Origin of the sequence: Collinsella sp. CLA-ER-H10, from assembly GCF_040092475.1 — a bacterium.
Lineage (GTDB): Bacteria > Actinomycetota > Coriobacteriia > Coriobacteriales > Coriobacteriaceae > Collinsella.
On the sequence record NZ_JBBNLM010000016.1, the window covers coordinates 1 to 46,165 of the forward strand.

Annotated in this window: 36 protein-coding genes and 1 tRNA gene; 25 read left to right on the plus strand and 12 right to left on the minus strand. The window is 61.7% G+C overall.

The genetic code is table 11. From position 1 onward, the window contains the following. Positions 1–413 precede the first annotated feature (413 nt). The 5 genes from AAAX36_RS07285 to AAAX36_RS07305 all read left to right on the plus strand — a co-directional run bounded on the left by AAAX36_RS07285 (position 414) and on the right by AAAX36_RS07305 (position 3,907). The gene (locus AAAX36_RS07285) at positions 414–1,403 is read left to right on the plus strand and encodes a PTS sugar transporter subunit IIB (protein WP_349074889.1); all 990 of its coding nucleotides are present in this window, start codon (positions 414–416) and stop codon (positions 1,401–1,403) included. Positions 1,404–1,421: 18 nt separating this feature from the next. Continuing rightward, positions 1,422–2,240, plus strand: coding sequence for a PTS mannose/fructose/sorbose transporter subunit IIC (locus AAAX36_RS07290; RefSeq protein WP_195445880.1), 819 nt, complete (start codon positions 1,422–1,424; stop codon positions 2,238–2,240). Positions 2,241–2,256: 16 nt separating this feature from the next. Continuing rightward, positions 2,257–3,177, plus strand: coding sequence for a PTS system mannose/fructose/sorbose family transporter subunit IID (locus AAAX36_RS07295; protein WP_035136639.1), 921 nt, complete (start codon positions 2,257–2,259; stop codon positions 3,175–3,177). Positions 3,178–3,297: 120 nt separating this feature from the next. Continuing rightward, on the plus strand, positions 3,298–3,696 hold the full coding sequence (locus AAAX36_RS07300) for a DUF956 family protein (protein WP_238022763.1): 399 nt from the start codon (positions 3,298–3,300) through the stop codon (positions 3,694–3,696). Positions 3,697–3,831: 135 nt separating this feature from the next. Then, positions 3,832–3,907, plus strand: a tRNA-Arg gene (locus tag AAAX36_RS07305). 89 nt (positions 3,908–3,996) lie between these two features. Here the strand turns inward: AAAX36_RS07305 and AAAX36_RS07310 are convergent. The 3 genes from AAAX36_RS07310 to AAAX36_RS07320 all read right to left on the minus strand — a co-directional run bounded on the left by AAAX36_RS07310 (position 3,997) and on the right by AAAX36_RS07320 (position 5,542). After that, a complete protein-coding gene (locus AAAX36_RS07310) occupies positions 3,997–4,890 on the minus strand; it encodes an iron-containing alcohol dehydrogenase (RefSeq protein WP_306667647.1) in 894 nt (297 codons plus the stop codon). Next, a complete protein-coding gene (locus AAAX36_RS07315) occupies positions 4,785–5,045 on the minus strand; it encodes an iron-containing alcohol dehydrogenase (RefSeq protein WP_308196324.1) in 261 nt (86 codons plus the stop codon). Before AAAX36_RS07315 ends, AAAX36_RS07310 begins: the two co-directional genes overlap by 106 nt. 176 nt (positions 5,046–5,221) lie before the next feature. Continuing rightward, positions 5,222–5,542 carry a hypothetical protein gene (locus AAAX36_RS07320; protein WP_346963326.1) on the minus strand — a complete coding sequence of 107 codons (321 nt, stop codon included), beginning with the start codon at positions 5,540–5,542 and terminating at the stop codon, positions 5,222–5,224. A gap of 589 nt (positions 5,543–6,131) precedes the next feature. Between AAAX36_RS07320 and AAAX36_RS07325 the strand changes: the two genes are divergently transcribed. Genes AAAX36_RS07325 through AAAX36_RS07345 form a run of 5 tightly spaced genes read left to right on the plus strand, consistent with a single transcriptional unit; the run spans position 6,132 to position 10,166 of the window. Beyond that, positions 6,132–6,620, plus strand: coding sequence for a PTS sugar transporter subunit IIB (locus tag AAAX36_RS07325; protein ID WP_118080235.1), 489 nt, complete (start codon positions 6,132–6,134; stop codon positions 6,618–6,620). 15 nt (positions 6,621–6,635) lie between these two features. Next, on the plus strand, positions 6,636–7,409 hold the full coding sequence (locus tag AAAX36_RS07330) for a PTS sugar transporter subunit IIC (protein ID WP_118080237.1): 774 nt from the start codon (positions 6,636–6,638) through the stop codon (positions 7,407–7,409). After that, a complete protein-coding gene (locus AAAX36_RS07335; protein ID WP_118080239.1) occupies positions 7,402–8,262 on the plus strand; it encodes a PTS system mannose/fructose/sorbose family transporter subunit IID in 861 nt (286 codons plus the stop codon). Before AAAX36_RS07330 ends, AAAX36_RS07335 begins: the two co-directional genes overlap by 8 nt. Before the next feature lie 33 nt (positions 8,263–8,295). Next, a complete protein-coding gene (locus tag AAAX36_RS07340; RefSeq protein WP_118080241.1) occupies positions 8,296–8,700 on the plus strand; it encodes a PTS N-acetylglucosamine transporter subunit IIBC in 405 nt (134 codons plus the stop codon). A gap of 29 nt (positions 8,701–8,729) precedes the next feature. Beyond that, a complete protein-coding gene (locus AAAX36_RS07345) occupies positions 8,730–10,166 on the plus strand; it encodes a family 43 glycosylhydrolase (protein ID WP_118080243.1) in 1,437 nt (478 codons plus the stop codon). 146 nt (positions 10,167–10,312) lie between these two features. On the opposite strand, the gene AAAX36_RS07350 is transcribed toward AAAX36_RS07345, so the two are convergent. Beyond that, positions 10,313–10,600, minus strand: coding sequence for a hypothetical protein (locus AAAX36_RS07350; RefSeq protein WP_199574332.1), 288 nt, complete (start codon positions 10,598–10,600; stop codon positions 10,313–10,315). A 114-nt stretch (positions 10,601–10,714) separates the two neighbouring features. On the opposite strand from AAAX36_RS07350, the gene AAAX36_RS07355 reads away from it, so the two are divergent. The 7 genes from AAAX36_RS07355 (at position 10,715) to AAAX36_RS07385 (ending at position 20,606) form a co-directional block, all read left to right on the plus strand. Next, the gene (locus AAAX36_RS07355; RefSeq protein ID WP_195568643.1) at positions 10,715–13,468 is read left to right on the plus strand and encodes a PRD domain-containing protein; all 2,754 of its coding nucleotides are present in this window, start codon (positions 10,715–10,717) and stop codon (positions 13,466–13,468) included. Between the two features lie 254 nt (positions 13,469–13,722). Beyond that, positions 13,723–14,457, plus strand: a complete 735-nt coding sequence (locus tag AAAX36_RS07360) for a GntR family transcriptional regulator (RefSeq protein ID WP_118080248.1) — start codon at positions 13,723–13,725, stop codon at positions 14,455–14,457. A 197-nt stretch (positions 14,458–14,654) separates the two neighbouring features. After that, on the plus strand, positions 14,655–16,118 hold the full coding sequence (locus AAAX36_RS07365; protein ID WP_118080251.1) for a YfcC family protein: 1,464 nt from the start codon (positions 14,655–14,657) through the stop codon (positions 16,116–16,118). Between the two features lie 10 nt (positions 16,119–16,128). Further along, positions 16,129–17,691, plus strand: coding sequence for an amidohydrolase family protein (locus tag AAAX36_RS07370; protein ID WP_349074894.1), 1,563 nt, complete (start codon positions 16,129–16,131; stop codon positions 17,689–17,691). 17 nt (positions 17,692–17,708) lie between these two features. Continuing rightward, on the plus strand, positions 17,709–18,566 hold the full coding sequence (locus tag AAAX36_RS07375) for a sugar phosphate isomerase/epimerase family protein (protein ID WP_195233865.1): 858 nt from the start codon (positions 17,709–17,711) through the stop codon (positions 18,564–18,566). A 100-nt stretch (positions 18,567–18,666) separates the two neighbouring features. After that, the gene (locus AAAX36_RS07380) at positions 18,667–19,635 is read left to right on the plus strand and encodes an SIS domain-containing protein (protein WP_195233868.1); all 969 of its coding nucleotides are present in this window, start codon (positions 18,667–18,669) and stop codon (positions 19,633–19,635) included. 98 nt (positions 19,636–19,733) lie between these two features. Then, entirely contained in the window at positions 19,734–20,606 is an 873-nt protein-coding gene (locus AAAX36_RS07385) for a PfkB family carbohydrate kinase (protein ID WP_195233870.1), read from the plus strand. A gap of 493 nt (positions 20,607–21,099) precedes the next feature. On the opposite strand, the gene pknB is transcribed toward AAAX36_RS07385, so the two are convergent. The 7 genes from pknB to AAAX36_RS07420 form a co-directional block, all read right to left on the minus strand. Further along, positions 21,100–23,046 carry a Stk1 family PASTA domain-containing Ser/Thr kinase gene (gene pknB, locus AAAX36_RS07390; protein ID WP_195544670.1) on the minus strand — a complete coding sequence of 649 codons (1,947 nt, stop codon included), beginning with the start codon at positions 23,044–23,046 and terminating at the stop codon, positions 21,100–21,102. A 132-nt stretch (positions 23,047–23,178) separates the two neighbouring features. Next, a complete protein-coding gene (locus tag AAAX36_RS07395) occupies positions 23,179–26,049 on the minus strand; it encodes an FtsW/RodA/SpoVE family cell cycle protein (protein WP_349074897.1) in 2,871 nt (956 codons plus the stop codon). Positions 26,050–26,065: 16 nt separating this feature from the next. Then, positions 26,066–27,937: a Stp1/IreP family PP2C-type Ser/Thr phosphatase gene (locus AAAX36_RS07400; protein WP_349074898.1), complete on the minus strand. Its 1,872-nt coding sequence runs from the start codon at positions 27,935–27,937 to the stop codon at positions 26,066–26,068. Then, positions 27,934–28,350: an FHA domain-containing protein gene (locus tag AAAX36_RS07405; protein WP_006235180.1), complete on the minus strand. Its 417-nt coding sequence runs from the start codon at positions 28,348–28,350 to the stop codon at positions 27,934–27,936. Before AAAX36_RS07405 ends, AAAX36_RS07400 begins: the two co-directional genes overlap by 4 nt. A 6-nt stretch (positions 28,351–28,356) precedes the next feature. Next, a complete protein-coding gene (locus tag AAAX36_RS07410) occupies positions 28,357–29,370 on the minus strand; it encodes an FhaA domain-containing protein (RefSeq protein WP_349074900.1) in 1,014 nt (337 codons plus the stop codon). Then, complete coding sequence (locus AAAX36_RS07415) at positions 29,367–31,220, minus strand: serine/threonine-protein kinase (protein WP_349074901.1); 1,854 nt, start codon at positions 31,218–31,220, stop codon at positions 29,367–29,369. The genes AAAX36_RS07410 and AAAX36_RS07415 overlap by 4 nt, the downstream gene beginning before the upstream one ends. A 144-nt stretch (positions 31,221–31,364) precedes the next feature. Next, positions 31,365–32,072: a hypothetical protein gene (locus AAAX36_RS07420; protein WP_195233879.1), complete on the minus strand. Its 708-nt coding sequence runs from the start codon at positions 32,070–32,072 to the stop codon at positions 31,365–31,367. 115 nt (positions 32,073–32,187) lie between these two features. Between AAAX36_RS07420 and dnaX the strand changes: the two genes are divergently transcribed. Next, positions 32,188–34,665, plus strand: a complete 2,478-nt coding sequence (gene dnaX, locus AAAX36_RS07425) for a DNA polymerase III subunit gamma/tau (protein WP_349074903.1) — start codon at positions 32,188–32,190, stop codon at positions 34,663–34,665. A 21-nt stretch (positions 34,666–34,686) separates the two neighbouring features. On the opposite strand, the gene AAAX36_RS07430 is transcribed toward dnaX, so the two are convergent. Next, positions 34,687–35,160, minus strand: a complete 474-nt coding sequence (locus AAAX36_RS07430; protein WP_006235175.1) for a hypothetical protein — start codon at positions 35,158–35,160, stop codon at positions 34,687–34,689. A gap of 339 nt (positions 35,161–35,499) precedes the next feature. Here AAAX36_RS07430 and AAAX36_RS07435 point away from each other — a divergent pair, with 339 nt between their 5' ends. From AAAX36_RS07435 to arcC, 7 genes are all read left to right on the plus strand, one after another. Continuing rightward, positions 35,500–35,820, plus strand: coding sequence for a YbaB/EbfC family nucleoid-associated protein (locus tag AAAX36_RS07435; RefSeq protein WP_006235174.1), 321 nt, complete (start codon positions 35,500–35,502; stop codon positions 35,818–35,820). Between the two features lie 13 nt (positions 35,821–35,833). Next, entirely contained in the window at positions 35,834–36,430 is a 597-nt protein-coding gene (gene recR, locus AAAX36_RS07440; RefSeq protein ID WP_006235173.1) for a recombination mediator RecR, read from the plus strand. A 245-nt stretch (positions 36,431–36,675) separates the two neighbouring features. Next, positions 36,676–37,581, plus strand: a complete 906-nt coding sequence (locus tag AAAX36_RS07445) for a hypothetical protein (RefSeq protein ID WP_349074906.1) — start codon at positions 36,676–36,678, stop codon at positions 37,579–37,581. Then, positions 37,578–39,422: a hypothetical protein gene (locus tag AAAX36_RS07450; RefSeq protein WP_349074908.1), complete on the plus strand. Its 1,845-nt coding sequence runs from the start codon at positions 37,578–37,580 to the stop codon at positions 39,420–39,422. Before AAAX36_RS07445 ends, AAAX36_RS07450 begins: the two co-directional genes overlap by 4 nt. A 3-nt stretch (positions 39,423–39,425) precedes the next feature. Then, positions 39,426–40,364 (plus strand): FHA domain-containing protein, encoded by a 939-nt coding sequence (locus AAAX36_RS07455; RefSeq protein WP_349074909.1) that lies wholly within the window; start codon positions 39,426–39,428, stop codon positions 40,362–40,364. A 402-nt stretch (positions 40,365–40,766) separates the two neighbouring features. Continuing rightward, positions 40,767–44,306: a pyruvate:ferredoxin (flavodoxin) oxidoreductase gene (gene nifJ, locus AAAX36_RS07460; protein ID WP_349074911.1), complete on the plus strand. Its 3,540-nt coding sequence runs from the start codon at positions 40,767–40,769 to the stop codon at positions 44,304–44,306. 655 nt (positions 44,307–44,961) lie between these two features. Beyond that, positions 44,962–45,924, plus strand: a complete 963-nt coding sequence (arcC, locus tag AAAX36_RS07465; protein WP_055310076.1) for a carbamate kinase — start codon at positions 44,962–44,964, stop codon at positions 45,922–45,924. Positions 45,925–46,165: the final 241 nt, after the last annotated feature.

Consider the following 46,165-nt stretch of genomic DNA (forward strand, 5'->3'; position numbering starts at 1 on the left):
CTCCTAACGCCGGCGTGTTGGCACCACCAGCGTAGTGGCGGCGGGGAGGCACGGTGGCCATTATTCGGTGACCGGGATTGGTCAAAATAGTTTGACTATTAGCGGCTAAAATCGCCCGGCGCTAACAAAGCCATGTCTGTTTAAACAAAATAGTGACAGTACGAGCACATTCGCACTTGCTTAATATCGATATTAATGAACAGCTTGCTTGTATCTATAAAATACATAGCTTGATGAGCGACGCCTTGTCGTGTAATGAGTCAAAAAGCAGTAACGTAATCAACTTGTAACAAACCTAGACGTTTAAACAAATAATCCAACCTTTTGCGGATTTAGCTATAATCCCACAATCCAAACAGGTATACTCCTTTCATGTCGTGTAGGAAATACGTAGACAAAAAGGAGGTTATGTGATGGTAAGTATTGTTCTTGCTAGCCACGGGGACTTGGCAGCTGGAATCAAGCAGACGGGCTCGATGGTCTTTGGCGATCAGCCGTCTGTTGCCGTGGTCTCGCTCGAGCCGAGCATGGGCCCCGACGACTTCCGTGCCAAGGTCGAGGAAGCAGTCGCTTCCTTCGAGGACCAGGAGCAGGTGCTCTTCCTCGTTGATCTGTGGGGCGGCACGCCGTTCAACCAGATCAGCGGGCTCATCGAGGGCCACGATTCCTGGGCTATCGTCACCGGTGTCAACCTGCCTATGCTCATCGAGGCATATTCGCAGCGCTTTGACGCAAAGAACACTGCACATGCGATCGCAAAACATCTCGTGACTGAGGCTAAGGCTGGCGTGCGCGTCAAGCCCGAGTCTCTGGAGCCCGAGGAGAAGAAGCCGGCTACGGCCGCCGCTGCTCCTGCAGGCGCCATCCCTCCGGGAACGGTCATCGGCGACGGGCACATCAAGATCGCCCACGTCCGTATCGACACCCGTCTGCTGCATGGTCAGGTGGCCACCACGTGGACCAAGCAGATTAACCCCAACCGCATCATCGTGGTTTCCGACGGCGTTGCTCACGACGAGCTTCGCAAGACGATGATCGAGCAGGCTGCCCCTCCGGGAGTCCATGCCAACGTCGTGCCCATCAAGAAGATGGCCGAGGTCGTCAAGGACACGCGCTTTGGTGACACCAAGGCCATGTTGCTCTTCGAGAACCCGCAGGATCTGCTCAAGGCCATCGAGGCCGGCGTCGACATCAAGGAAGTCAACATCGGTTCCATGGCTCACTCCAAGGGCAAGGTCGTCGTCACCAACGCCGTCGCCATGGGCGATGACGACGTCAAGACTCTCGAGGCCCTCAAGGCTAAGGGCGTCAAGTTCGAGGTCCGCAAGGTTCCTTCGGATTCCTCCGAGGATCTCGACGCCATGTTGAAGAAAGCTAAGGCCGAACTGGCCGCTCAAGCATAGTAAAGGAGGGTCCGATACATGTCTGCAATCACTATTCTGCTTGTTGCGATTGTCGCGTTGCTTGCCGGTATGGAAGGCATTCTGGATGAGTTCCAGTTCCATCAGCCGCTCGTGGCATGCACGCTTATCGGTCTCGTAACCGGTCACCTTCAGGAGGGCATCCTCCTGGGCGGTTCGCTCCAGATGATGGCCCTTGGCTGGGCTAACGTTGGCGCCGCCGTCGCGCCTGACGCCGCTCTGGCCTCGGTCGCTTCTTCGATCATCATGGTGCTCGCCCTCAACGGCGGCGCCACTGATTCGGCCAAGGCCGTTACCGCGGCCATCGCCGTCGCCGTCCCGCTGTCGGTCGCTGGTCTGTTCCTGACCATGATCTGCCGTACCATTGCTACCGCTATCGCTCACGCCATGGACGGTTGCGCCGAGAAGGGCGACTTCTCCGGCATCGAGCGCTGGCAGTACGCTGCCATCCTCATGCAGGGCCTTCGTATCGCCATCCCGGCAGTACTTCTGTGCGTCATCCCGGCCGAGGCTGTTACCAACGCGCTTAACGCTATGCCCGACTGGCTGTCCGGCGGCATGGCCGTCGGCGGCGGCATGGTCGCTTCCGTCGGTTACGCCATGGTCATCAACATGATGGCCACCAAGGAGACCTGGCCGTTCTTTATCCTCGGCTTTGTCCTTGCTGCCATCCCTCAGCTCACGCTGATCGCCCTTGGCCTCATCGGCATCTCCCTTGCCCTCATCTACCTTGGCCTTAAGGATCTGGCCAAGCAGGGTGGCGGCATGGGCGGTGGCTCCGGCGACCCGCTCGGCGACATTCTGAACGATTACGAGTAGGAGGGGAGTGATACATATGGCAGAGAACAAGATTCAGCTCACCAAGGCTGACCGTAAGAAGGTTTGCTTCCGTCATCAGTTCCTTCAGGGCTCGTGGAACTACGAGCGTATGCAGAACGGCGGCTGGTGCTTCGCAATGATCCCTGCGATCAAGAAGCTCTACACCAGCAAGGATGACCAGATTGCCGCTCTTAAGCGCCACCTGGAGTTCTATAACACCCACCCCTATGTTTCCGCCCCCGTCATTGGCGTTACCCTCGCCCTCGAGGAGGAGCGCGCCAACGGTGCTCCGATCGATGACGTCGCCATCCAGGGCGTCAAGGTCGGTATGATGGGCCCGCTCGCCGGCGTCGGTGACCCCGTCTTCTGGTTCACCCTTCGCCCGATTCTGGGCGCTCTGGGCGCTTCCCTGGCCATGTCCGGCAGCATCGTCGGTCCGCTGCTGTTCTTCTTCGCGTGGAACATCATCCGTTACGCTTTCCTGTGGTACACACAGGAGTTTGGCTACAAGGTCGGCTCCTCTATCGCCAAGGACCTCTCCGGCGGTCTGATGGGCAAGGTCACCGAGGGCGCTTCCATCCTGGGTATGTTCATCATCGGCGCCCTGGTCGAGCGCTGGGTGTCCATTTCCTTCACCCCGATTGTCTCCACGGTCAAGCAGTCTGCTGGCGCCTTTATCGACTGGGCTAGCCTGCCCTCCGGTTCCGAGGGTATCAAGGAAGCGCTGACGATGTACAACTCCGTCGGTGCTACCGCCCTTGATCAGATGAAGGTCACCACGCTCCAGGGTAACCTCGATCAGCTCATCCCCGGCCTTGCCGCCGTGTGCCTGACCCTGCTGGTCTGCAAGCTCCTCAAGAAGAAGGTTAGCCCGATCGTCATCATCCTGGCTCTCTTCGCCGTCGGCATCATCGGTCGCTTCTGCGGCTTCATGTAAGCACGCTTCGGCTTAAGACCGAGAGTTGCTAGGTAAGGGCTTTTGAGCCATTGAAACGGACCGCACCCGGTGGGTACACTGGATGCGGTTCGATTGTTTTTATTGGAGGGCGAGGCGCGTATGGCGCAATCTCAGAACAGCACGGTCGATCTGGCAACGCCGGCAACCTGCCTGATGGGGCTTACCAGCCACGGTAACGTGATGGTGGGCAATAAGGCGTTCGAGTACTATAACGAGCGCAATCCCGAGGATTATATTCAAATCCCGTGGGACGAGGTCGACTATATTGCCGCCGAGGTTTTGCGCGGCACCAAGAAGATTACGCGTTTTGCCATCTTCACCAAGGACAACGGTCACTTTACGTTTTCGACGCGCGACGACAAAGAGACGCTTCGCGCGGTCCGCAAGTACGTCGACGAGGATAAGCTCGTGCGTTCGCCCGACTTTATCGATGTGACCGCCAAGGGCGCCAAGAGCATCCCCTCCGTCATCAAAAGCCTCTTCCACAAAGGCAACTAGCTCCTCATAAGTTGCAGTGAAATAGTTTCTAAATACGGCTTTAGATGCTTCAGACAGGAACTATTCCACCGCAACTTCGAAGTCTAGTCATGCGACGTATGGCGATGCAGTAAATCTGCTACACTAGTACAACATGCCTCCGTAGCTCAGGGGATAGAGCACCGCTCTCCTAAAGCGGGTGTCGACGGTTCGAATCCGCCCGGGGGCACCAGGGAATATGACGGCGTCGCGGGAGCGGCGCCGTTTCTGGTTTGCGGGGGCCGCCGTGCTGCTCGCCCGTGGGGGACTGGCATCTGTTTCCTAGAGTGCGCTGCGGTAAATCTTTCTCGCGTTGTCCAGCGTGAGCTTCCTGAAGCTGCCGAAGAGCTCTCCGCGGTTGATCTTGAGGCCCGGAATCATCTTTTCGATATCGTCCTCGGTGACTCCGAACTCCGATAGCGCGCGCGGCATTCCCAGCGAGACGAAGAAATCCTGCAGCTCGTCGATGGTCGCTTCGACCGCGTACTCGATTGCCTGCTCGGGGGTTACCTCCACATCGAGCTCGTCCGCGTCCGAATCGATGGGTTCGATGCCAAGGGCCTGGGCGCTGAACTCCAGGAAGCGCTCAGGGTGCTCTCGCCATACGTAGCGCATCCAGGCGGGGAAGATGACGGCGAGGCCGGCGCCGTGCGTGATCTTGGTGTCCAGTGCGGATAGCTCGTGCTCAAGGCCGCGGCAGGTCCAATCGCCGTCGCGCAGGGCGTTATGGGCGAGCGTACCCACCCACATGATCTCGGCGCGGGCGTCGTAGTCATCGGGGTTCTCCATCACCTTGGGCGCCGCCTCCCTCGCGGCGCGCACTAGCCCGCAGGCGATGTTGTCGGTTACGCCCACGGCGGGCTCGCCGGAGAAGAGTCGCTCCATGATATGGGCGATCATGTCGGTCACTCCCGCGGCGGTCTGGCAGGCGGGCAGGCTGAAGGTCAGCTCCGGGTCGAGGAAGGCGATGGCCGGGCGGTTGAGGTCCGTGTTAATGCTGCATTTGAGGTGCTCCTCGTCGTTGCTGATAACGCAGGAGTTAGAGGCCTCGGAACCGGATGCGGGGATGGTCACCACGCAGGCGACGTCGATGCGGTCGGCGGGAACGGCGCGCTTGCGGAAGAAGTCCCATACGTCGCCGTCGTATACCGCCCCAGTGCGATGGCCTTCGCGCAGTCCATGACGGAGCCGCCGCCCACGGGCAGGATGATGTCGGCGTCGTTTGCCCGTGCGAGCTCGACGCCTTCTCGTGCCAAGCCTATTTCGGGGTTTGGACGCACCCCTCCAAGCCCGATGTGCTCCACGCCCGCGGCATCGAGCGATGCCCTCACGCGGACGAGCGTTCCGCAGCGAACTGCGGAACCCCTGCCGTAGACAATGAGCGCTCAGCGGTAGCCGGAGGCGGACAGAGTCCCCCAACCTTGTCGGTCGCTTTTCGCCCAAAGACAAAGCGGGTGGGGGAGTAGAAGGAGAAATCGTTCATGGAGCTCCAATCTGGCGTTTCGCCCTACATGCGCGGAGGAGTTTTTCGGGCGCATCGCCTGCGTTCGCGTCGCAATCTCGGCGGCGCGGTGCGGTCCGTGGATTCCATCGTATCGCCCGCGGCACCCCTTACCGACGATTGAGGCGAGTCTGCATTTCGCGGCGCGACGTCCACCTGGCGGACGATATCCGTTCGCGACACGTGGCCGTCCCGGTCGCAATAGCGTATGCGCACCGGGTTGCCGAGATGGGCCTGCGACCCCTTCTCCTGATGCGAGCGCGCGAGACGGGCGAGCAGCGGCGCGAGCACCTGCTCGACCGTCTCCTCCCGATACCACGCCGCCACGGGCAACCCGTTCACGTCAAACCCGTACGTTCGCCATGCCATTCGCCTCGCCGCCTTCGCCGAACGAAACCGCGTATCCAGACCGCCGGTCCCCCACCCAGCACTTCGACGAGCCTTCGCGCTCACTTCTGCGGTCGGGATGCGCCCGCGAGGCGCTCGGCAGGCAGCGCCATTTCCGCTCGCTGTGTCGAGCGCGAGTGTCGAGAAGTCGCCATATGCCACTCAGATGTAGCATGGAGTGCCGAAGTGCACGCGCCCGTGACGAAACACTGGCGCCAACCCGTTCCGCGCACCACCCCGCCCGTAAGGTGTGTGGCGAAAGGAGGACCAGCCGCATGAACATCCCCGAGACACAGAGCCTACCTCGATCGCATTCCGCACGAGCTTCTCTGACATTTCCGCCCATTACCACGTGGAGGTCCCCGTCGCGGAGATCGCCTACGCATACGACTACATCAATTCCCGGCATGCCCCGCGCAGGCAGGCCACGCTGAACGACGGGTCCGCGGCCCGGCAGGACGAATGACGCGCTTCGGCACAGGCCATGCCGAAACGCGTCACGCAAGCAAAGGAAGGAAGCCAACATCACATGAGCATCATCGCAGCACGCATCGACAACCGCCTGCTACACGGCATAGTGGCAACCCAGTGGGTACCCGAGTTCCGTCCACAGCGTCTCATGGTCATCGATGACATCGTCGCCAACGACCCGACCAAGAAGGCCGCCATGCGGATGGCAAAGCCCTCGGGAGTCGCCCTCTCCATTATCAACAAGGAGACGGCTCTCACGAACTATCGGGCGGGCAAGTACGACGACCACACGGTCTTCATCGTGGCGCGAGACCCCCAGACCATCCTCGACGTCATACAGACGGGCCAGGTTGTTCCCACACTCGTGGTCGGAGGCACAGTCTTTCCCGAAGAGGGGTCAGACGCCGTCCAGGTGAGCAGTCGCGCCTACGTCACCAAAGACGAGCTGCCCGCATATCGAGCGATTGCTGGCACCGGCTGCGACATCACCGTTCGCTATGTGCCGGCCGACAAGCCCGTAGAGCTCTCCAGCATCATCACGCTTTAGCAAGGGAGTGAACTTATGACACCATCCATCATCCAGATAGCCGTCGTTACACTCATCGCCTTCATCTACGGAGCCGAGAAGAACGCGGGACAAATTCTCACGAACATGTCCGTCACGCCAGCATGGTTCGTCGGACTTGCGCTCGGCGACCCCGTAACCGGCCTCGCCGTCGGCGCCATCGTCCAACTCATGAGCCTGGGCGTGGCGGCCATGGGAGGAGCCTCCGTCCCCGACTATCCCACTGCCGCCATCATTGGCGCCGTCGTTGCCATCACCTCGGGTCAGGAGGCGAGCGTCGGCGTTGCCGCCGGAATCGCAGTCGGCATGCTCGGCCTTCAGCTCGACGTCATCGCCAAGACGGCAAACGGCTTCCTCGGGCGTACCTCGCAGCGCTTTGCCGAAGAGGGCAAGTACTCGCAGATGAAGAGCGTACTTTTCCTCGGTCCGGTCTTCTATGGCCTTACGGCGGCCATCCCCACGTTTGCCGTACTGCTCTTTGGCGCCGATGCCGTCAACGCTTTCCTCTCCGTCATGCCCTCCTGGTTCACGACCGGCCTCTCCATCGCCGCCGGTATCCTCCCCGTCGTCGGCCTTGCGATGCTTCTGTCCTTCATGCCAATGAAGAAATTCATCGCCTACGCCATCGTTGGCTTCGTTCTGGCCGCCTACCTGCAGATAAGCATTCTCCCCATTGCCCTGCTCGGTGCCGCCGCGGCCATCGAGTACTACAAGTCGCACAGCAATCCGTCCGTAAACGCCCTCGACGCTGGAGGTCTGGAAGATGAGTAACGAAGTTAACGCCACCAAGGCAAACGAAGCGCCAACCCGCCTGGCAGACGGAACGTACCAGCCAGTCCTCACCGTTTCCGATCTCGACCGTTGCGGCCGCCGCTGGATGCTCGGCGCGTCCATCTATAACTATGAGTCCCAGTGTGCCCCGGCGGTCATGTTCGCAACCGAACCCGCCCTGCGCAAGATCTATGCAGGAGACGAGGAGGGCTACCGCAGGTCACTTCTGAGCACCTATCGCTATTACAATGCGACTCCCCAGGTAAGCGGCCTGCTCCTCGGCGCCGGCCTAGCCTTGGAGGACAAGGGGCACAATGACGCCATCGACGCGGTCCAAGACCTTAAGATTGGCCTCATGGGCTCCCTCTCAGGAGTCGGCGATACGATCTTCGCCATCCTCATTCCCACCATCTTCGGCTCCATCGCCGCCTACATGGGACAGGCGGGAAACCCCGTCGGCGTGCTTCTCTGGCTCGCCGTCGCCATCGCCATCTTCGTATGGAAGCTCTTTGACTGGCGCATAGGCTATAAGTTCGGCGACAAGCTCTTCACGACCCTTGCCGAGAAGATGTCCGTTTTCACCGAGTCGACGTCGGCACTTGGCATGATGGTCGTCGGTGCGCTCATCCCCACCGTCATCAAGGTCTCGTGTGGTCTCACGTTCACCATGGGTGACGTCACGCTCGACGTCCAGACGGGCATCCTCGACCAAATCATGGTCGGCATGCTGCCCGTAATAGCCACAGCCATCGTCTACGCCCTCGTCAAGCGCAAGGTCAGCATCAACAAGATTGTCCTCGGCATCCTCATCATCTCGTGGGTGTGCGCGGCTTTCGGCATTCTTGCTGCCTAGCCTAGGGCTAGACCAACCCACAAAGGACGCATTATGAGGCACATCATCATTGCATCGCACTACGGCCTGGCAGCCGGACTCGGAGACACGCTCAAGGCCATCATAGGACCGGGGCACGACATCAGGGTTGTCTGCGCGTTTACAGACGAAACCCCGCTCGAGGAGAAGCTCGCCAGCGCATTCGAGGGCATCGCCGAAGATGACGAGACCCTCGTTCTCACCGACATCCTTCAGGGCAGCGTAAACCAGCTCGTAGCCTGCTCGGCTCCGCGAGGCGCGTTCATAGTGACCGGCGTAAACCTTCCCGTGGCCCTCGAGCTCTCGCTCCACGCCGGACAGCTTACTCCCGATGTGGTGAGGCATGTCGTCACCCAAGCCAAAGAGCAGCTCGTCTACCTCGGAGATCTTACTCCGGACGTTGACGAAGAAGACGAATAGGAAAGACGCGACAGTAAGGAGGACGAGACATGCGCAAAGTCCCGACCAATAACCAGCACCTGTTCTACCAACCGAAGGACGTGTGGGTGGGAGACGTCATGCCCTTCGGCAAGGACGGCACGTTCTATCTATACCACCAGCGTGACACGCGCGACCCCGCTCCGCTTGCCGAAGGACAGCCCTTTGGGTGGTCGCTCGCGACCACCCAGGACTTCGTGACGTACCAGGAACACGGAACGGCGATCCCCCACGGCGGAGAAGACGACCAAGACCAGTTCATCTACGCCGGAACCGTTTACGAGGCAAAAGGGGAGGTACGCGCTTTCTATACCGGGTTCAACCGCAACTACCTGCGAGAAGGCAAAACGTCCCAGGTGCTCATGCAGGCGAAGGCCTGCTCGGATGATTATGCGACGTGGAAAAAGACGGGCGTTGCAGTAGAGCTCACGCCTCAGCCAGGATACGATGGGCGCAACTGGCGCGACCCTTTCGTAATATGGGATGACGACCGGAAGGAATACCTCCTCGTACTGGGCACGCGTAAGGGAGACGACCCCTCCAAAACCCTCCAAACTGGCAGGCTCGTTCACTTTACGTCGAAGGACCTCGAGCACTGGCAGTTCAAGGGCGACTTCTGGGCCCCCGGCCTCTACACCATGTTCGAAATGCCAGACATTTTTAAAATTGGCGATTGGTGGTACCTGGTCTACTCTGAGTACAGCGACGAGAACAAGATCGTCTACCGCATGAGCCGCGATCTCTACGGTCCGTGGGAGAAGCCGAGAGATGACGCCTTCGACGGGAGGGCGTATTACGCCGGACGGACCGCCTTCGACGGATCGCGCAGGATTCTGTCCGGCTGGGTCCCCACGCGCGAGAACGACGATGACCGGGCCAACTGGCTTTGGGGTGGCTCGTTTATGCCCCATGAGGTGTACCAGCGCCCCAATGGCACCCTCGGCGTTCGCCCTCCCCAAAGCATAAAGGATGCGTTCGAGTGCCCTGATGCCGTCCCGGATATCGAGCTTCGCGGAGACCACGAACGAACGGAGTGCGTAATCACCGAAAACGCAGGCGAGATCTTCTGCTTCGAGGCAGACGTGACGTTCAGGGACGCTTGCGACTTCTCAATTCGAGCCTACAAGAATCTCGAGACCGACGAGTCGTACGAATACCGCTTCGACCTCGACGCGAATCGGCTCTCGTTCGACAAGAGCCCCTGTTACAAGTGGTTCCGCGTAATGGATAAGGGGCTTTGGAGGCCAGTCTGGCTCGAGTCCGGGCGTTCTTACCACCTGCAGCTCATCGTTGACGACAACATCCTCGTCCTCTACCTCGACGGTACCGCACTCACGACACGCGTCTGCGAGAAGTTCGGCCACTCGCTTGCTGTTACGGTAACGAATGGCGAACTCAAACTGTCCAACATAGCCTTGGCGAAGGGGCTGCGCGAACAGGAAAAGTAAGCCAGTGAACCTCGTCGCCACAGCGACTCCCCCAGCAAAACACGCGAACAACGGGTCCGGCCGCATTCCGGCGACCGGACTCGTCCTGTGCCCTGATGGCACATGGCCCCGGGCTGCCGACAGCGAGGCGGCCTTAGGGGCCTCGCCTACAGATTCCTGAGTGCGTCGACGAGGGAGACCTTGCCCGCGGTGACCTCGTCGGCCTGCTTGATGACCTTTGCGGGCACGACGGCCACCACAGCGCCGGCGGCAGAGTCGATTCGAGCGATGTGGTCAGAGACGGAGCGAACGGCGAGCCGCTTGCCGACAGGGAGGCAGTCAAAGGTGGCAAAGCGCACTCCTACGGTTGGGATACGCCCGTGAGGCGCTCGGCGGACAGCGCTGTTGCCGCTCGCTGTGTCGAGCGCAGGTGTCGAGAAGTCGCCATATGCCACTACAGATGTATCATGGAGTGCCGAAGTTCACGTGCCCGTGACAAAACGCGGGCGCCAACCCGTCCCGAGCACCACCCCGCCCGTAAGGTGTGGGACGAAAGGAGGACCAGCCGCATGAACATCCCCGAGACACAGAAAGACCTGCTTGCCTACCTCGATCGCATCACGCGCGAGCTTGGCAGCACGCGGGGCGGGCGCATCCAGAACCGTCTCGACCACTTCACCACGGCATCTATAACCGACTCGCTCGCCATCTCGCGCAGCCTGGCAAGTCAGTATCTCAACGAGCTCGTGCGCGCTGGCCTCGTGGTGAAAGCAGGGGCACGACCGGTGTGCTACTTCCACCGCCGCTCCCTCGAACGCTTCTTCCAGTCTCGCATTGAGCGTAGCACCTACCCTTCGGTCGAGCAGCTCTTCGCCACGCTCGGAAACGGCGAGCGACTCGACTTCGACCGCGCAATCGGTCACGAGCTGAGCCTTGCGCCCTGCATCAGCCAGCTCTGCGCCGCGCTCAAGTACCCGCCAGCTGGCCTGCCCATCCTGCTCTGTGGCGCCTCGGGAACCGGCAAGGGTCTACTCGCCGAACTTGCCCTCGAATACGGCAAGAACGTCGGCGTCCTGCAGCAGGAAGCCAAGCTTGTGAGCATCGACTGCTCGCATTACGCAGACGATGCCCGCGCGCTCACTCACGACCTGTGCGCAGATGGCGGGCCTGCAGATCGGGCGAGCGGCGGCATCGTTTATCTCAAGGACGTCGACGCCCTCTCACCCGCTGCCCAGGACGCGCTCTTGGAGTGGGCCTCCGCACAGGCGGGCGCCATTGTGCCAGCCCCTGCTGTGCGCCTTATCTTTGCCACCTCAAACGAGGCAGACAGTACCGAGTGCCGCAGCCTCACGCGTCGCATCCCCATGTCCGCCCAGGTGCCGTCTCTGCGCGAGCGCACCCAGGAGGAGCGTGAGGAACTGACTCTCCACTTCCTCAAGGAGGAGGGCCGACGCATAGGACGCGACATCCTCATAAGTCGCGGAGCCTTCCGAGCCCTCGCCGGCACCAACTTCGAGGAGAACGTACGCGGCCTGCGCGACTGCATCACCAACTGTTGCGCCGAGGCCTATCTAGACACGAAGGGTGACAGCCTGGAGATTCGCACCTACCAGCTTCCCTCCGCAATCCTTGCCGGCTCCGCACTCGAGCGCAGCGAGAACGACATGCAGCTCATCGACACCACCCGGAGCATCCAAAGCCAGGCGGACGACCGCGCACGGCATGTACTCGACGCCATGCTGGAGCCATACGAGAGCTATCGCGAAGGCACGCTTGATGGGGGCGCGTGCAGCGCTCAGCTGGTGGAGCGAGCCCGCGACCTCGAGGACTACCTGGCGTTCGGGCAAAACCCGGGCCGCTCGAAGTCCGACGCATACGAGCAGATCGCCGACAGCGTCGTCACTTCCGTGAACGAACTCTACTCGATCGATTTGTCCCGAAAGAGCTCGCATCTAATCGCCCAGGGCATCTGCCTCCAGCTGTGGCCGCCCGCAAGCCTCTCGCGTTGGAAGAGCTCCCATGCAAGCGAGCTTTCCGGCATGCGCGGCGTCGTGGCCCAGCGCAACCGCTTTGCCGTTACTGTCTGCGCCTGCATCGCTGATGAACTCAAGGCCACGCTCGGCATCGCACTCGACGATCTCACGTGTCTGCTCGTCCTTGCGCATGCGGCACTCGCACTCGACCCGTCTAAGCGTCGTCGGAGCGTCGGTATCGTCCTCAGTCATGGCTACTCGACCGCCACGAGCATCGCCGACGCCGCCAATCGGATTCTTGACACGAGGGTCTTCGAGGCCATCGACATGCCCTACGACCAGAAGGTTACGGACGTCGCTGTTCCTCTTCAGCAAATCATCGACCGCTTCTCCTACGCAGACGAGGTCGTCATCCTCGTGGACATGGGATCGCTCCAGGATATTTATAAGAGTCTGGAATCCACCTCCGGCATGACGCTCGGCATCATAAACAACGCCTCTACCGGCCTTGCGGTGGAGGTTGGCGCCGGACTTATCGCGGGTCGCTCCGTGCGAGAGGTTCTCGACGATGCTGCGGCAGCTTGCACCTGTAATTATCACATCGTGGCGCGCAACGCCCGACCGGACGCGATTGTCTTCTGCTCCGAAGGCGGACTTGACGCAGCTGCGCGGATCCGCGATCTCGTGGCGCAGAGCCTGCCTGGCGAGTCCCCCGCGCGGCTTGTCGCCGTTGACTGGCGGCAGCTCGCCAATAACGGATCTGAGGATGCCGCCTTCTCCCAGTACAACGTGCGCTCGGTCATCGGCACGGACAATCCGCACGCCGACGGAGTCCCGTTCATTTCGCTCGAGGAACTCATCGCCGGCGAAGGAACGGCCCAGATAGACCGCGCCTTCGCACGCTTGCTCGACGCTGACAGCTTGCGCACGTTCCACCAGAATCTCGTCAAGAACATGACCCTCAGGAACGTGGTCGAGTCCATCACAATCCTTAACCCCAACAAGCTCTTCGGCGAAATCGAGAGTGCCGCAGAGCGGCTCCAGCAGCTCACCGGAGACGTGATTGGCGCTCGTGTGAGCATGGGGCTCTACGTGCACCTGTGTTGTCTCGTGGAGCGCCTCGTGACCAGAAGCCCCATCGAGAACTACGCAGACGAGCAGCGCTTCGCCAATGAACACAACGATTTCGTCGAGGCATTCCGCACGAGCTTCTCTGACATTTCCGCCCATTACCACGTGGAGGTCCCCGTCACGGAGATCGCCTACGCATACGACTACATCAATTCCCGGCATGCCCCGCGCAGGCAGGCCACGCCGAACGATGGGCCCGCGGCTCAGCAGGACGAGTGACGCGCCTCGCAAGCAAAGGAAGGAAGCCAACATCACACGAGCATCATCGATCGCTGCGTGCAAGGCGGCGGGCCTCACCGTGTTCGCCAAGCGCGAGGAGCGTTTTGGTTTTTCGCAAGCAAATGCGGACGAAATCAGCGACCAGATTCCCGATACGCTCAAACATGCAGGGCCCCTATGTGTTTAACCTCATTTTTCCGTGTGCGGTAGAATGGAGTCGTTGAGATCGCGAACGCCTTAAAGGGAGAGTTTTTGTGGATGCGCATCTGGATGGGGGCTCTTCCGCCCCGCTGTATCAACAGGTGCTCGATTTGCTTAAGAGCGATATCGAACAGGGGACATATCCCGTTGACTCGCAGATTCCAACGGAACTTGAGCTTTCTAAGATGTACGGCGTGGGAAGGGTCACGGTTCGCCGCGCAATAGAGGAGCTTGTGGGCGAGGGGTATCTCACCAAGCGGCAGGGGCGTGGTACGTTTGTGACCGCGACAAAGATAATTCGCAAGGTGCATCAGAAGGACGATGTTCAGAGTTTTACCCAAGCATGCGCTGAAAACGGCATGAAGGCGGGCGCTCGCGTCGTTGCCCGCAAGACCGTTGCCGCCGATCGCGACCTCGCTTCTTTCTTTGGCTTGGATGAAGGCTCTGACCTCATCTTGGTCTCACGCGTGCGTACCGCAGACGGCGTGCCGGTCCTGTTCGAGAACAACTACTATCCTGTCGATGGATTCGAATTTCTCAAAGATATCGGTCTCTCCAATTGTTCGATATTCGAGGCTGTGGGGGAGCGTACGGGTAGGTATCCCTGCTCGTCCGATCCCTGCAGGCTGGAGATCGCCCGTGCGGGAATTGATGCCGCCCGCGAGCTCAAGGTCCCAGTAGGGGAGCCGCTGTTCTTCATGAACGCGGGCTTTCTCGATTCCAACGGAGAGCGCTTCTGCTATGGCAGACAGTACTACGTGGGTTCGCGCTACAGCTTCGATATCTAGCGGCTCTGTCTCACACAGCGCTGTTCTCGTATTGCCGCGGCAGGTCCGTTTAGTGCGTAAAAGTTACCACTTATAGAACAACCTAATATGTTTCTTGACCGACGCCTTCATGCAGGTTATACATAGAACAACCTAAGATGTTTGCCTATACGTGAAGGATTTTTGGCAAGCATCGTTGCTCTGGCAGGAGGTTAAGAATGCCGGATGCCAAACAGGAGAAGCCCAAGCGCAGATTCCATCTCCAGCTTCCCCATGTGTACACCATCGCGTTCATGCTGATCGTGTTCTTCGCGGTGCTCACATGGATCGTCCCATCGGGTCAGTTCGACCGCCAGACCATTCAGACGGCCGCGGGCGAGCGAGAAGTCGCCGTAGCCGGAACGTACCAAGAGGTCGACAAGGTCTACACCGATTCGGAGACGGGGGAGACCGTCGATCTGCGACAGGGCATCGATGCCGTCCTGCAGGCTCCCGCCAAGGGCATTCAGGCTGCGGCCGATGTCGTCGCGTTCGTCCTGCTGATCGGCGGATCGTTCGCCATCGTCACCAAGACCAACGCCCTAAACGCCGGCATGAGCCGCGTGATCAAGAAGCTGAAGAACAAGGACATCTTGATCATCCCCATCTCCATGATCCTGCTCTCGATCTGCGGCACCACGTTCGGCATGTCCGAGGAGGCGCTGCCGTTCTACGCGATCTTCATCCCCATCATGCTGAGCATCGGGTATGACTCCATGACCGCGTTCATCATCTGCTTCCTCGGCCCCAACCTTGGTTACTGCGCATCCACTATTGATCCTTTCAACGTGCTGATCGCCCAGGGCGTTATCGGCATCGAGGGAAATCCCCAGCTTTGGCTCCGCGCCATCCTGTGGGTCATCTTCACCGCCGCGGGCATTTTCTGGGCCATGCGCTACGCGCGCCGCGTCAAGCTCGATCCCAAGTCCTCCATCACCTATGAGGACGATAAGCAGAAGCGCATCGAGTTCTCTGTCACCGATGCCTCTATCGAAGAGGAGTTCACGCTTCGCCACAAGCTCGTCCTCATTGATTTCGCGGTCGGCATGGGCGTTATCGTGTGGGGCCTCGTTACCCAGGGCTGGTATATGGACGAGATCTCCATGGTGTTCCTGGCCATGGGCCTTCTTGCCGGCATACTCGGCGGCCTGGACGAGAAGACCATTGCGGAGGAGTTCGTCCGCGGAATCGCCGACTTCGCCTACGCAGCCTGCATCATCGGCATCGCCCGCGGCATCCTGGTCGTCGCAGAGGGCGGAATGATCATCGACTCTATTCTTAACTGGCTCGTCGGACTCCTTGCGGGCGCTCCGTCCTTCATCTATACCACCTTCATGTACATCGTCCTCGGCCTGCTTTCGCTGCTGGTTCCTTCCAGCTCCGGCCTCGCTGCACTCACCATGCCCGTCATGGGCCCGCTGACCGAGCTTATGGGCCTCAATCCCGGGGCTGCCGTCACCGCTCTGCAGTTCGCGAACCAGACCGTCAACACCATCAGCCCCGTTGCGGGCATGACCGTCGCGGGTCTTGCCGTGGCGAAGATCTCCTTCGGGCAATGGTGGAAGACCATCTGGAAGTTCTTTATCTTCATGGTTCTGTTCGGATTGGTCGCGACTGTGATCTCCGGCCTACTGCCGATGTAGGAGGTGCCCGGTGTTTGATCGTTCGCTAGTATTGCTGTCCCGCAGCATCTTTACCGGCCTTTCCGATGAACCGATCGACGGATATGTTTCGATTCGCGGTAATCGCATCGAATCCGTGGGCGCCTCTGATCGGGCTGCCGAATATACTGCGCATGCGGACGAGGTTCGCGACCTTGGCTCCAGAACCGTCATGGCAGGCCTTGTCGACGTGCACACGTTCTTTACCGGCTGGGTGCTCCGTCGCATCGGCGCCGATCTTATCGATGCGACCTCGGCAGATGATGTTTTCACCGCGATGTCGAATTGGAAGGAGGAGCGGCCCCAGGCCCCTATGGCGTTGGGCATGAACCTTCCGGAGACCCTTATGGGTGACGACTTGGTTGATATGTTGGACGAGAAGTTCTCATCCACGCCTGCCGTCGCCTTTACTGCCGGCGCGGAGACCTGCGTGCTCAACTCCGCCGCATCTGCGCGCTATGGTTTTACGCCCGAGGCTTGCTATGCCGAGATGATTTGGCACCTTATGCGCGATTATCTACCTCTTCAGGAAGTCCGCGATGCGTATGGCGACTACATGACCATGCTTAACTCCCGTGGCGTCACCGCCATCAAGGAGATGTGCTTTGACGATTATTACGGATTTGCGGACGAGATGTATCGCCGCGAGCAGGAAGGCGAACTTACGGTTAGGGTCGACATGATGAGCCAGCCCGTCGGGCATGGAGCCGACCTTGATTACGCCTGCTCGGCGCGCGACCGCTTCCAAGGAGACTTCGTCAGGTTCTCCGGCTTCAATCGCATGACCGATCGCGGCGTGTGGTGCGGCCTGGCCGAGATGATCGATCCCTACGAGGAGGGGGCCGATGCGGGTGCCGGCGGAAAGACCGTGGTCGAGGAGCCCGAATGGGACCTCATCTCTCGCGAGCTGTCCGAGATCGATGCCCAGGGATTCCGCTACTCCCTGCATTGCCAGGGGGATGGGGCCGTTCGCAAGACGATCGACCTGTATGAGCGGCTACCGCGTGATGAGTCGGGAAGGCTCGCTCGCAGGCATTCGATTACGGACCTTGAGAACTCCGATCCAGCTGACCTGGCGCGCATGGGCGCCATCGGCGGTATCTGCGAGGTCTATCCCCAGATCCTTACTCTTGATAAGCGCGAGGATTGCCTTTCGACCATGCGTCGCCAGATAGGAGAGAAGAGGCTCTCCCGCAGCTGGAACCGTCGCGCCATGGTGGATGGCGGATGTGTGCTGTGCTGCGGAACCGATCTTCCCCTCCTTATCCCGCATCTAGGAGATTCGACCTACAGCGCCTGCGGAGGGTACTTCGCCGACGGTTTGGACGTCAACCCGCAGAATACCGTTAGCGTTGCCGAGCTGCTGCGGGCATGGACTGCCGGGGGTTCCTACGATCTGGTTCGCGAGAACGATTTCGGCACCCTCGAGGCGGGCAAGCTCGCGGACATCTGCGTTTTGGACCGCGATATGTTTGCGGTGGACCCCAAAGATGCCAGAGACATCCAGGTCTCGCTCACGCTGAGCGATGGTCGGGTCGTGTACGAAGATTGCTAGGAGAGGAGATGCCCAGCATGGATTTAAACGCTTCCGCGCCCCGCCTGCGTCGCGAGCAGGTCGCCGGCATGAACATTCACTACATCATGTGGTCGCTCGATTATTTCCTTGATGTTCAGCAGCGCCTTGGCTTCAAAACCATCGAGCTTTGGGCGGCCGAGCCGCACGTGACGCTGGACCACACGGGGTATTTCGAGGCCGACAAGCTTCGCCGCAAGATCGAGTCCCGCGGACTCTCCGGGAGCTCCCTGTGCCCGGAGAACGTGGTGTATCCGTGGCAGTACGCTGCCAGAAAGCCCCTCCACGCGCAGCGGAGCCTCGCTTACTTCAAGCACGGCATCGAGCTCGCCGAGGTGCTCGGCGCCCCGTATATGTCCATCAACTCCGGTTGGGGCGATTGGGACGAGGACCGCGAGGAAGCTTGGAAGCGCTCTGCCGAGCACTTGGCGATTCTTGCGGACTATGCCGGCGAGCACGGCGTGACCCTCTGCATGGAGAGCCTGAGGCCGGAAGAGAGCAACTTGGTGGTTACACTCGCGGATGCCAGGCGCATGCTTGACCAAGTAGCCAACCCGCACCTTACTCCAATGGTGGACACTACTGCTATGGGAGTCGCCGGCGAGAGCCTTGAAGAGTGGTTTGCCGAGTTTGGCGATGGTGCCATAAGGAACATGCACTTCATTGATGGCGACCCATACGGCCATCTGGTTTGGGGCGATGGAAAGCACAGCATGGACGATTTCGTGCGTGTCCTCAACGCGCATGGGTTCGAGGGCTATCTTGGCCAGGAGATCACCGATGGAAGGTATTTCGATGATCCCGCAGCAGCGGACCGGCGCAACATGGACGCCTTCGAGAGGTATTTTGTCGACTAGCGCGTAGCTCCCATTCGCGTGGGGCAGTCAACACGCTTGACGAGAAGACTTGCAGTAAACGTTGGCGGATTCGTCCGCCGTATCGAAAGGAAGAATAACAATGAACGCACATGATCTCATCGCCGACGCAATCGCCGAAAAGGGCGGTTTCGATAGCGTCTTCTGGGTTGCCTGCGGCGGCTCCCTCATCGACCTGCTGCCCGCCCATGAGCTGCTTAAGCGCGAGGCGACTACGTTTGCCAGTGAGGCGTATACCGCCCGCGAGTTCGATATCATGCGTCCCAAGCGCCTGGGCGAAAAGTCCCTTGTTATCGCTTGCAGCCACTCCGGCAACACTCCCGAGGTAATCGATGCGTGCTCGATCGCCAAGGCGGCGGGCGCAACCGTTATCGCACAGACCGACAACGCCGGCTCCGGCATCGATAACGGTGAGTGGACGTGCTGGGTATATCCGTGGGGCGAGGGAGTTCCGCAGGCGGAGGTACCCGCCGGCATCTCTTTGGCTCTCGCTGCCGAGCTCTTGGATCAGCAGGAAGGTTATGCTGACCTTGCCGATATGTACGAAGGCATCGCCAAGATGGACCGGATCCTGCCTGCGGCTCGCGAGAAGGTCAACGCCGAACTTTGCGACCGTTTCGCTGCCCTGTGCCAGGACCACAAGTTCCTGTATATCTTGGGATCCGGTCCCGTGTTTAGCCAGACCTATGGCTTCGCTATCTGCTCGCTTATGGAGATGCAGTGGCAGAGCTGCGCCTATATCCACTCCGGCGAGTACTTCCACGGCCCCTTCGAGGTGACCGAGCCCGGAGTCTTCTACTTCCTGCAGATGTCTTCCAGTGAGTGCCGAGCCATGGATGAGCGCGCCCTCGCATTCCTCGAGACCCATACCGACACTCTTATGGTGCTCGACGCCATGGAGTACGGCATGGACCAAGTACCGGCAAGCGTTCGCGCGTTCCTTGATCCAATCCTGTTCTACGCGATGAACTGTGAGCTGCGCTCCGCTCGCGGCAAGGTGTTCGACCATCACCCGGACGTGCGTCGTTACATGGGCATCGAGAAGTACTAGCGATTTTAGAACGGGGCGCGAAGCGCGTTGAGACGTGCGAATCCTCGCGCCTCTTCTGCTCGCCGTAGCCACGGCGGTTTACCTGAATGGAGATAACCATGGCAGCCTATCCTATAAGCGTGCTCGGCTTTGGAGACAACGTTGTCGATAAGTACGAGCATATCAAGACTATGTATCCCGGCGGCAACGCAGTCAACTTCGCCGTCTTCGCCAAGAAGCTCGGTGTCGATCGCAGCGCCTACATGGGAATCTTCGGATCAGATGAGGAGGCCGAGCACGTTATAGCATCGCTTGAGGACGAGGGCGTCGAGCTTCTTCGCTGCCAGCAGGTCCTGGGCGTCAACGGCGCCGCTCGCGTGACCGTTGACAAGACCGGGGACCGTATCTTCCTGGGCTCCAATGAAGGCGGCATACGTGGCGACATGCGCTACGTGATAGACCGCTTCGCCGCCGAGTACGTCAGCGGCTTCGATTTGGTGCACAGCGGCAACTACTGCTTCACCGAGCGCGAGCTCCCCAAGATCAAGGCTGCCGGTGTGCCTATCAGCTTCGACTTCTCCGATGACTCCACCGACGAGTACTTCGAGCAGATTGCGCCATTTGTGACGTACGCCTTTATGTCCATGGGCGACGCTTCCCTGGAGGATATCAAGGCGAAGCTCGAGTGGGTGAAGGCCCTTGGCCCTCAAATCGTATGCGCGTCGCGCGGGAGCAAGGGTTCCGTCGCCTATGACGGCGAAAACTTCTACGAGCAGGGCATCAAGCCCGTGGCGCCCGAGGAGCTCAAAGACGCTATGGCGGCCGGCGATTCACTGCTGACGGCGTTTTTGGTCACCTATCTTTCCAAGAAGAAGGCCGGCGAGTGCGGCGAGGCCGCAATTCGCGAGAGCTTGGACTTCGCTGCCGGTTTTGCGGCGCAGACCTGCAAGATCGAGGGCAGTTGGGGCCACCCGCTGGTCTACGAGAACTAGTTTTTTGTCGTGGCGGGGTGTCTTGGGGCGCCCCGCATTGCGTTGGGAGTCAAGATGTCCGTTCGTGCCTGCGCGGCAGGATTTTGCTGTGCCGATGTCTACCAGAATCTGGATCCCCTGGGTTGCATCCAAGGGGGCCTCTCAGGAGCGCTTCGAGGGGTGCTTCTTGAGTATATGAAGGCAAAAGGGATATGCAATCTTCATATACGGCCTTCTTTTAGAGGGCGTTGTCCTTACTCTTTCATCTCCTTGCTTCTGGACATTTTGTCTATAGGCAAGAGTCCATGGTCGAGACCATGGTGAAGTTCTGCGGCTAGTAATTACTGCATCACATATCTGTTGTTACCTGAGAGGCTCGCTTTTGCGGGCCTCTTTGCGTTGCTATGGAGCCCTGGCCTGTCGATAAATAACGCGCCCGCTTGCTGGGGAGCAAGCGGGCGCCGTTGAGCGAATATGTTTGCGGCCATAGCCGCTGCAGGTGATGGGTTGTCGACTAGTTAGTCGTCGTGTCGGAATCGTCACCCGAGGCAGAGCCAGAAAGCGAAACCGTCAGCGTGATCGTGCTGTCGGTGGACTGCTTGCCGGTGGGGGAGACGCCCGTAACGGTGGCGTTTTCGTTGCCGCTCACGGGGTTGCCGTTCTGATCGCAGAATGCGATGTTGTAGAAACCGGCGTTGTTGAGCGCGGTGACGGCGGCGGAGATGCTCTTGCCGTACAGGTTACCCGGGACGCTGGCCTTGCCGGACTTCTTGGCGATGACGACGGTGATCGTGGCACCGGGCTTCTGCTTGCCGCTAGGGTTCCAGCTAATTACGGTGCCCTCGGTAACCGAGTCGTTTTCCTGGTAGCTCACGTCGACGCCAAAGCCAGCCATGTCGAGAGCGTTGCGTGCCTGGGCCTCGGTCATGTCGGTCAGATCGGGGACGGAGGTGGTGTCAGGACCGCTGGAGACCTTATACGAGATGGTCGTGCCCTTCTCGACTTCCTTGCCGGCATCAGTGCCCTGCTCAAAGACCTGGCCTTCGTCGGCCTCGTTGGCCTCCTCGGTTGCGTTGCCCTTCAGGCCCACGCTTGCCAGCGCGGCCTCGGCCTGGTCCTTGGTTAGGCCGACGAGCTGCGGAACCTCAACTTTCTCGGAGGGCTTGGGGCCCTTGGAGATCACCAGGTTCACCTTGGAGCCCTTGGGCTTCTTAGTGTTGCCGTTGGGGGTCTGCTCGGCAACCTTGCCCTCGTCGACATCGTCGTTATAGCTCTGGTCGACAGTTCCGACCTCAAGGCCGGCCTCCTTGATCAGCTCGATAGCGGTCTGCTGGTCCTTGTTAAGCACATCGGGCACCGTAACCTGCTCGCCCCCAAAGAGCCCGGTGGCGAAGGCCACCACAACGCCAACCACGGCGATTGCGGCGACTACGGCGGCGATAATCTTGTTCTTGTTGGACTTGGGCTGATCGACCTCGTAGGAACCGGTGGAACCCGAGACGGCGCTGCGGGGGTTGGTCTGTCCGCTTACGCCCGATACGGGGCGAACCATAGCGCGCGTGGAGTCAGACAGCTCACGGGTCTTGGTAGCGCCCAGGTCGCCCGCGGCGCCAATGATGCGCGTGGGCTCGGAGACGTTGACGGCGCGGCCGGACAGGTAGTTGTTGAGCACCTGGCGCAGCTCGTCTGCCGTCTGGAAGCGGTTCGCCGGGTCCTTTTCCATGCACTTGAGGATGATGCGCTCCAGATCGGCATCGACGCCGGAGTTGACTTGGCTCGGCGGAACCGGCAGTTCGTTTACCTGCTTGAGCGCAACTGAGATGGCGTCGTCGCCGTCAAAGGGGACGCGACCGGTGGCGCACTCGTACATGACGACACCCAGCGAGTAGATATCCGAAGTGGGACCGAGGTCCTGGCCGCGCGTTTGCTCGGGGCTTACGTAGTGGGCGGTGCCCAGTACATTGTTGTCCTGCGTGAGGTGGCTGTTCTTTGCGCGCGCGATGCCAAAGTCCATGACCTTGATGTTGCCGTCGGGCAGCACCATGATGTTTTGCGGCTTAATGTCGCGGTGGATGATCTCGTGCTTGTGGGCGACCGAAAGCGCGGAGCTGATCTGCGAGCCGATCTGCGCGACCTTCTTTGGATCGAGGGCGCCGTGGCTCTTGATGCCGCTCTTAAGGTCGGTACCGCGCAGGTACTCCATGACGATGTAGTAGGTATCGCCATCCTTGCCCCAGTCGTAGACGCCCACGATATAGGGGGAGGACAGGCCGGCAGCTGCCTGGGCCTCCTGCTTAAAGCGGGCGGCGAAGGTGGCATCGCCGGCATACTGCGGCAGCATGATCTTGACGGCAACCGTGCGGTCGAGGACCTGATCCTGTGCACGGAAGACGGTCGCCATACCGCCCGTTCCCACCTTATCCTTGAGGAGGTATCTTCCCCCGAGGACCCTCTGTTCCATTCCTGCTCCTAACATAACTATTCGCTCAACGATGTGTGTAGTACCAAATGTGTGGCCGCTGGGGCCGTGTGGAGCGTTGCCGCTAGCTCATCGGCCGCGGCGCGCCATAAGTATCCGCTTTGATCATGGGCATCACGCTCCCTGTGCGGCGAGCGCCGCGGTCAGGACGATGCCGGCAATCTTGGCCGCCTCGACGTCGTGTTTGTCGTAATCCTCCAAGGCCACCGAGATGGCAACCGTGGGTGAATCGTAAGGTGCAAAGCCAACAAACATAGAGTTGACGTTGGTGCCGCCGGTCTCGGCCGAACCGGTCTTGCCGGCAACCTTGACGCCCGGAATCTGGGCATCGGTGCCGGTACCGGACTGGACGACGGCGAGCATGGCCTGCTTAACCTGGTCGGCCGTGGCAGAGCTGACAGCCTGGCCCAGCGAGCGGGACTGCGTGGTCTTAACCACGGTTCCGTCCGGGGCGAGTATCTGGGACACAAAGAACGGATCCATGACTACGCCGCTGTTGGCGATAGCCGCAGCAATCACGCAATTCTGCATAACGGTGGTCTGCGGGCCAGGCGTGTGGTCCATGCCGACGGGCTGGCCGGCGCCTGCCCAAGCGGTCTCCCACTCGGTCATAAGCGACGGGTCGGCCATGATGGAAGCCGCGGTGGTCAGATCCTGACCGAGCTTTTGACCGTAGCCAAAGGCATTGGCAAACTGGACGAGCGAGCTGGCACCGACCTCGTTGGCCACCTGGCCAAAGACGACGTTGGACGACACGGCGAAGGCCTGCTGCAGGCTGATGGTGCCGTAGCTCTCGTTGGCAGAGTTGGTGACCGGCGCGTTGCCGATGTCCATGGAGCCGGGCGCCTGGTACGTGCTGGTAAGGCTGGCGGTGCCGGTTTCGAGCGCCGCGGAGAGTGTGACGACCTTAAAGGTCGAGCCCGGGGTGTAAAGCGCGTCCATGGCACGGTCGTACATGGAGCCGTCCTCGCCGCCGCCCGACTGGAGCAACGCGTCGATGTTGGTGTTGTCGTAGGTGGGCGAGCTCGCGCACGCAAGGACCGCACCGGTGCGCGGATCCATGACCACCACAGCGCCCTTAAAGCCCTTGAGCGCCTGCTCGGCAGCCGTCTGGATGCGCGAGTCGATGGTGAGCTTGGCGGTATTGCCCGGCTGGGTCTGCCCCGCGAGCGACGCGATGGCGTTGTTCCAGCTGGAGTAATCCTTGGACCCGGTGAGCGTATCGTTCATGACGCTCTCGATGCCGGCAGTGCCGTATTGCTGGCTCACGTAGCCCACCACGTGCGCGGCCATGTTGCCGTTGGGATAGGAGCGGGCGTAGGTGCCGTCCTCCTGTTGCAGCGACTCGGCTAGTGTCACGCCGTCGGACGTGATGATGGAGCCACGCTGGATGTACTTGGAGCGTGCGATGGTGTGGTTGTTGGTCGGCATGTCCTGATAGTCCTTCGCCTTGATGACCTGGACATAGGTGAGGTTGCCGATAAGGATGGCGAACAGCGCCGTGAAGGCAAGCACGGCACGAGTCAGACGGTTGGCAAGTGCCACGCGGCCGAGCACGCCGGACTCAGGCGTGTCGAGCAGGCGACGACGCATGCGAGAACCCGCGGAGTGGTTGCCGTGGCTGTAGGAAGATGCGTTGGCAAAACGCGTACCGGTCGGGGCGGCAGCGGATGCGACCTGGTCATCGGTGATGGCGGCCATGGTGCCGGTGCCGGTGAGCTCGGCTTCGCGTCCGGTTGCCTCGTCGCCGGCGCGCAGCAGCAGCGCGACGATGATAAAGCTCGCCAGCAGCGAGGAGCCACCCTGGCTCATAAAGGGCAGGGTGACGCCGGTCAGCGGGATCAGGCGGGTTACGCCGCCAACGATTAAGAATGCCTGGAAGCTGATGGCCGCCGTAAGGCCGGTCGCGCTAAAGGCGGCAAGGTCGGACTTGGCGCGGGCGGCCGTGGTGAGGCCACGCACGGCAAAAAGCATAAACAGGATGAGCACGGCGCCGCCGCCCAAAAGGCCCATTTCCTCGCCGATGGCCGAGAAGATAAAGTCGGACTCGACGACGGGGATGTTGTTTGCCATGCCGTTGCCAATGCCGACGCCAACCAGGCCGCCGTCGGCGAGCGAGAAGAGCGACTGGACAATCTGGTAGCCCTGGCCCTGGGCGTCCTTAAACGGATCGACCCAGACCTGAAAGCGCACCTGCACGTGAGACAGGAACTTGTAGGCGCCCACGGCTCCAACGGCCAGCAGCGCAAGGCCGATGATGACGTACGAAAAGCGTCCCGTGGCAACATAGAGCATCAGCAAAAAGATGGTGTAGAACAGGACGGCCGAGCCCAGGTCGCGTTCGAAGACGACGATGAGCAGGCACACGCCCCACACGGCAAACAGCGGCAGCAGCAGGCGGAGGCGCGGAATCTTGAGGCCCAGGATCTTGCGGTTGGAGATGGAGAGCAGCTCACGGTTCTCGGCCAGATAGCCTGCCAGGAACAGGACGATGAAGACCTTGGCGAACTCGCCGGGCTGGATGGTGAAGCCCGCGATGCGAATCCACAGCTTGGAGCCCGAGATCGTGGTGCCGAAAAAGATCGGCAGCATCAGCAGGATGATGCCGATAATGCCAAAGGTGTACTTGTAGCGCATGACCACGTCGAGGTTCTTGACCAGTGCGAGCGTTCCCACCATGAGCGCCACCGAGACAAACAAGATGATGAGCTGCGAGATGGCGAGGTCGGGGGCCAGGCGCGTCACGAATGTGATGCCGATGCCCGAGAGCACAAAGACGATGGGCAGGATGGCGGGGTCGGCGCCGGGCGCCAGGATGCGCACGGCGATATGCGCCGCGGCGAAGGCGGCGAACAGGCCGATCGGCACGGCGAGCGTCTCAAAGGAAATCGTGGCACCCGCGGTGAGCACGTACATCGCATAGAGCAGGATGACGGGGAACGCCGAGGCGATGAGCAAGAGCAGTTCGGTGTTGCGGCGACTCATAAGCGGCACTCCCTTTCTAATTTTTATCAGAGGCTTCGGCCTCGGCTGACTGTTCGGCGGTTTTCTCGGAATCTGACTCGGAGGTGGATTCCTGATCGGTGTTGTTGCGAATCGTTTGCGCGTCAATCACCTGACGGGTCTGCTCCTCGTCAATCTGATGGCGGTACTTGGAAATGGTGTCCTGCGCATCGTCGACACTCGTTTGCGGAATGCCTGCCTTCAGGCGGTTTTGCGTGTCTTCGGGCAGGTCGGACAGCTTGATGCTGGTTTCGCTCTCGAGCCAGTGGAGCTCGACCCCGAGCGTCTTGCCGGGCAGGCCGCGCCAGACGGCGACATTGCCGTGGTAGGTTCCCAAGTAATAGGAGCCGGTGACGCCCGTGTATGCCCAGATGCCTGCTACCAGCACAAAGACAAGGGCCAAGACGGTGGCGATGGTGACATTTCGGCGTCGGACGCGTTTTGCCTCGCGCATGACGCCGTCGTCGACCAGGTCGACGACCACCACGGTCACATTGTCGTGGCCGCCGGCGGCGAGCGCCGCGTCCACCAAGTTGTCGACACAGATCTGTGCGCTCGAGGACTGCGTAGCAATGTTCTCGATATCGCTATCGGGAATCATGCTCGAAAGACCGTCGGAGCACAGAATCAGGCGGTCGCCTTCCTCGATGTGCAGGGTAAAGTGGTCGGCATACATGGCGGGATCCGAGCCCAGCGCGCGGGTGATGACCGAGCGGTTGGGGTGGACGCGGGCCTCGTCGGCCGTAATCTCGCCGGCATCCACGAGCTCCTCCACGTAGGAGTGGTCGCGGGTCACGCGGATGAGCGTACCCTCGTGGAGCAGGTAGGCGCGCGAGTCGCCCACGTGGGCGATGGCGAGCGTGTCGTTTTCGATGTAGGCGCAGGTGGCCGTGCATCCCATGCCGGGTTTGCCCAGGCCGTTGAGGGCGGCCTCGATCACGGCGGCGTTGGCGGCCTCGACGGCTGCGGCCAGGCGCGCGGCGTCGGCGGACTGCGGCGCCGTCTTGGCGATGGTCTCGACGGCGATGGAGGATGCCACCTCGCCGGCGGCGTGTCCTCCCATGCCGTCGCAAACGCAAAAGAGCGGCGACTGCACCAGGTAGGAATCTTCGTTGTGCGGGCGCACGCAGCCGACGTCAGAGCGGGCACCCCACATGAGCTGCGTGGTAGTGCCGGCGTCGTAGGTCGAGTCGGTCTCGATGCGCTCGCCGGCCAGCGGCTCAAAGCTCATGGTCGAGCCGGGGTCTTTGAGTTTCGCCTCTACGGCGGCGACGTCAATCTCGGCGGTGTCGTCGGGGGAGACGGTGTCGGCGGGGGAGACGGTGCCGTTGGCATCGAGCGGCTCGGTGTTGGGCTCCTCGATAGGCTTATCGAGGGTCGGGATGGTCGAGCCGGGGTCACTGGGGACCTTGGCGGTTTCCTGCGGTTCCACGACGACGGGTTCCGGTGTCGCGAAGTGCGACGGCGTCGACTCGGGCTTCGGTGCGGGCGCGGCTGTCACCTCGGGCGATGGCGCGACGGGAAAGGCCGGCGCGACGGGCTCGGGCGCGGCGAACACCGCTTCGCTTTCGTTGATAGCCTCGGCGACGGGCTCGGCAAAATGAGCCGGCGCGGGTGTCGCCTCCGGTGCCGCGGGCTGCTCGGCAGCATGCGCGCCGATAGGGGCGTCGAGTTGCTCGGCGTCCCTATCGGCGTCCCCGTTATCGACAGGCGCCGAATAATCTTGAGTTACATGCGAAAGAGGCAGGGAGAACACCGTATCCTCGGGCTCCACGGACGCGGGGCGCGCCGGGGCGGCATGAGCCGGCGCGGCCGCGGGGGCGGCCGGCGTCTCGGGTATGGTTGCGGGCTTATTCTCCTCGTCGATCATCGACGGTTCACCTTCATGACCACGTCGCCAATTTGGACTTCGTCGCCCTCGCGCAGCGTCGCGGGTTCTACGAGCTGGCGACCGTTGACGAGCGTGCCGTTAAGCGAGTTGAGGTCTTCGATAATGAGTGCCGGGCCCTGCAGCGAAAAGCGCGCATGCGAGGCCGAGACAAACGGTTCGTTGATGCAGATGTCCGAAGACGGCGAACGGCCGACAATGACGGGGCCGAGCATGTCCACGTGGATGCCGCGGATGCCGCGTGGGCCCTTGTCCACATCGATCGTCCAGATAGCGGAGTCGCGACGCTGGCCGCGCACGAGCCCCACGCCGGTCTTCATGACGGCGAATAGGAAGATATAGAGCAGGGCGACCAGGACGATGCGGCCTGCAAAAAGGACGATATCGATGTTCATAAGCGACTATCCCCTAAATTCAAAAGTGCTCAGGCCAAACGTCAACAGGTCGCCGTTGCGCAGCGGGCAGCGCGTGATGCGGCGGTTGTTGACGAGCGTGCCGTTGGTGGAGTTGAGGTCTTCGATTGACCAGTCCGTGCCGGTGAAGGTGAGCTGGGCGTGGCGGCGCGAGACGTTGGGGTCGCGCAGGGCGATGTCCGAAACCGAGCGCTCGCGACCGATGGTCACCTGCGCGGAGGTAATGCTGTGGCTCTCACCGCTTACAACGTCGACGAGCTGAGCGAGCGGACGCTGCGGGGCGCGGGGGTTTGCCATATTGGCGGCAATGCCGGCTGCGGCACCAAGGCCCACGGCGGCACCGGTCGCGGCGGCTCCGCCCATGCCGGCGAGCGCATCACGCGAGACGGTCTGCGGCACGGGAATGGGTGCGGCGGCGGGATCGGGGACGTTGGGCGCAAAGGGGTCGGCCACGGCGAGCGGGTCGGGAGCGGCGGCGCGAGGCGTCGGCTGTTGCTGGGGCATGGCGGCGGGGCGCTGCTGCTGCGGGGCAGCAAACTGCTGCTGGCCGGCGCGCGGGGCGCTGGCGGCACGGCTTGCCGCGGAGTTGTTCTGGCCCAGGCCGTTCTGATAGGCGCGCTCTTCTTCGTACAGGCGGCCGAGCGTGGGGGCATCGACGTTCTCGGCAAAGACCGAGAACTTGCCGGCGCGCAGCTGCGGATCGATCATAAAGCGCACGAGGGGCTCGCCGACAAAGACATAGCGGCGCTTTTCGGCCTGCGCCTTCACAAACTCGCGGACCTCGCGCGAAAGCTCGGGGTAGAACGGGGCGAGCATGGGATCGTCGTCGGCGGCGATCAGGATGGTATAGAGTGCCGGCGCCGTGTTGACGCCGTTGATCACCAGAGTCTGATCCTCCATGTCGCGAGCGGCCTGCTTGGCAAGCTTCTTAAAGGAGAACGGGGCACGGGTGGCACCGAAGATGCCGGCCACGTGGTCCTCGAAGATGTTCAGGAAGTTCACGAAAGATCACTCTCCGTATAAGTTCTTTGGTATCCGAGCAAATATAGGCATATCCCAACGATTATAGAGGATAGGGTTCCCGCAACCGCCGCCTTGGCGACGACCGCGGCTGCAAGGCTGGCAATTTCCATATGGTGTGCAAGACAGGACGCCGCTGCGCAGCCGATGCCGGTGACAGCGATGGCGGCGATTGCGGCAAGGTTTGAGCCCTGATCGGCACGCTTGGCATGCGCATTGAGCAGCGCAGATGACGCCGCGGCAGTTGCCGCTACCAGCACAAAGGCAGCCCAAAGGAGCGGGTCTCCCAGCGCTGCGGCAACGTTACCGAGCCCCAGCACGCCTCCGGCTGAAAGCGCGACCGTGGCCAGACGGGCAAAAAGCGCGCCCATGCCCGTTGCCGCGGCGGCGCTTGCCGGGCCGAGCCAAAATGACGCGACGCCGGCGGCGACCCCAGCTGCCAGGAAGGTATTGCCGGTCAGACAGCCAAGCGCGAGTGCACAGGTGAGCGTGGCGCTCGCGGCAGTCTCGGTGCGACCCCAGGCGATCCACCAACCGGACATGGCGGCGGCAAAGATCACCGCGACGGGCAGCATCGACAGGATGCCCTGTGCCTGCATGGTGGCGTTGGCCATGAGCACCAAAAAGCCCACAGCCGAGATGGCCGAGCCAATCTGGGGGGCCAGGCCAGCCGCCGCTCCGATCGCGATGGCCGCAATGACCAGGCCGGGAAGCGCCGCGACCCCGGCCGTTTGCATCAGCAAAAAGCTAAAGGTGCCGCACGTTAGCGCCGAGATAGTGCGCATGGTGTAGTCGCGCGCATGGCTCCAGCGCGTGCCCGCCCAGCCAAGTGCGGGGTCGACCTCGATGGCGTCGTCCTCGTAGTGCGACGGCTCGATATCGTCGAGCTCCTGCTCGTCATCCGAAAGTTCGCCAACCATTTGCTCTAGGCTGCGACGGCCCTCGCGCACGCTGCCCAGACCGGCAAGGAGCTGGTCGCAAAATGCCTCGATGCTGCTGGGGCGGTCCTGCGGCATGGGGGAGAGCGCGCTCATGAGCGCGGCCTCGGCTCCCGGGGGAAAGTGTGGTATCAGCTCGCTGGGATAGGTGGCGCCGCCGATGATGCGGTCGAGCGAGTCGGCGGGCGTGGCCGCCATAAAGGGGGCGCTGCCGCACAGGCCCTCATAGATTACACAGGCGAGGGCAAAGACATCGGCGCGCTCATCGACCGTGCCGGTCTCGATATCGAGCTGCTCGGGCGGCATGTAGCCGATGGTGCCGCCGCGCGAGCCGCCAAAGCCACCGGCGGACGACAGTCGCGCCATGCCAAAGTCGGTGAGCTTTACATTGCCCGAGTGGTCGATGAGCACGTTGGCGGGCTTAATATCCAGGTGGAGCACGCCGTTGCTATGGGCGAAGGTGAGCGCCTGGCCCAGCGCGTCGGCAATTGCCGCGGCCTCGTCAAAGGTGAGCGAATGGCCGTCCACGCGATGCAAAAAGTCGGCGAGCGACATGCCGTCGACATATTCCATGACGAGGTAGGCATAGGCGGTATCGTGCGTAAAGTCGATAACCTGCACGATATTGGGATGTTGAAGCATGGCAGCGGTGTGTGCCTCGCGCAGGACATCCATGATGTCGCTGGCGGGCATGCCGGCACCGCCTGTGAGGGGAATGCGCTTAATGGCGACGCGACGGCGCAGGTGCGTGTCGCGGCAAATCTCGATGGAGCCAAAACCGCCGGTCGCGAGCGTCTCGAGCGGCTGGAACCGCTTGAGCAGCTCGCGAGAGCTGGTGCCCTCCAAGGGAACGTCCGGCGAGAACCGGGCGGTATGTTGCGAGAAAAGCGGCATGGCCAACCCTCGTGCGTTTAAAGTTCGTTTGCGAGCGGCGGGCGCGGGGCCGAGCCGTTCGCGGTGGCATAGATGCTGCTAGTGTAGCACGCTCGGGTGCATGGGGAGGATAGCGGGATGCGAGGCTGCCTGTCTGGCTTGGCCTTAGCGCTTCTTCTTGTTCTTCTTCTGCTTGCGCTTGGTCTCCTGGGGCTTGTCGCCCTGCTTGGCCTCGGCGGCGGCCTTCTCGGCCTTCATTTTCTTCTTCTTGGTCTCGATGCGGAGTTTTTTGTTGATGCGCGCCTTAAGGAAGGGACCGAACTGCTCGGCATCGCCGCGGACAAAGGTGTCCTTAGGGATCGTCACGCCCTGGTCGGCGAACATGGCCACAAAGATGCGCTCGCCGTCGAGCACGTGGTCGAGCTTTTCAAACGGGAAGAACTGTGACTTGCCGCTCTTGCCCCAAACCATCAGGCCGTCCTCGTTGGCGGCGACGCGGCGATAGCGGCCACCCATGGACTCGTCGGCCTCAACGGCGTCGATAAAGTCGCGGGCGAGGGTGTGGTGCAGGTTTTTGCTCCACCAGGCCAAAAAGGCGCCGAACACGATCAGGACGACGCCAAACTTGATCCAGTTGCCGCCGGCCACCAGCATGCCGATGCCGATGAGCGCGGCAATTGCCGCGGCGACATACAGCGAGCCGCGACGCCTGGGCGAGGCGACCAGGCGGGCGAAGTCGGTGACCAGGTCGTTTTCGTACTGGTACTCGTTGAGGTACAGGATGCCGTCGTCGGCTGCGGCCTGCTCCTCGAGCGCGACCTCGACCTGGTCGGCTGCTTCGGAGGGGACGAGGTTGCTCTCTGCGTCTGCCATGCTCTTTGGACTCCTATCGCGGCGGGCTCGCCGTACGGGTATTATGGAATGCAGTATGCCGTGCGACCGCATGGCCGCCGCGGCAACAAGACTCAGTATACCCGGGGGAGCACCCATGGAATCGTTGTACCGAAAGTATCGCCCGCTCACCTTCGACTCCGTGGTGGGCCAGCAGCATATCGTCTCGACGCTCGAGCACGCCATCACCGAGGGGCGCCTGTCCCACGCGTACCTATTCTGCGGACCGCGCGGCACGGGCAAGACCACCATGGCGCGCATTCTGGCCAAGGCGCTGCTGTGCCGCAATGCCGAGGCGGCGCGCGCCGAGGGTGCAAGCGGCTGCATGCCCGACGGTACTTGCGAGGAGTGCGAGCTCATCGCCGAGGGCAACCACCCGGATGTCTACGAGCTCGATGCCGCAAGCCGTACCGGCGTGGACAACGTGCGCGAGGAGATCATCAACTCCGTCAACTTTGCCCCGGTGCGCGGCAAGTACAAGATTTATATCATCGACGAGGTCCACATGCTCACGACGGCGGCGTTCAACGCGCTGCTCAAGACGCTTGAGGAGCCGCCGGCACACGTGATCTTTGTGCTGTGCACCACCGACCCGCAAAAGATTCTGGAGACCATTCTCTCACGCTGCCAGCGCTTCGATTTCCACCGCATCGGCAACGAGGATATCGAGCATCGCCTGTCTTACGTGTGCGAGCAGGAGGGCTTCGATTACGACGACGAGGCACTCGCCATTGTGGCGCGCCATGCCAAGGGCGGTATGCGCGACGCGTTGTCCACGCTGGAGCAGCTGAGCGTCTTTGGCAACGGTTCTGTGCATGCGGACGACGCCCGCTCGCTTTTGGGCGAGGTTTCGGACCAGATTCTGGGCGAGTTTTCCCGCGCCATTGCCGATCGCGATGTTGCCGAGCTCTATGGACTGATCCGTGCGCAGGTCGAGGAGGGCAATGACCTGCTGGAGCTGACGCGCGACCTGGTGGCGCATGTGCGCGACGTGTACGTTGCCTGCGTTGCCGGTGCCCGTGCCGAGCTGTTTGAGGGCGGCTCCGAGCAGGCCGAGGCGCTTGCTGCCGAGGCCGCTGCCTTTGGCGAGCATCCTGCCGACCGCCTGGCCCGCGTGCTGACGGTGCTCGACGATGCCGCACTGGAGATGAGGGGCGCGAGCGACGTGCGCCTGGTGCTCGAGATTGCCTGCACGCGTCTGGCGCGTCCCGAGGCCGATTTAACGATTGAGGCATTGGCCGAGCGCGTGGCACGCCTGGAGGCCATGATTGCCAACGGCGCCGTGCCGGCGAGCGTGGCTGCTGCTCAGGCCGCCGCGCCTGCAGCATCCGTACCCGCTGCTGCCCAACAGCCGACGCTCATTTCGGGCGCTCGTGCTGCCGCTCCGGCGGCATCCGCTGCCCCCGCTGCTACGTCCGCGCGCCAGGGCGGTATGCCTTGGGACCGCGGCGCTGCTGTTCCGGCTGCCCAGCCTGCGACCAAGTCCGCGGCTCCTGCGCCGGCGCCCAGACCTGTAACGCCTGCACCTCAGCCCGTTGCGGCTCCGGCTTCCGCGCCTGCTGCATCGACCGTGTCGGTGTCCAAGCCCAACAACGCCGCCCAGGTTGCCGCCGCCGGTGCTGCCGAGACCCCCGCGGTTGAGGACGCCGGCGAGCTCCAGCGCAAATGGGCCGAGGTCGTCGAGCGCGTCAAGGCTCGTCAGGCCTCCTACGCAGGGCTTTTGCTCAACGCCCGCGCCACGGCCGACGACGGCTCCAAGCTCACGGTCTCGTTCCCCGCGGGTTCGACTTTTGCCATCAAGATGCTCGGTCGCGCCGATACGCAGTCGGTGGTCCTGCCGACGGTCTGCGCGGTCTTCGGTCGTCGTACCGTCGACTATGTCCTGGATGGGGGTGGCACGCCGGCTCCTCAACATGAGGAGCATTCTCCATCTGCACGGGCTGCGGTATCTGCGGACCCGCAACCCGTGTCCTCGGTGCCCCCTGCATCCTCGAGCGCCAGCGCGACGCAGCCAAAAGCGGCGCCGGTAGCGGCACCGACCCCGTCGGCGCCTGAACCCGCTGCGCCCAAACCGGCTGCTCCGATCCCCGCGCCCAAGTCCGCTGCCGCGCCTGCGCCCAAGTCATCCGACCTGGCCAAGGCCCCTTGGCTGCGCTCCGACAACCCTGCCGGTGCTCCTGCCACGGGCAAGCTCCCGACCGAGCCCGCGCCCCGAGCGCCCGAGCGCGCGTCCGTCCCCATGGCTCAGCCGCCTGCGCAGGCTGCGCCATGGGAATCCGAGCAGGTGCCCTACGACGATGCTATGGTCGGTGGTTTTGCTGCCGATGCCGGCGGGGACGATCTGCCCCCGTTCGACGTGCCGGGTGCGGCGTCCGCGACCAAGGACGCTGCTGTGGCACCCGCAGCCTCTGCAAACGACGACGTCCCCGCCGCTCCCTGGGAATCCAATCCCGGTGCTGGCAGCCCCTTCGGCCATCAGGGCGCAGCCCCGAGCATCCCGCAGACCGAGGACGAGGCCAAGGCCCTCATCCGCAGCGTCTTTGGCCAGGCCACCATCTTCAAGCCGGTGGAGTAGCTGCGCAGGCGGGTATACTGCTCAAGAAGAGGACCCCTTGTCCGGGCGCATCTGTATTTCGGACATGTGTAGTGTGGTGCCGCGTATGTCGCATTTGAGCAGACAGGTGCGTGACGGTCGGCCTAGGATGCTGAGGTCGATACGATACGTCGCATGGCTGTCCGTGTACTCGACTTGCTCGGCGTTAATGGTTGCTCCGATTGCCAAATAAACGCCTAGCTCGGCATCGACAATCTTGAAGTCCTTTATCTTGACCTTGAACTCTTGATAGAGGGACGGGCTGTTGTAGTAGACGGTTCGGGTTCCGTCGGTGCACTCATCGGTCGTCTCCCATTTGACGACGGGCTGGTCCGAGCTGGCTATCAGCAGTTCTGCTCCAAAAGCTATGGCATGGGTGATGACAACCAGCAATGCCCAGCCGACAAAGAGATAGAGAACCACATATGCAACGGGGTGTTTTGAGCGGATGTTTTGGAGCGCGTTGGGGGCATTCATGGGGCACCTCCAAATTACTATCTATGGCAATCAAATTATACCCTGCCGCCATGTGCGCCGCCTCGAGCAGCGGTTCGGCATTTAGCTATTTAGTGGCGCACATGAAATGCCGGATTCGGCTCTACTAGATTGAGTGTGCGATATTATGCAACCTTGCATAATTCGACCTTGCATAATCTTTGAGTGCGGTTTGTATTGGAGGACATGTATATCGACTGAGGTAACACGTCCGCCCCGCTCTCTCGCCGCGCGCCGTGGTACGATTTTTGAGTTTGAAAGTCCCGCCGTGCTCCGGCTGCCCTTGCAGCTCGGCGTGCGGCCGCACGTAAAGGAGCCATCATGGCCGGTATGAACATGCAGCAGATGATGAAGCAGGCTCGCAAGATGCAGGAGCAGCTTGCCGCCGCGCAGGAGAACCTCAAGTCCCAGACCGTCGACGCCTCTGCCGGCGGCGGCATGGTCAAGGTGACCGTTAACGGCGAGATGGAGCTCGTCAACCTCACCATCGATCCCGATGCGCTCGATCCCGAGGACGTCGATATGCTGCAGGATATGATCATGGCTGCCGTCAACGAGGCCGTCCGCGGCGTCAACGAGCTCGCCAACAAGCAGATGGGCGCCATCACCGGCGGCCTCAACATCCCGGGCATGCCGTTCTAAGACACGCATATATATGAGTGCCAACCACAGTCTGCAAAAACTGCTCGATGAGCTGGGCCGTCTGCCGGGCATTGGTCCCAAGTCGGCCCAGCGCATCGCCTATTACCTGTTGGAGGCCGACGCCGAGGAGGCGCGCCGCCTGGCCGAGGCCATCCTGGAGGTCAAGCAGGAGGTCCACTTTTGCAGCCGCTGCTTTAACTACGCCACGGCCGACGAGTGCTCCATCTGCCAGGACCCGATGCGCGATACCACTCGCATTTGCGTGGTGGGCGAGCCGCGCGATGTCCAGGCGATCGAGCGCACGGGCAGCTACCACGGCCTCTACCACGTATTGGGCGGCGTGATCAGTCCCATGGACAAGATTGGCCCCGAGCAGCTGCACATTCGAGAGCTGCTGGCACGCTTGGGCCACGAGGACATCCACGAGGTCATCATCGCCACCAACCCCAATATTGAGGGCGAGACCACGGCGAGCTATCTGGCCCGTACCATCAAGCCGTTGGGCGTCGAGGTGTCGCGTCTGGCAAGCGGCCTTCCCGTGGGCGGCGACTTGGAGTATGCCGACGAGCTTACGCTTGGCCGCGCCATCGAGGCCCGCCGCGCGATTTAGGTGGCGAGCCTGCTCCTGCCGTATGTTTTCCTCGCGACGCACGGGGTAGTCATAATTTCCCCGTGCGACTGTGAGTTTGTTGTGCAACAAAGATGCTTCGTATCCGCTTATCGCATGGATGCTTCCGCTCGCATCCTTAATTTGTCCATTCGTTGCGCAACCTTTTTGGTTCGCTGATACACTCAAATATGGATTCGAATGAATGCGCCGCTCCCGAGCGGCGTGTTTTTGTTGGAGGAGAACGCATGCGGCCCGGTGGCACTCAGACAAAGCGCGGCGCCGCGGTGCGCATACGACGCCGACTGGGCTTGGCGCCGCGGGCGTACGCACTGCTATCGTGCTCGCTGGTGCTGGTCATAGCTGGCGTTTCTGCCTATGGCATGACCGTGCCGTCCATGATGCAGGCGCATGCCGCACGCGAACCGCGCGTGGGGCATGAGGTCAAAAGCGATCTGGGCACCACGACTGGATATGCTTGGGCAAGTGTGGTCGGGCATATTGTGTTTGGCACCGACGATGCGGACGGCGCCGAGGCCCCGGACAACGAAGTCACGCTTGCCAATGGCAAAACCATCGTGCTCACCAACACCAAGATCATCGATCGATTGTCCAACAATAGCGTGGCGGCAACGGTGAATAAGGTCGAGCAGCAAAAGGAGCAGGACGCCCAGCAGTCCGGAAAGCCCGGTAGCTCGGATACTTCTGGCTCCGGCTCGGATTCATCGAGTTCGGGCGGCGGCTCTGGGTCGGGTTCCTCTACCGGAGGGCCTGGAAACGGCGGCTCGACGGGCGGCAACACTGACAACGATGCAAACTCCGGCGGCCTTTCCGCTGCTGAGGAAGAGAGCATTCACAGTTGGCTTGTGACCAAGTACAACATGCTCGACGGCTATGTTTCTCGTGCCAATGACGTGGTCTCGACCTATAACTCTACGGGAGATCCCAGGCCGTGCGACAGCCTGGTCGGGGAGATGTTTGTCATTCGAGCCGAGTTCGGTCGTCAGACATTCTCGCCCCGGTCAAGGTGGTATCAGCAGTATGCCAATCTGTGGGGCTGTTGCACCAACCTATGTCAATGGGTCGGCCATTACGGCGATGATGACGTCGCGCTCGGTAACTTCAACAATAACGTGGCGGCGCTTGCCCTATGATGACCGATCTTGCATCCACCACACCACAATCGCTCGGTCGCGATCCCATGGTCGGCCTGCGCCTGGCGCGTGTCGACGGGTTTGAGCCGGCCATTGCGCTCGGTCAGGACGAACTGCCTGCCTATCTGCGTCGTTTTACGATACTGTTTGCCGACGATGCCACCATGCGCCGTGGCGGTATCGGCCGCGTGACGCGTGCTGTCAACGCCCAAGGCGAGGACGTAGCACTCAAACAGCTCATCTTGCCGACGCGCGATGAGTTTGACGACGATGCCGCCCATGAGTCGCTGGTCGCCAAGTTCAAAGCGGCATTTCGCGAGGAATATGAATGCCATCGCGCCCTTTCGGGCCTTAAGGGCTTTCCCCGCCTCTATGGCTGGGGCGAGGTTGACGGTGTGCCTGCAATTGTCATGGAATGGGTCGAGGGCGAGACGCTCGCCCGCTTGCGCTCGCGACTCGCCGTGGACGATGCCGGACGCCTATCGCCGCTTGTGGCGGCGCGCTTGGGGCGCGACCTGTTCGACCTGCTCTGCCGCATGAGCCTGGTGGGGGAGGGCTTTGTCCATCGCGATATCTCGCCCGCTAATATTATGGTGCGTACGGCGCGTTTACCGCTTGACCGGCAGCTTGCCGAGGGCACCTTTGACCTGTGCCTGATCGACTTTGGCTCGTCGCTGGCGCTCGAGCCTGCGTCGGCCGTGGCCGGTACCGGCGGCAAGGCATCCTTTACCGAGCGCTATGCCACGCTGCGTCGCGCGACGGTGGCCTACGCTCCGCCCGAGATGCTCACCGACGATATTCCCGACCTGCGCGCTTTGCGTATGTCGCCGGCGATCGACGTCTATGCCGCGGCAAGCACGGTTTACGAGCTCATTGCCGGCGTCGCGCCATACGAAGCCGCGCCGAGCACTTCGGGCACCTCGGGTTCGCGCAAAAAGACGCGCGACATCGCGAGCCCCTACCGTCTCAAGATGGACACGCGGCCCGGCTATCCCATTGGTGCCCATGCGCCCGGTTGTGATTTGACTCAGCTGCTTCGTCGTGAGCCCGATGTGGCGCTCGCCGCGGCCGAGCAGGCCCAGCAGCTAGGGCTTGAGCCGGATTCCGAAGAGCTACGCGATGCGCTGGCGTTTGTCGATGCCCAGCTGTTCGACGTGGTGATGGCCTGTCTGTCCAGCCATCAAAAAGATCGTCCCGAGCCGGCGGCGGTCGAGGCGGCGCTCTCGGCGTTTTGTGACCACTATGCGCAAAATGTCGGTCGTTCGCTCCGCGGCGAGCCGCTCACGCCGTGCCCCATGGATGCGTCCGGCCGCGCGGTTCGTCGCACGGCGATGATCGGTGCGGCGGTCGTTTGCAGCGTGGTTTGGGCTGTGGTCGTGGTTTCGGCCGCGCTGCTGGCGTCGGGCGCCCGCGTGACGGCGACTTTGGGGTCGCTCGTGTGGTCTGGGTCGCTACCGGGTATTATTGCCGCACTGGCGTTGGCACTGCCAGGCATAGCCGGCGTTGTCACGGGGGCATTTGCGCGCAATCGGCGCTCGGGGTTCCTGCAGGGTGTGCTTGCGCTTTCTGCCTGCGAGGTTCCGGTGTTGGTTGTGGCTGCATGTAGCGTATTTTCCCAACGCGCCGTGATGGGCGGCCTTGTTGCCGCTCTGGTTGCAACCTATACGCTTACGTGGTTTTTGCTTGCGATGGGCTTTGCCTTTGAACTTCCCGTTTCGGCACCGCGACGCACAAAAGCCCAGATGGCGACTCCGCTTGCCGGTGGAGCCGCAGCTGCCCGTACTTTTGGCGGACCTGTCGAAGTATCGTCCGATTCTATTTCTACGACCAAGGAGGCCTAGGTCATGGCATCTCAAGTTGAGCTCACCCCATGCGGGGCCATGTTTGACATCTTTAAGCGCACGGCGCATCTGAGCCATATCGAGCTGTGCGGCTTGGTGCTTTCGTCCCGTCCGCTCGCCGACGGCCGCAGCCCGCAGAGCCGAGCCGCCGATCGCTCTTGGGTTTCCCGCTTTATCGTTCGCGCGCCGGTCGGCACGCTTCAGCAGCGCTACTTTGCCGAATACGGTACCTCGGCTGCGCGTATTATGTCGCAACTGGCCCTGCGCCAGCGCAATCCCATGGACTCCACGGCTGTGATCAATATGGTGTGCGGTCCTGCAGGTGAACCGATGGTACGCGCGCTCGAAGAGTGCCACCAGGACACGAATCTCTATCGCAACGCGCTCGATCGCCTGTCCCAGGCGGCGGAACTCATGCCCGCCGAGCGCGCCGAGGCCGTGCTGGTGCTGTTTGTCGCCGTCGGTTGTTCGGCGGATGTGCGGTCCTCGGTGAACTATGCCATCGACTACGCGCACGCGACCTGTGGCGGAGGCACATCCACGCCTCGTTCGCTTGGCATGTCGATGACCGCGGGCGAACGCGAACCCGCCCCGGCACACCCCTTGGGCTTGCTGCGCATACAAAACAGTTTTGTCGTGAGCGCCCCGCGCTGGATTCAGCCGAGTGAGCAGGGTGTTGAGATTGGCGCGCTGGCCACTGGTGAGGGCGATATTACCGACGTCGGCGACGATGTCTCGGCCCGCCATGCCCATATCTGGTGCGATGCTCAAAATATCTGGCACGTCGAGGACTTGTCGTCCACCAACGGAACCGTGGTGGTAAACGGGGCCACGCGCGTCTGCATTCAGGTCGAGCCCGGTCGTTCCGCCCAACTTAATCCCGGCGACGAGCTCAAACTCGGCGAATCCACTACCTACGCCATCCTCTTCGGTGCCCTCTAGCCAGTCCCGCCAAATGGTCCCTCCGTCCCCAAGGGATCATTTTGCTCCCGGCAGTCACCCGAGGTAAACCTTTACCGCCCGCCTATATTTGCCGAAATTACACTTGACGGCGGGGTACAATAAACCCGCATGCGGATTTCCGTTGCGGGCGCTTCCCATCGCCGGGGCGTGCCCGGGAGCATCCGGCATGCGGCCTTTGCGGCGCTCGGTCATGTGCAAGACGGGCGGTCGGGTCTGTGGGGCGCATCAGTTGCCCCTCGCCTCGGCATGTCTTCTCTCCACGCCACGTACCTGCTGCTGAGCCTGCCTGCCAGATGATTGGAAGCAACAGCGTAAATCCCATCACTCCAATATCCCGGCAATCGCCGGGGCCTGTATACCTATATGAGAGGAGAGGGGTATATGGCGCGTAAGTTTAAGTCTATGGACGGCAACGAGGCAGCCGCATATGTTTCGTATGCGTACACCGAGGTAGCGGGAATCTATCCCATTACGCCGTCCAGCCCGATGGCCGACCATGTTGACCAGTGGGCGGCCCAGGGTCGCAAGAACATCTTCGGCACCCCGGTCAAGGTCGTCGAGATGGAGTCCGAGGCAGGTGCGGCCGGTACCGTTCACGGTTCGCTGGGCGCCGGTGCTCTGACCACCACCTACACGGCTTCTCAGGGTCTGCTCCTGATGATCCCGAACATGTACAAGATCGCGGGCGAGCAGCTCCCGGGCGTCTTCCACGTCTCCGCGCGTTGTGTCGCTTCCCACGCCCTGAACATTTTTGGCGATCACTCCGACGTCATGGCCTGTCGTCAGACCGGCTTCGCCATGCTCGCCGAGGGCAACGTCCAGGAGGTCATGGACCTCTCGCCGGTGGCTCACCTCGCCGCCATCGAGGGAAAGACCCCGTTCCTTAACTTCTTCGACGGCTTCCGCACCAGCCACGAGATCCAGAAGGTCGCCATGTGGGACTACAAGGATCTGGCCGAGATGTGCGACATGGACGCCGTCCAGGCTTTCCGCGACCACGCGCTCAACCCTGAGCACCCGCGCACCCGCGGTAGCCACGAGAACGGCGATATCTTCTTCCAGAACCGTGAGGCCTGCAACAAGGTCTACGACGAGCTTCCCGCCGTCGTCGAGGGCTACATGAAGAAGATCAACGAGAAGCTCGGCACCGATTACGGCCTGTTCAACTACTACGGCGCTCCCGATGCCGATCGCGTCGTCGTGTGCATGGGCTCCTTCTGCGACGTGCTCGAGGAAGTCATCGACTACCTCAACGCTCACGGCGAGAAGGTCGGCCTGGTCAAGGTTCGTCTGTTCCGTCCGTTCTCCATCAAGCACTTCGTCGACGTTCTCCCCGAGACCGTCCAGAAGATCGCCGTCATGGACCGTACCAAGGAGCCGGGTTCCATCGGCGAGCCGCTCTACCAGGACGTCGTCTCCGCTCTCTACGAGGCCGGCAAGACGGGCATCAAGGTCGTCGGCGGCCGTTATGGCCTGGGCAGCAAGGACACGCCTCCCGCGTCCGCGTTCGCTGTCTTCGAGGAGCTCAAGAAGGACGAGCCCAAGCGCGAGTTCACCATCGGCATTGTCGATGACGTGACCAACCTGAGCCTGCCCGAGGCCGAGGATGCGCCCAACACCGCAGCCCCCGGCACCATCGAGTGCAAGTTCTGGGGTCTGGGTGGCGACGGTACCGTCGGCGCCAACAAGAACTCGATCAAGATCATCGGCGACCACACCGACAAGTACGTCCAGGCCTACTTCCAGTACGACTCCAAGAAGACCGGCGGCGTCACCGTCTCGCACCTGCGCTTTGGTGATTCCCCGATTCGCTCGCCGTACTACGTGACCAAGGCCGACTTTGTCGCCTGCCATAACCCCAGCTACATCGTTAAGGGCTTCAAGATGGTCCGCGACGTCAAGCCGGGCGGCACCTTCCTGGTCAACTGCCAGTGGAGCGACGAGGAGTTCGCCGAGCACATGCCCGCCGTGGCCAAGCGCTACATCGCGAACAACAACGTCAACGTTTACCTGATTGACGCTATCGACCTGGCCGCCAAGGTCGGCATGGGCAAGCGCACCAACACGGTACTCCAGTCCGCCTTCTTCGCGCTGGCCAAGGTCCTGCCCGCCGAGGACGCCCTGCAGTACATGAAGGACGCGGCTACCAAGTCCTACATGAAGAAGGGCCAGGCCATCGTCGACGCCAACCACAAGGCCATCGATGCCGGCGCTACCGCTTTCCGTAAGTTCGAGGTTCCGGCCGACTGGGCTACCGCCGAGGATGCCGCTCCCGTCGAGCTCTCCGAGGAGACCAAGTCCGCTATCGCCCAGCAGGTCAAGAACCTGCTCGAGCCCATCGATCGCATGGACGGCGACAGCCTGCCTGTTTCCGCCTTCGTCGATTGCGCCGACGGCCAGTTTGAGCTGGGCGCCTCCGCATACGAGAAGCGCGGCGTCGCCGTGGTCGTTCCCCACTGGGATGAGACCAAGTGCATCCAGTGCAATCAGTGCGCCTACGTGTGCCCGCATGCCACCATCCGTCCGTTCGCGATGACCGAGGACGAGGCTGCCGCCGCGCCCGAGGCTACCCGCACGCTCGACGCCATGGGCCCCAAGGCCAAGGGCATGAAGTTCACCATGGCCGTGTCCCCGCTCGACTGCATGGGTTGCACCAACTGCGTCAAGGTTTGCCCCAAGGGCGCCCTCGAGATGGTTCCCACCGAGCAGGAGATGGACCAGCAGCCCGTTTGGGACTACATGGTCGAGAACGTCTCCGAGAAGAAGGAGCTCATCGCGGCCAACGTCAAGGGTAGCCAGTTTAAGCAGCCCTACCTGGAGTTCTCGGGTTCCTGCGCCGGCTGCGCCGAGACCGCCTATGCACGTCTGGTGACCCAGGTCGCTGGCGACCGCATGTTCATTTCCAACGCCACCGGCTGCTCCTCCATTTGGGGCAACCCCGCTGCCACCGCTCCTTACTGCAAGGACAAGGACGGTCACGGCCCGGCGTGGAACAACTCCCTGTTCGAGGACAATGCCGAGCACGGTCTGGGCATGGCCGTTGGCTATGAGGCCGTTCAGCACAAGCTGATCGCCGCTACCCAGGACATCATCGCTGCTGATGGTCCGTCCGATGAGCTCAAGGCCGCCGGCCAGGCTTGGATTGACTCCGTCAACGACGCCGAGGCCTCCAAGACCGCTGCCGCTGCTTACGTTGCCGAGCTCGAGAAGTGCGGCTGCGACGCTTCCAAGGCGATCCTCGCCGACAAGGCTTACCTCACCAAGAAGTCCTTCTGGATCTTTGGCGGCGACGGCTGGGCCTACGACATCGGCTTCGGCGGCCTGGACCACGTCCTGGCTTCCGGCCACAACGTCAACGTCTTCGTCTTCGACACCGAGGTCTACTCCAACACCGGCGGTCAGGCCTCCAAGGCCTCGAACCTGGGCCAGGTCGCTCAGTTCGCCGCTGCCGGTAAGGTGACCAAGAAGAAGTCCCTGGCCGAGATCGCCATGAGCTACGGCTACGTCTACGTGGCGCAGGTCGCCATGGGCGCCAACCCGGCTCAGACCCTCAAGGCCATTCACGAGGCCGAGGCCTACGACGGCCCGTCTCTCATCATCGGCTACAGCCCCTGCGAGATGCACTCCATCAAGAAGGGTGGCATGCAGAACTGCCAGGCCGAGATGAAGAAGGCTGTCGAGTGCGGTTACTGGAACCTCTTCCGCTTCAACCCCGAGGCTGCTGCCGGCAAGAAGTTCTCGCTCGATTCCAAGGAGCCCGCGGGCGGTTATCAGGAGTTCCTGATGAACGAGGCCCGTTACGCTTCGCTGACGCGTTCCTTCCCCGAGCGCGCCGAGGAGCTCTTCAAGGAGAATGAGCAGGCCGCCATGGACCGCTATCAGCACCTGCTGAAGCTCAAGACGGTGTACAACGAGGCCTAGGTCTCCCACCGCAGGATCTGAGGGCTAACCTTCGCGGACGTCCTCGGACATGAAAGAACCCCCGCTGCGCACTACGTGCGGCGGGGGTTCTTTCGTCCTGCGGAGTGCCCGCGAAGGTTAGCCCTCAGATCCTGCTACGACTACGTCCTCGGATTGTGTGGGCGGATGAAGGACGTAGTTGGCCGGGTATTCCGTTCCCTTCGCTGTTTCGCGGCTTTGCCGCGAAACCTCGCGCCACTTTGGGACGCGGGGGAGGACAGGGTTGCTGCCGTCTTTTCGGAGCCCTTCTTTATTCCTTTTGCTGGATGAAAAGCCCCTTGTTTTTGCAGGGGTGCATACTCGACTTATAAGTGCATAGAATCTCGTATAGTGCGAGTAAGATATTGCGCTGCCTGTTTTGTGTTTAGCAAAGATATAGTTTGCATAATCTGGTCTAATCCCTGCTCTATTAAAATAAAGTTGCACGTAAATGGCGTAGATATGCTTGAGCTGGGGTTCTGTACGCTGAGCGGATAAAAACGACCGTTCACCGTTCCGCTATTTTCAAAATGAATAAAATGAGCGATAAAGAGAATATAAACCTTAATAAACTCGCGTATCGCACGGACGCGGGTTATTAATGGGTTGTAGGACTTTTACAGAAAGGATTCCAGCAATGTCTAAGCCTCTTGGCAAGCCCGATCGTATTGTCGTCGCCCTTGGCGGCAACGCCCTCGGCAACAACCCCGTCGAGCAGATCGAGGCCGTGAGCAACACCGCCCACGCTCTCCTCGGTCTCATCGAGCAGGGCAATGAGATCATCATCACCCACGGCAACGGCCCGCAGGTCGGCATGATTCAGAACGCCTTCGCCGCTGCCCACGATGCCATCGGTACCCCCGAGATGCCGCTGCCCGAGTGCGGCGCCATGTCCCAGGGCTACATTGGTTATCACCTACAGCAGGGCATCGGCCGCGAGATGCACAAGCGCTATAAGCGTTGGCACGCCGCCACCGTCGTCACCCAGATCGAGTGCGATCCGGATGATCCCGCGTTCAAGAACCCGACCAAGCCGATCGGCCCCTTCTACACCGAGGAGCAGGCCAAGGAGTTCATGGCCGAGGATCCCTCCAAGGTCTTCGTCGAGGATTCCGGCCGCGGCTGGCGTCGCGTCGTCGCTTCCCCCGATCCCAAGAAGATCGTCGAGGCTGACTCCATCCTCAACCTGCTCGACAACGAGTTCATCGTCATCGCCTGCGGTGGCGGCGGCATCCCCGTCGTCCGCGACTACGAGAACAAGGGCTGCTACAAGGGCGTTCCCGCCGTCATCGACAAGGACCTGGGCGGCGAGCTGCTGGCCGAGGACTGCGACGCCGACGTTCTGTTCCTGCTGACCGCCGTTGAGCATGTCGCCATCAACTTTGGCAAGCCCAACCAGGAGGAGCTCGAGGACATCACCGCCGACGAGGCCGAGCGCCTGGCCGACGAGGGCCAGTTCGGCAAGGGTTCCATGGAGCCCAAGGTCCGCGCTGCCATCAAGTTCGCCCGTTCCCGCAAGGGCCGCACCTGCATCATCGGCGCCCTGGACAAGGCCGCCGAGACCATGGCCGGCCTCTCCGGTACCCGCATCCACGAGTAGTCTCTACTCTGTTGCCTCTCTTGTGGGCGCCAGGCAAGGCGCCCACAAACTAGCCTCTCTTCATGAGCCCCGCAGTCCGCTCCGACTGCGGGGCTTTTGCTATTCACCTAGTCATTGGGTGTTCCTATAGTTTTGTCAACCGTCGGGGCTACTCCCGGTAGGGCACCCGGTCGCGCATCACGGCGTATATCGCCCTGAGCCGCTTCCTCGCGACGGCCTTGAGCGCCCGCCCGTGCCCCAT

Bases quoted from the DNA above. Each gene is read 5' to 3' on its own strand.
- AAAX36_RS07400 (WP_349074898.1), bottom strand. From the start codon at position 27,937: ATGATCGACGAGGAGAATAAGCCCGCAACCATACCCGAGACGCCGGCC.
- AAAX36_RS07450 (WP_349074908.1), top strand. From the start codon at position 37,578: ATGATGACCGATCTTGCATCCACCACACCACAATCGCTCGGTCGCGAT.
- AAAX36_RS07345 (WP_118080243.1), top strand. From the start codon at position 8,730: ATGCGCAAAGTCCCGACCAATAACCAGCACCTGTTCTACCAACCGAAG.
- nifJ (WP_349074911.1), top strand. From the start codon at position 40,767: ATGGCGCGTAAGTTTAAGTCTATGGACGGCAACGAGGCAGCCGCATAT.
- AAAX36_RS07355 (WP_195568643.1), top strand. From the start codon at position 10,715: ATGAACATCCCCGAGACACAGAAAGACCTGCTTGCCTACCTCGATCGC.
- AAAX36_RS07385 (WP_195233870.1), top strand. From the start codon at position 19,734: ATGGCAGCCTATCCTATAAGCGTGCTCGGCTTTGGAGACAACGTTGTC.
- recR (WP_006235173.1), top strand. From the start codon at position 35,834: ATGAGTGCCAACCACAGTCTGCAAAAACTGCTCGATGAGCTGGGCCGT.
- AAAX36_RS07330 (WP_118080237.1), top strand. From the start codon at position 6,636: ATGACACCATCCATCATCCAGATAGCCGTCGTTACACTCATCGCCTTC.
- AAAX36_RS07395 (WP_349074897.1), bottom strand. From the start codon at position 26,049: ATGAGTCGCCGCAACACCGAACTGCTCTTGCTCATCGCCTCGGCGTTC.
- AAAX36_RS07365 (WP_118080251.1), top strand. From the start codon at position 14,655: ATGCCGGATGCCAAACAGGAGAAGCCCAAGCGCAGATTCCATCTCCAG.
- AAAX36_RS07285 (WP_349074889.1), top strand. From the start codon at position 414: ATGGTAAGTATTGTTCTTGCTAGCCACGGGGACTTGGCAGCTGGAATC.
- dnaX (WP_349074903.1), top strand. From the start codon at position 32,188: ATGGAATCGTTGTACCGAAAGTATCGCCCGCTCACCTTCGACTCCGTG.
- AAAX36_RS07405 (WP_006235180.1), bottom strand. From the start codon at position 28,350: ATGAACATCGATATCGTCCTTTTTGCAGGCCGCATCGTCCTGGTCGCC.
- AAAX36_RS07335 (WP_118080239.1), top strand. From the start codon at position 7,402: ATGAGTAACGAAGTTAACGCCACCAAGGCAAACGAAGCGCCAACCCGC.
- AAAX36_RS07445 (WP_349074906.1), top strand. From the start codon at position 36,676: ATGCGGCCCGGTGGCACTCAGACAAAGCGCGGCGCCGCGGTGCGCATA.
- AAAX36_RS07435 (WP_006235174.1), top strand. From the start codon at position 35,500: ATGGCCGGTATGAACATGCAGCAGATGATGAAGCAGGCTCGCAAGATG.
- AAAX36_RS07295 (WP_035136639.1), top strand. From the start codon at position 2,257: ATGGCAGAGAACAAGATTCAGCTCACCAAGGCTGACCGTAAGAAGGTT.
- AAAX36_RS07415 (WP_349074901.1), bottom strand. From the start codon at position 31,220: ATGCCGCTTTTCTCGCAACATACCGCCCGGTTCTCGCCGGACGTTCCC.
- AAAX36_RS07375 (WP_195233865.1), top strand. From the start codon at position 17,709: ATGGATTTAAACGCTTCCGCGCCCCGCCTGCGTCGCGAGCAGGTCGCC.
- pknB (WP_195544670.1), bottom strand. From the start codon at position 23,046: ATGGAACAGAGGGTCCTCGGGGGAAGATACCTCCTCAAGGATAAGGTG.
- AAAX36_RS07455 (WP_349074909.1), top strand. From the start codon at position 39,426: ATGGCATCTCAAGTTGAGCTCACCCCATGCGGGGCCATGTTTGACATC.
- AAAX36_RS07380 (WP_195233868.1), top strand. From the start codon at position 18,667: ATGAACGCACATGATCTCATCGCCGACGCAATCGCCGAAAAGGGCGGT.
- AAAX36_RS07325 (WP_118080235.1), top strand. From the start codon at position 6,132: ATGAGCATCATCGCAGCACGCATCGACAACCGCCTGCTACACGGCATA.
- arcC (WP_055310076.1), top strand. From the start codon at position 44,962: ATGTCTAAGCCTCTTGGCAAGCCCGATCGTATTGTCGTCGCCCTTGGC.
- AAAX36_RS07300 (WP_238022763.1), top strand. From the start codon at position 3,298: ATGGCGCAATCTCAGAACAGCACGGTCGATCTGGCAACGCCGGCAACC.
- AAAX36_RS07420 (WP_195233879.1), bottom strand. From the start codon at position 32,072: ATGGCAGACGCAGAGAGCAACCTCGTCCCCTCCGAAGCAGCCGACCAG.
- AAAX36_RS07290 (WP_195445880.1), top strand. From the start codon at position 1,422: ATGTCTGCAATCACTATTCTGCTTGTTGCGATTGTCGCGTTGCTTGCC.
- AAAX36_RS07340 (WP_118080241.1), top strand. From the start codon at position 8,296: ATGAGGCACATCATCATTGCATCGCACTACGGCCTGGCAGCCGGACTC.
- AAAX36_RS07430 (WP_006235175.1), bottom strand. From the start codon at position 35,160: ATGAATGCCCCCAACGCGCTCCAAAACATCCGCTCAAAACACCCCGTT.